57 protein-coding genes and 4 tRNA genes (1 of these 61 only partly in view) are annotated in these 55605 nt (G+C 68.2%); 36 read left to right on the forward strand and 25 right to left on the reverse strand.

Annotation, left to right across the window (positions count from 1 at the left end; genetic code table 11):
• The first annotated feature begins 684 nt into the window (after positions 1 to 684).
• The 7 genes from cseB (at position 685) to NE234_RS42840 (ending at position 8237) form a co-directional block, all read left to right on the forward strand.
• Complete coding sequence (cseB, locus tag NE234_RS42810) at positions 685 to 1368, forward strand: two-component system response regulator CseB (protein ID WP_308207006.1); 684 nt, start codon at positions 685 to 687, stop codon at positions 1366 to 1368.
• An 82-nt stretch (positions 1369 to 1450) separates the two neighbouring features.
• Complete coding sequence (locus NE234_RS42815; RefSeq protein WP_252786909.1) at positions 1451 to 2635, forward strand: sensor histidine kinase; 1185 nt, start codon at positions 1451 to 1453, stop codon at positions 2633 to 2635.
• A 176-nt stretch (positions 2636 to 2811) separates the two neighbouring features.
• Positions 2812 to 3309, forward strand: coding sequence for a hypothetical protein (locus NE234_RS42820; RefSeq protein WP_252786910.1), 498 nt, complete (start codon positions 2812 to 2814; stop codon positions 3307 to 3309).
• Between the two features lie 29 nt (positions 3310 to 3338).
• Positions 3339 to 4400 (forward strand): efflux RND transporter periplasmic adaptor subunit, encoded by a 1062-nt coding sequence (locus tag NE234_RS42825; RefSeq protein WP_252786911.1) that lies wholly within the window; start codon positions 3339 to 3341, stop codon positions 4398 to 4400.
• Positions 4397 to 5086, forward strand: a complete 690-nt coding sequence (locus NE234_RS42830; protein WP_252786912.1) for an ABC transporter ATP-binding protein — start codon at positions 4397 to 4399, stop codon at positions 5084 to 5086. Before NE234_RS42825 ends, NE234_RS42830 begins: the two co-directional genes overlap by 4 nt.
• Entirely contained in the window at positions 5083 to 6288 is a 1206-nt protein-coding gene (locus NE234_RS42835) for an ABC transporter permease (RefSeq protein WP_252786913.1), read from the forward strand. The genes NE234_RS42830 and NE234_RS42835 overlap by 4 nt, the downstream gene beginning before the upstream one ends.
• 308 nt (positions 6289 to 6596) lie before the next feature.
• Positions 6597 to 8237: a trypsin-like serine protease gene (locus tag NE234_RS42840; RefSeq protein ID WP_252786914.1), complete on the forward strand. Its 1641-nt coding sequence runs from the start codon at positions 6597 to 6599 to the stop codon at positions 8235 to 8237.
• A 376-nt stretch (positions 8238 to 8613) separates the two neighbouring features.
• Here the strand turns inward: NE234_RS42840 and NE234_RS42845 are convergent, their stop codons facing one another.
• Positions 8614 to 9834, reverse strand: coding sequence for an alpha/beta hydrolase family protein (locus NE234_RS42845; protein ID WP_252786915.1), 1221 nt, complete (start codon positions 9832 to 9834; stop codon positions 8614 to 8616).
• Positions 9835 to 9927: 93 nt separating this feature from the next.
• Here NE234_RS42845 and NE234_RS42850 point away from each other — a divergent pair, with 93 nt between their 5' ends.
• Positions 9928 to 10536: a TetR/AcrR family transcriptional regulator gene (locus NE234_RS42850; protein WP_252786916.1), complete on the forward strand. Its 609-nt coding sequence runs from the start codon at positions 9928 to 9930 to the stop codon at positions 10534 to 10536.
• Between the two features lie 60 nt (positions 10537 to 10596).
• Here NE234_RS42850 and NE234_RS42855 read toward each other — a convergent pair whose 3' ends face one another.
• The gene (locus NE234_RS42855; RefSeq protein ID WP_252786917.1) at positions 10597 to 10785 is read right to left on the reverse strand and encodes a hypothetical protein; all 189 of its coding nucleotides are present in this window, start codon (positions 10783 to 10785) and stop codon (positions 10597 to 10599) included.
• A gap of 281 nt (positions 10786 to 11066) precedes the next feature.
• Entirely contained in the window at positions 11067 to 11453 is a 387-nt protein-coding gene (locus NE234_RS42860) for a nuclear transport factor 2 family protein (protein WP_252786918.1), read from the reverse strand.
• A 104-nt stretch (positions 11454 to 11557) separates the two neighbouring features.
• Here NE234_RS42860 and NE234_RS42865 point away from each other — a divergent pair, with 104 nt between their 5' ends.
• Positions 11558 to 12124 carry a TetR/AcrR family transcriptional regulator gene (locus NE234_RS42865; RefSeq protein WP_252786919.1) on the forward strand — a complete coding sequence of 189 codons (567 nt, stop codon included), beginning with the start codon at positions 11558 to 11560 and terminating at the stop codon, positions 12122 to 12124.
• 11 nt (positions 12125 to 12135) lie between these two features.
• Here NE234_RS42865 and NE234_RS42870 read toward each other — a convergent pair whose 3' ends face one another.
• A complete protein-coding gene (locus NE234_RS42870; RefSeq protein ID WP_252786920.1) occupies positions 12136 to 12672 on the reverse strand; it encodes a hypothetical protein in 537 nt (178 codons plus the stop codon).
• A gap of 1379 nt (positions 12673 to 14051) precedes the next feature.
• Between NE234_RS42870 and NE234_RS42875 the strand changes: the two genes are divergently transcribed.
• Entirely contained in the window at positions 14052 to 14522 is a 471-nt protein-coding gene (locus NE234_RS42875) for a hypothetical protein (RefSeq protein WP_252786921.1), read from the forward strand.
• A 139-nt stretch (positions 14523 to 14661) separates the two neighbouring features.
• On the opposite strand, the gene NE234_RS42880 is transcribed toward NE234_RS42875, so the two are convergent.
• Positions 14662 to 16464: a pentapeptide repeat-containing protein gene (locus NE234_RS42880; RefSeq protein WP_252786922.1), complete on the reverse strand. Its 1803-nt coding sequence runs from the start codon at positions 16462 to 16464 to the stop codon at positions 14662 to 14664.
• A gap of 864 nt (positions 16465 to 17328) precedes the next feature.
• On the opposite strand from NE234_RS42880, the gene NE234_RS42885 reads away from it, so the two are divergent.
• On the forward strand, positions 17329 to 17898 hold the full coding sequence (locus NE234_RS42885) for a hypothetical protein (RefSeq protein WP_252786923.1): 570 nt from the start codon (positions 17329 to 17331) through the stop codon (positions 17896 to 17898).
• 17 nt (positions 17899 to 17915) lie between these two features.
• Here NE234_RS42885 and NE234_RS42890 read toward each other — a convergent pair whose 3' ends face one another.
• Positions 17916 to 18131 (reverse strand): hypothetical protein, encoded by a 216-nt coding sequence (locus NE234_RS42890; RefSeq protein WP_252786924.1) that lies wholly within the window; start codon positions 18129 to 18131, stop codon positions 17916 to 17918.
• Positions 18132 to 18140: 9 nt separating this feature from the next.
• Positions 18141 to 18347, reverse strand: coding sequence for a hypothetical protein (locus NE234_RS42895; protein ID WP_252786925.1), 207 nt, complete (start codon positions 18345 to 18347; stop codon positions 18141 to 18143).
• A gap of 594 nt (positions 18348 to 18941) precedes the next feature.
• On the opposite strand from NE234_RS42895, the gene NE234_RS42900 reads away from it, so the two are divergent.
• The 3 genes from NE234_RS42900 (at position 18942) to NE234_RS42910 (ending at position 21381) form a co-directional block, all read left to right on the forward strand.
• Complete coding sequence (locus tag NE234_RS42900) at positions 18942 to 19109, forward strand: helix-turn-helix domain-containing protein (RefSeq protein ID WP_252786926.1); 168 nt, start codon at positions 18942 to 18944, stop codon at positions 19107 to 19109.
• Entirely contained in the window at positions 19109 to 20383 is a 1275-nt protein-coding gene (locus tag NE234_RS42905; protein ID WP_252786927.1) for a tyrosine-type recombinase/integrase, read from the forward strand. The genes NE234_RS42900 and NE234_RS42905 overlap by 1 nt, the downstream gene beginning before the upstream one ends.
• Positions 20384 to 20970: 587 nt before the next feature.
• Positions 20971 to 21381, forward strand: a complete 411-nt coding sequence (locus NE234_RS42910) for a hypothetical protein (protein ID WP_252786928.1) — start codon at positions 20971 to 20973, stop codon at positions 21379 to 21381.
• A 220-nt stretch (positions 21382 to 21601) separates the two neighbouring features.
• On the opposite strand, the gene NE234_RS42915 is transcribed toward NE234_RS42910, so the two are convergent.
• The 4 genes from NE234_RS42915 to NE234_RS42930 form a co-directional block, all read right to left on the reverse strand.
• Positions 21602 to 21678, reverse strand: a tRNA-Phe gene (locus tag NE234_RS42915).
• A gap of 24 nt (positions 21679 to 21702) precedes the next feature.
• Positions 21703 to 21777, reverse strand: a tRNA-Asp gene (locus NE234_RS42920).
• A gap of 38 nt (positions 21778 to 21815) precedes the next feature.
• A tRNA-Glu gene (locus tag NE234_RS42925) sits at positions 21816 to 21888 on the reverse strand.
• Between the two features lie 95 nt (positions 21889 to 21983).
• Positions 21984 to 23546, reverse strand: coding sequence for a metallophosphoesterase family protein (locus NE234_RS42930; protein ID WP_252786929.1), 1563 nt, complete (start codon positions 23544 to 23546; stop codon positions 21984 to 21986).
• 29 nt (positions 23547 to 23575) lie between these two features.
• Between NE234_RS42930 and NE234_RS42935 the strand changes: the two genes are divergently transcribed.
• Together NE234_RS42935 and NE234_RS42940 are read left to right on the forward strand one after the other, a co-directional pair.
• A complete protein-coding gene (locus NE234_RS42935) occupies positions 23576 to 23917 on the forward strand; it encodes a metallopeptidase family protein (protein ID WP_252786930.1) in 342 nt (113 codons plus the stop codon).
• Positions 23918 to 24032: 115 nt separating this feature from the next.
• A complete protein-coding gene (locus NE234_RS42940; protein ID WP_252786931.1) occupies positions 24033 to 25298 on the forward strand; it encodes an MFS transporter in 1266 nt (421 codons plus the stop codon).
• A gap of 3 nt (positions 25299 to 25301) precedes the next feature.
• Here the strand turns inward: NE234_RS42940 and NE234_RS42945 are convergent, their stop codons facing one another.
• Positions 25302 to 25586 (reverse strand): PspC domain-containing protein, encoded by a 285-nt coding sequence (locus NE234_RS42945; RefSeq protein ID WP_252786932.1) that lies wholly within the window; start codon positions 25584 to 25586, stop codon positions 25302 to 25304.
• 160 nt (positions 25587 to 25746) lie between these two features.
• Between NE234_RS42945 and NE234_RS42950 the strand changes: the two genes are divergently transcribed.
• Both NE234_RS42950 and NE234_RS42955 read left to right on the forward strand, forming a co-directional pair.
• Positions 25747 to 26898 (forward strand): acyl-CoA dehydrogenase family protein, encoded by a 1152-nt coding sequence (locus tag NE234_RS42950; protein ID WP_252786933.1) that lies wholly within the window; start codon positions 25747 to 25749, stop codon positions 26896 to 26898.
• A 749-nt stretch (positions 26899 to 27647) separates the two neighbouring features.
• Positions 27648 to 27723, forward strand: a tRNA-Lys gene (locus NE234_RS42955).
• A gap of 536 nt (positions 27724 to 28259) precedes the next feature.
• On the opposite strand, the gene NE234_RS42965 is transcribed toward NE234_RS42955, so the two are convergent.
• Positions 28260 to 29201 (reverse strand): LysR family transcriptional regulator, encoded by a 942-nt coding sequence (locus NE234_RS42965; RefSeq protein ID WP_252786934.1) that lies wholly within the window; start codon positions 29199 to 29201, stop codon positions 28260 to 28262.
• A 130-nt stretch (positions 29202 to 29331) separates the two neighbouring features.
• On the opposite strand from NE234_RS42965, the gene NE234_RS42970 reads away from it, so the two are divergent.
• From NE234_RS42970 to NE234_RS42985, 4 genes are all read left to right on the forward strand, one after another.
• The gene (locus NE234_RS42970) at positions 29332 to 30027 is read left to right on the forward strand and encodes a type 1 glutamine amidotransferase domain-containing protein (RefSeq protein ID WP_252786935.1); all 696 of its coding nucleotides are present in this window, start codon (positions 29332 to 29334) and stop codon (positions 30025 to 30027) included.
• A 126-nt stretch (positions 30028 to 30153) separates the two neighbouring features.
• Positions 30154 to 31644 (forward strand): MFS transporter, encoded by a 1491-nt coding sequence (locus NE234_RS42975; RefSeq protein ID WP_256530306.1) that lies wholly within the window; start codon positions 30154 to 30156, stop codon positions 31642 to 31644.
• A gap of 102 nt (positions 31645 to 31746) precedes the next feature.
• Positions 31747 to 32541, forward strand: a complete 795-nt coding sequence (locus NE234_RS42980) for an SDR family NAD(P)-dependent oxidoreductase (RefSeq protein ID WP_252786937.1) — start codon at positions 31747 to 31749, stop codon at positions 32539 to 32541.
• 297 nt (positions 32542 to 32838) lie between these two features.
• On the forward strand, positions 32839 to 32979 hold the full coding sequence (locus NE234_RS42985) for a hypothetical protein (RefSeq protein WP_252786938.1): 141 nt from the start codon (positions 32839 to 32841) through the stop codon (positions 32977 to 32979).
• Positions 32980 to 33291: 312 nt separating this feature from the next.
• Here NE234_RS42985 and NE234_RS42990 read toward each other — a convergent pair whose 3' ends face one another.
• From NE234_RS42990 to NE234_RS43010, 5 genes are all read right to left on the reverse strand, one after another.
• Positions 33292 to 33567: a hypothetical protein gene (locus tag NE234_RS42990; RefSeq protein WP_252786939.1), complete on the reverse strand. Its 276-nt coding sequence runs from the start codon at positions 33565 to 33567 to the stop codon at positions 33292 to 33294.
• 48 nt (positions 33568 to 33615) lie between these two features.
• Entirely contained in the window at positions 33616 to 35211 is a 1596-nt protein-coding gene (locus tag NE234_RS42995; protein WP_252786940.1) for a CocE/NonD family hydrolase, read from the reverse strand.
• Entirely contained in the window at positions 35192 to 36460 is a 1269-nt protein-coding gene (locus NE234_RS43000) for a CaiB/BaiF CoA transferase family protein (protein WP_252786941.1), read from the reverse strand. Before NE234_RS43000 ends, NE234_RS42995 begins: the two co-directional genes overlap by 20 nt.
• 88 nt (positions 36461 to 36548) lie before the next feature.
• The gene (locus NE234_RS43005; RefSeq protein ID WP_252786942.1) at positions 36549 to 37484 is read right to left on the reverse strand and encodes an NADP-dependent oxidoreductase; all 936 of its coding nucleotides are present in this window, start codon (positions 37482 to 37484) and stop codon (positions 36549 to 36551) included.
• 46 nt (positions 37485 to 37530) lie between these two features.
• The gene (locus NE234_RS43010; RefSeq protein WP_252786943.1) at positions 37531 to 38451 is read right to left on the reverse strand and encodes an NADP-dependent oxidoreductase; all 921 of its coding nucleotides are present in this window, start codon (positions 38449 to 38451) and stop codon (positions 37531 to 37533) included.
• A gap of 84 nt (positions 38452 to 38535) precedes the next feature.
• Between NE234_RS43010 and NE234_RS43015 the strand changes: the two genes are divergently transcribed.
• Entirely contained in the window at positions 38536 to 39105 is a 570-nt protein-coding gene (locus tag NE234_RS43015; protein ID WP_252786944.1) for a TetR/AcrR family transcriptional regulator, read from the forward strand.
• Positions 39106 to 39184: 79 nt separating this feature from the next.
• Here NE234_RS43015 and NE234_RS43020 read toward each other — a convergent pair whose 3' ends face one another.
• Positions 39185 to 39337: a hypothetical protein gene (locus NE234_RS43020; RefSeq protein WP_252786945.1), complete on the reverse strand. Its 153-nt coding sequence runs from the start codon at positions 39335 to 39337 to the stop codon at positions 39185 to 39187.
• Between the two features lie 94 nt (positions 39338 to 39431).
• On the opposite strand from NE234_RS43020, the gene NE234_RS43025 reads away from it, so the two are divergent.
• Positions 39432 to 40148, forward strand: coding sequence for an AraC family transcriptional regulator (locus NE234_RS43025; protein WP_256530314.1), 717 nt, complete (start codon positions 39432 to 39434; stop codon positions 40146 to 40148).
• Between the two features lie 152 nt (positions 40149 to 40300).
• On the opposite strand, the gene NE234_RS43030 is transcribed toward NE234_RS43025, so the two are convergent.
• The 4 genes from NE234_RS43030 to NE234_RS43045 form a co-directional block, all read right to left on the reverse strand.
• Entirely contained in the window at positions 40301 to 40777 is a 477-nt protein-coding gene (locus NE234_RS43030; protein WP_252786947.1) for a VOC family protein, read from the reverse strand.
• An 89-nt stretch (positions 40778 to 40866) separates the two neighbouring features.
• Complete coding sequence (hemF, locus tag NE234_RS43035) at positions 40867 to 41778, reverse strand: oxygen-dependent coproporphyrinogen oxidase (RefSeq protein WP_252786948.1); 912 nt, start codon at positions 41776 to 41778, stop codon at positions 40867 to 40869.
• 400 nt (positions 41779 to 42178) lie between these two features.
• The gene (locus NE234_RS43040) at positions 42179 to 42967 is read right to left on the reverse strand and encodes a polysaccharide deacetylase family protein (protein WP_252786949.1); all 789 of its coding nucleotides are present in this window, start codon (positions 42965 to 42967) and stop codon (positions 42179 to 42181) included.
• Between the two features lie 84 nt (positions 42968 to 43051).
• The gene (locus tag NE234_RS43045; protein WP_252786950.1) at positions 43052 to 44062 is read right to left on the reverse strand and encodes an LLM class flavin-dependent oxidoreductase; all 1011 of its coding nucleotides are present in this window, start codon (positions 44060 to 44062) and stop codon (positions 43052 to 43054) included.
• A 73-nt stretch (positions 44063 to 44135) separates the two neighbouring features.
• Between NE234_RS43045 and NE234_RS43050 the strand changes: the two genes are divergently transcribed.
• From NE234_RS43050 to NE234_RS43065, 4 genes are all read left to right on the forward strand, one after another.
• Positions 44136 to 44297, forward strand: coding sequence for a hypothetical protein (locus NE234_RS43050; protein WP_252786951.1), 162 nt, complete (start codon positions 44136 to 44138; stop codon positions 44295 to 44297).
• Positions 44298 to 44716: 419 nt separating this feature from the next.
• Entirely contained in the window at positions 44717 to 45328 is a 612-nt protein-coding gene (locus NE234_RS43055) for a flavodoxin family protein (RefSeq protein ID WP_252786952.1), read from the forward strand.
• A 76-nt stretch (positions 45329 to 45404) separates the two neighbouring features.
• The gene (locus tag NE234_RS43060; RefSeq protein WP_252786953.1) at positions 45405 to 46679 is read left to right on the forward strand and encodes an MFS transporter; all 1275 of its coding nucleotides are present in this window, start codon (positions 45405 to 45407) and stop codon (positions 46677 to 46679) included.
• Position 46680: 1 nt separating this feature from the next.
• On the forward strand, positions 46681 to 47250 hold the full coding sequence (locus NE234_RS43065; RefSeq protein ID WP_252786954.1) for a TetR/AcrR family transcriptional regulator: 570 nt from the start codon (positions 46681 to 46683) through the stop codon (positions 47248 to 47250).
• Between the two features lie 155 nt (positions 47251 to 47405).
• Here the strand turns inward: NE234_RS43065 and NE234_RS43070 are convergent, their stop codons facing one another.
• Entirely contained in the window at positions 47406 to 47966 is a 561-nt protein-coding gene (locus NE234_RS43070; RefSeq protein WP_252786955.1) for a TetR/AcrR family transcriptional regulator, read from the reverse strand.
• A 462-nt stretch (positions 47967 to 48428) separates the two neighbouring features.
• Between NE234_RS43070 and NE234_RS43075 the strand changes: the two genes are divergently transcribed.
• The gene (locus tag NE234_RS43075; protein ID WP_256530316.1) at positions 48429 to 49247 is read left to right on the forward strand and encodes an FAD-dependent monooxygenase; all 819 of its coding nucleotides are present in this window, start codon (positions 48429 to 48431) and stop codon (positions 49245 to 49247) included.
• Positions 49244 to 50104, forward strand: coding sequence for an SMP-30/gluconolactonase/LRE family protein (locus NE234_RS43080; RefSeq protein WP_252786957.1), 861 nt, complete (start codon positions 49244 to 49246; stop codon positions 50102 to 50104). The genes NE234_RS43075 and NE234_RS43080 overlap by 4 nt, the downstream gene beginning before the upstream one ends.
• Before the next feature lie 50 nt (positions 50105 to 50154).
• Here NE234_RS43080 and NE234_RS43085 read toward each other — a convergent pair whose 3' ends face one another.
• A complete protein-coding gene (locus tag NE234_RS43085) occupies positions 50155 to 51075 on the reverse strand; it encodes a LysR family transcriptional regulator (RefSeq protein ID WP_252786958.1) in 921 nt (306 codons plus the stop codon).
• Positions 51076 to 51145: 70 nt separating this feature from the next.
• Between NE234_RS43085 and NE234_RS43090 the strand changes: the two genes are divergently transcribed.
• The 6 genes from NE234_RS43090 to NE234_RS43115 form a co-directional block, all read left to right on the forward strand.
• A complete protein-coding gene (locus tag NE234_RS43090; RefSeq protein ID WP_252786959.1) occupies positions 51146 to 51298 on the forward strand; it encodes a hypothetical protein in 153 nt (50 codons plus the stop codon).
• On the forward strand, positions 51295 to 52170 hold the full coding sequence (locus NE234_RS43095) for a COG4705 family protein (RefSeq protein WP_252786960.1): 876 nt from the start codon (positions 51295 to 51297) through the stop codon (positions 52168 to 52170). The genes NE234_RS43090 and NE234_RS43095 overlap by 4 nt, the downstream gene beginning before the upstream one ends.
• A gap of 177 nt (positions 52171 to 52347) precedes the next feature.
• Positions 52348 to 53637 (forward strand): MFS transporter, encoded by a 1290-nt coding sequence (locus tag NE234_RS43100; protein WP_252786961.1) that lies wholly within the window; start codon positions 52348 to 52350, stop codon positions 53635 to 53637.
• A 269-nt stretch (positions 53638 to 53906) separates the two neighbouring features.
• Positions 53907 to 54560, forward strand: coding sequence for a DUF4232 domain-containing protein (locus tag NE234_RS43105; protein WP_252786962.1), 654 nt, complete (start codon positions 53907 to 53909; stop codon positions 54558 to 54560).
• A 162-nt stretch (positions 54561 to 54722) separates the two neighbouring features.
• On the forward strand, positions 54723 to 55049 hold the full coding sequence (locus NE234_RS43110; protein ID WP_252786963.1) for a hypothetical protein: 327 nt from the start codon (positions 54723 to 54725) through the stop codon (positions 55047 to 55049).
• A 65-nt stretch (positions 55050 to 55114) separates the two neighbouring features.
• Positions 55115 to 55605 carry the 5' portion of an NAD(P)-dependent oxidoreductase gene (locus NE234_RS43115; RefSeq protein ID WP_252786964.1) on the forward strand. Its footprint extends 358 nt past the window's final position, so the window shows 491 of its 849 coding nt (coding positions 1-491); the start codon lies at positions 55115 to 55117; its stop codon lies beyond the right edge, outside the window.

A 55605-nucleotide genomic window follows, 5' to 3' on the forward strand; every position in this document is an offset into this window, starting at 1 on the left:
GATGCAGCCTGCGGATCTCCGCCCAGTCCTCCACGCTCAGCACCCCTCTCCACTAGCCCCAAAGGGCTCGAGGTGGGTCCGTTTTCACGCGTCGCCACTGGTCCAGTTTTCAGGCGTCGTCGTCACGCGTCAGAGCTGAAACCCGTAGCGCGGCATTCAGCCGATGGGTGGAAGCCTCGTTTAAGGGCTATCGCTTCTTGGCTTCGCGAGCCGTCGTCACGATCTCGGCGGGCAGATCTGGGCCTTCACACGCCTGATCCAGCAGCCAGTTCCGATAACCGGGGTCGGGTAGCGATGGGGCAAGCGCGATGAGTTCGGTCAGGTCGCCCGCCGAGCCGGCGTGACGTACGCGAAATGCCGCACGCGCAGCTCGCAGAGTGACCTCATGCGGCTCCTGTTGCAGGCTGCACGATGCGCACCGCCCGGGCCGGAAATCCGGATCGAACAAGCGCCTCTTGGCACCCAACGACCCAACCTTCTTCCAGGTTCGGTCACCAAGACGGGAGGCGAGCGGCGCGGTGAGCGGCAGGCCGAGTCTCGGCCCGCGCGGCCGGCCCTGGTGGCTCCGTATCACGCGCAGTCACGCAGTTGCGGTGGTTCTGTATCGTCTCCGTCAACGATGCGTCATGTCCCGGGGAGATTTCGGCTTTGGACGTCCGTAGCGGTTCGTCGGCTCCGGTCACAGTGCTGCTCGTCGAGGACGACGAGGTGATCAGGAAGACCGTCACGATGGCGCTGGAGCGCTACGGCTATCGGATGAGCATGGCGGGCGATGGCCTCACGGGCCTGGAATCGTACCGGGAGCAGCGGCACGATCTCCTTTTGCTGGACGTGATGCTGCCGGTCCTGGACGGTATCGGGCTGTGCCGGAAGGTCAGGGAGTGGAGCCAGGTCCCGATCCTGATGATGTCCGCGCGCGGTGACGGGCTTGACGTCGTGGCGGGGTTGGAGGCGGGAGCCGACGACTACGTCGTCAAGCCCGTGGACACTTCCGTGCTGGTGGCCAGGATGCGTTCCCTGTTGCGCCGGGCCGCGTTCCGGCCGGCTTCCGGGAATCCGCCGGAGCCCGCTCCCGGCGTGGCCTCCGACCTGGTCTTCGGGGATCTGACCATCGATCCGGGAGGTCTGGAGGTGCGCCGGGCCGGTGAGCCGGTGGCCTTGGCGCCCACCGAGTTGCGCCTGCTACTGGCGTTCGCGGCGAACCCGGGGATCGTGCTGGACCGGCGAACACTGCTGCGCGACGTCTGGGACTACGGGTGGGACGGTGACAGCCGCGTCGTCGACCTGTGCGTACAGCGCCTGCGCAAGAAGATCGGCGCCGAGCGGATCGAAACGGTCCGAGGCTTCGGCTACAAGTTGCGGCGCTGACGTGGGAAACGCCATTGTCCGATGGACACGTAGCCTGCTGAACTGGCGATCGCTCCGTTGGAAGATCGCTGCGCTGGCGGCCGTGGCGTCCTGTGCGGTCGCGCTGGCCGTTGGACTACTGGTCCACAAGACCACGCTCGAGTGGTTGATGAACCAGGGCAGGTCACGGGCTTACGTCGCAATGCAGGAGGACGTGGCCACCTACCGGCGTACGGGCGTCGCACCGGACAGCTATACCCCGCAACAGATCCCGCCCGTCCTGATCGAGCAGGTGGACAGATCGGGGGGGTTCACCACCTGGTACGACGACCGGCGACCGGACAGCCCCTGGATGTGGGCGGCGCAGCCGGTCGACGACCGGCTGCTGTTCGTGCAGATGGATATGGGCACCGCGATACGCAGCCTGCAGGCCCTCGACCGGCATGTCGTGGAGGCCTCACTGGCCGTACTGGCGGTTGTCGTGCCCCTGGCGGCGCTGGCCGCCGAGCTGCCCAACCGGCGGCTGAGGCGGGTCGCCCGGACCGCACGGCGCATCGCGGACGGCGATCTGGACGCCCGGGCGATGAAGGGTGGCCGTCGCGGCCGGGATGGCGACGAGATCACCGAGATCTCGGTGGCCGTCGACGCGATGGCGGGCGCGCTGCAGGAACGACTGCTCAGCGAGCAGCGGTTCACCGCCGATGTGGCCCACGAGCTACGGACTCCGCTGATGGGCCTGGTCACCTCCACCGAGCTGCTCCCCGCCGGCGAGGCCACCGAGCTCGTACGCGACCGGGTGCGGGCCCTGCGGTCGCTGGTCGAAGACCTGCTGGAGATCACCCGGATCGACGCGGGCGTGGAGCAGGCCGATCTCACTTCGGTGCCGCTGGACCAGGTCGTCGAGGAGTCCGTACGCCGGACGGAAGTGCGGGCCCGGCTGACGGTGACCGGCGCCCCGGTCGCCTACACCGATCCGCGCCGGCTCAACCGGATCATCGCCAACCTGGTCATCAACGCGCACCGCCACGGGCGCCCTCCGGTCGAGGTCACCGTCAGCGGCACGACGATCGTCGTACGCGACCACGGCCCCGGGTTCCCCGAGGCGCTGCTGATGGACGGGCCACAACGGTTCCGCACCGGCGCGGCCGAACGCGGCCGGGGCCACGGCCTGGGCCTGACCATCGCCACCGGGCACGCGCGAGTGATCGGCGGCCGTCTGACGTTCGGCAACGCACCGGACGGTGGCGCGATCGCCACGCTTCACCTGCCGGCCGACGACCGGACCTGAGGGCCGGAACCTCATCGGCGCCCCAGGCTTTGCGGCCGCGGGCTCGTCGCCCGCACGCTGATACATGCCTGATACACGTCCGAGCGGCCGGGGATACGCGACCGCGACGGCATGGACACCCGCGCCCGGCATGGTGGCGTGCGCCACCGCACGTCACAGCAACGGAAGGGAACACCATGCCCGGCACATTCCATGCCCCTCGTACTCGGGTCGCACTCGCGGCCGTCGCCTGCCTCGCGAGCCTGCTGGCCGGTTGCGGGAAAGGTGGCGATCCGAGTGCCGCGGCGGGCGGCTCAGCGGCTCCCGCGTCGAGTTCCGGTTCCGCCGGCACGCTGGACCAGCAGTACAGCGCCTGGCAGGCCAAGTTCCGGTCGTGCCTGAGCGACAAGGGCTTCGAGCTTCCGAAGGAGCCCGGGAAAATCGACTTCGGTGACCGGCAGGACGCGTACAAGGTCGCGGAGGATGCCTGTCTCAAGAAGATCGGCCAGCCGCCGACGGCCCGTGCCAAGCAGAACACGTCCAGCAAGCAGATGCAGGAGAAGAATCTCCGAATGGCCCGGTGTTTCCGCGACCGCGGATACGACGTCAAGGACCCCAAGCCGGAAGAGTCCCTGGTCATGCCGGAGAACGTGACCGTCAAACAGCAGGACCTCGACGCGTGCACGAAGGCATGACGCATTCCGAACAGCCGGGAGTCGCTCCGGTGCCGCAACGGCGCGGCCGAGCCTGGGTCTGGTCGATCGTGGTGGTCGTCGTCGCCGCCGCGTCGGTCGTCGTCGTGCGGTCCGGAGGCGGTGCCGCGCAGGAGGCGGAGCACAAGCGTGTGTCGAGCACCGCTCTCGTAGAACGCAGGACGCTCAGAGAGACGGTCACCGCGCCCGGGTCGCTGGGCTACAGCGGGGCCGGCGAGCTCAGTGCCGGCCGCGCCGGCATCATCACCCGTCTCCCGCGTGCGGGCAGCCAGGTGAAGCTCGGCGGGGCCCTCTACTCCATCGACAACCGGCCCGTTCAGCTGTTGCGGGGACACACCCCGATGTGGCGGACGCTGACGAGCGGCATGTCCGACGGGCCGGACGTGCGGCAGCTGGAGCAGAGCCTCGCCACGCTCGGCTACTTCACCGGTGCGCCCGACGCTCACTTCAACTGGACGACGAATGCCGCGATCCGGCGATGGCAGGACGCCTGCAAGGTGAAGGAGACGGGGACGATCCGGCTCGGACAGATCGTTTTCGCCCCCGGCGATGTGCGCGTCGCACAGACCGTGGCACACCTCGGCGACCGGGTCGCAGCGGGCACAGCCGTGCTGAAACTGTCGAGCCTCCGCAAGGTCGTTTCCGCTCAGCTCAAGAGCGCGAACCAGGCCGTGGCCAAGGTGGGCGGCGACGTGACCGTCGATCTGCCCTCTGGCAAGACGACGACCGGCACCATCTCCAGGGTCGGCGTGCCCGAGCAGGTCGACCAGAACAGCGGGAAGACCGTCGTCGTTCCGGTGACGATCACTCTCGACCACCCGTCGGACGCGGGCTCCCTGCAAGAGGCCTCGGTGCTGGTCGATTTCCCCACCGCCAGCCGCAAGAACGTCCTGACGGTGCCGGTCTCGGCTCTCATCGCCCTGCCGGGCAGCGGGTACGGCGTGGAGGTGGTCCGGGACGCCGCGACGACCGAGACGATCAAGGTCGAGCCCGGACTGTTCGCCGGCGGCTTCGTGGAAGTGACCGGCGACCGACTCGCCGCGGGGCAGAAAGTCGTGGTACCGACACTATGAATGATGCCGTCATCGAACTCGACCGCGTAGTCCGCGACCACGGCAACCCACCCGTTCGAGCCGTCGACCACGTCTCGTTGTCGGTCGCACCAGGCGAGTTCGCCGCCATCGTCGGTCCCAGCGGCTCAGGCAAGTCGAGCCTGCTCAACATCATCGGCACGCTGGACCGCCCGACGAGCGGCCGTGCGCTCGTCGACGGCCGCGACGTCGGCGCGCTGAGCGACGCGGCACTGTCGGCGCTGCGCGCGTACCGCATCGGGTTCGTCTTCCAGCAGTTCCACCTCGCACTCGGGGTCAGTGCGGTCGACAACGTCGCGGATGGTCTCCTCTACACCGGAACGCCCCGTGCCGAACGGCGGCGCCGGGCCGTGGCGAGCCTGACCCGCGTCGGCCTGGCGGGCCGCCTCCACCACAAGCCCGACCAGCTGTCCGGCGGTGAACGCCAGCGCGTCGCCATCGCCCGGGCGATCGTGTCCGACCCGGCGCTGTTGCTGGCGGACGAACCCACCGGCAACCTCGACCAGCGTTCCGGTGCGGGGGTGATGGAACTGCTGCAGGAGCTCAACGAGACGGGCACCACCGTCATGATGATCACGCATGACGTACGGCTCGCCGAACGGATACCGAGGCGGATCAGCATGCGCGACGGCCAGATCGTCGCCGACGACCGAGAACTGACGGTATGAGCCACGGCGAGCGGGCCCACGCGCGCCGGTCGCGAATGCTCTACCCCGACGTGTACCGCGTGGGCGCGGCGGGGCTGAGAGCACGTCCCACCCGGGTCATCCTGTCCGCACTCGGCATCGCGATCGGTATCGCGGCGATGATCGCCGTCGTGGGCATCTCCACCTCGAGCCGGGCCAGGCTCAACGACCAACTCGCCGCGCTCGGCACGAACCTGCTGACCGTCCAGCCGGGTACGTCCATCGACGGCCAGGACACCACCCTGCCGGCCGACTCCCCGGGGAAGGTCGGGCTGATCGGCAAGGTCACCAAAGTCGGGGCGGTCGCCACTCTGCGGGGCGTGGACGTGTACCGGAGCCGGCTCATCGACCCGAACAACACCGGCGGCATCGATGTGCGAGCCGCCGACCTCGATCTTCTCGGCCTCCTGGGTGGCCGGCTACGGGAGGGAACCTGGCTCACCAAGGTGACCGCGAACTACCCCACCGTCGTACTCGGCGGCATCGCCGCCGACCGGCTCGGCATCGTGAGCCCGGGGAGCCAGATCTGGCTCGGCGACACCCAGTTCACGGTCATCGGCATTCTCGACGCCCTTCCCCTCGCGCCGGACCTGGACAGCTCCGCGCTCATCGGCGAGGCGTACGCCACGGCGCGGTTCGACTGGGACGGCAAGCCGACCACCATCTACGAACGCTCGGCCGACGCGGACGTCGGGGCGGTACGCGACCTCCTGCCACGTACCGTGAACCCGGAGAACCCCGAAAACGTGGACGTCTCGCGCCCCTCCGACGCTCTGGCGGCCAAGAACGCCGCGGACCTCACGTTCACCGGCCTGCTGGTCGGACTGGGCTCCGTCGCGCTGCTCGTCGGAGGCATCGGTGTCGCCAACACGATGGTCATCTCCGTGCTCGAACGCCGCCACGAGATCGGGCTGCGGCGTTCCCTCGGTGCCACGCGGGGACACATCCGGATCCAGTTCCTCGCCGAGGCGCTCCTGCTGTCCGCGCTCGGCGGCGTGGTCGGAGCGGCCGTCGGGTTCGGAGCCGTCGCGGTGTTCGCCAGGGTGAATGGCTGGCCCATCACGGTACCGCCCGCCGTATTCGCCGCCGGCATCGGCGCGACGCTCCTGATCGGGGCGGTCGCCGGCCTCTACCCGGCCATCCGGGCGGCGAGAACCCCGCCGACGGCGTCGCTGAACGCGTAACCGCATCGGGAGCGCGATCCGTTCAGCGCCGACGAGGGCCTGCCGGGACCAACACGTACGCCGTGCAGCGTGGCCGGTCGGCTGCACGACCCCGCGGGACCGGGGTGGGTACGTCTCGTCGTCCCGGTCTGGTCAGATGCCGCGGTGCCGTCGCCGCCGTCGACCTGGAGTCCCGATGTCGAGCCGCCGATACAGGGTCGATACACGCCTAAGCGGTCACTGAAACAGCGTCGCGGCGGACCGGACACCTCCGGCGTTCAAAGTGGCTCCGGCATGCGAATCGCGCGTGCGAGTCCCTGGAGGTCCTCATGCACCTTTCCCGACCCCGGCGGTCGGCCGGCACTGCCGTAGCGGCTCTGGCCGCCGCTGCCCTGGCGCTGACCGCGCCCCTGATGGCCGCCTTTCCGGCGCAGGCCATCGTCGGTGGTACCGAGTCAGCCAAGGCTTACTCGTTCATGGGTTCGTTCCAGCCGTCCTTTCCCCGGCCACCGCGCGCGGATGGACACGGCTGTGGGGTGGAGGTCCTCGCACCGCGGTGGGTACTGACCGCCAGCCACTGCGCCGGCAGGAACCCGACCGGGGCGAAGGTAGGGGTTCCGCGTGGATGGAAGGTCCGGGTCGGGTCACTGGACACCACGTCCGGAGGCGAGGTCGCCCAGGTCGACCACTACTACCGGCTGGCGACCAACCGCGATGAGGGGGGTTTCTGGGGCAGGGACCTCGCGTTGATGCACCTGCGGACCCCAGTGCGGGCCAAGCCCGTGCGGATCGCCTCGACCACGCCAGCGGACAACACGCCCGTCCGTATCATCGGCTGGGGAATGACCTGCGACGACAGCAACAATCCGGCGTGTTTCCCCACGCGGCTGCGGGAGGCCGACACCGTGGTACAGCCGATCTCGACGTGTCCGTCAGCCGCGCCCAGCGGAGAGTTGTGCATCGGTAGCCGCGACGGCAGCGTCGCCGCGAGCAACATGGACTCCGGCGGCCCTGCGCTGGTCCGCGAAGGCGGCCGGTGGGCGGTGGCCGGCGTGGTCAGCGGCCCCGGCGGCGACAATGCGCCAACGCTGTTCACCGATGTCACCAGGCACGCCGACTGGATCAACGGCATCATCGCCGGCACCAACGTGCCCCCCGATGACCAGATCCCGAACGTGGAAGGCGCGGTTGATCTGAACGACTGTACGGGCTCAGTGGTCCGCACCCCGGCCTCCCGGCCGGAAGACCCGGCGCTGATGCTGACCAACGGTCACTGCGTGCAGGGACAGCCGCCCGCACCCGGAACCGCACTAGTGGACCAGCCCGCCGACCGCGAGGTGCCCATCGCCGACCGCCAGGGCTACCCCCAGACCACCGCCCGCACGAACCGGCTCGTGTATGCGACGATGACCGGCACCGACATCGCGCTCTACCGCCTGGACAAGACCTACGCGCAGTTGCGGGCCGAGGGCGCGAAAGTCTTCCAACTCACCTTCACCCCCGTGCGCGCAGGCGACAAGCTGACCATGGCCTACACCAGCATCCGCTTGAACTGCACCGCCGAGGCCGTGGTCACACACCTGCGGGAGGGCGGCTACCAGCAGGACGACTCGATCCGGTACGCCACCAGCGAGGACTGCGCCCCCTGGCACGGCACATCCGGTTCGGCGCTGCTGGCGCCCGACGGCAACACGGTCATGGGAATCCACAACACCCACAACGATGCCGGTGAGCAGTGCACCGACAACAACCCCTGCGAGGTGGGCACGGACGGGGCCGTGACCTCAGTGCAGGGCCGTGCCTACGGTCAGCAGGTTTACATGATCGCGGCCTGTCTGACCGAGGGGTCGAAGCTGGACCTGTCCCGCCAAGGCTGCACCCTCACCCGTGCCAGGCCACGACCTGACCACCGTACCGGCAACTCCGGTTACCACGACCGGCACAGCGGTCCTGGTGCCCACAACCGCTGACCCGATCAGATGTCGTGCCGACCGTCGGCTGAAAGCGGACGGTCGGCACGCAACGCGGTCACCGTCACAAGAACGCCCCGAGACGCGGCTCTCGGGGGCTGTTTCCGCAGGTCAGGGTGGTGGGCAGGGGCGGGGTCGAAGCGCCGACCTTCCGCTTTTCAGACATGACATCGACCCTGTTCGGGGTGCGTCTGCCGTGGTCCGACGGTGGTCGACGTGTGCCGTGCGAGCCTCTGGAAGGGGACGTTGTCGTCAACGCTGTCGTCACTCCCCGGCGTGCGTCAGCTCGGCAAGAGCGTGAACGCCGGTATGTGGCGGGGCGGACCACAGTGAAGTGTCGTCGATCAACGGTGGCGATCTCGGTCGGTCCGAGGGATCAGGCGGTCGTGCCGAGGACGTCGTCGAGCCAGTCGTAGACGCGTGCGAATGCCAGGCGCTGGGCGCCGGACTGGCAGTGGGCGCCGGCGCCCTCTTGAGCGGTGAACTCCAGCAGCGTCTTGGGGCAGGTCAGGTGCTCGTACAGCAGCTCGGGCTGGCCTCGGAAGAACCCGTCATCGGCGCCCGCGCAGACCAGGGTGGGGCAGGCGATCTTCTCGGCGATGCCGTCGCGCAGGTGGTGGTCGAGGTAGGCCGCGCCGAACGCGCGCGGAGTGTCGACGCCCATCACGTACATGCCGTGCTCGATCGCCCACCGCATCATGGGGCTCGCTGCCATGGCCGCCTCCATCATGGCGTCCAGGTCGGGGTCGTCGGCGGCGCGGAGCCGCCGTTCGGCCTCGGCACGGTCGCCGGGAATGGCGGACGTGGTGATGACGCCCAGGTCGTAAACCCCGTCGAGGGCGATGAGGGCGGCGATGCGGTGCTCGAAGGCCGCGGCGCGCGGCGCGAGCAGACCGCCCATGCTGGCTCCGAGCAGGGCGATCCGAGCCGGGTCGACCTCCGGAATCGTGAGGGCATGGTCGATGACGGGACCGACCACGTTCTCCCAGTCGGGACGGAATACCAGGCCCTGGTGGTGTCGGGTGCCCGGCTGGCCCGGTCCGTCGAAGGCCAGAACGGTGTAGCCACGCTCGACGGCCGCGGCAGCTCCGAAGAAGTGCATCTCCTCGACCGTGCCGTCGAATCCGTTGCACATCACCACGGTCGGCCGGGCGGCACCCGAGTCGTCGGCCCGATACAGGTAGCCGGGCAGGACGGTGCCCTCGTAGGGGATCTCGACCGGTTCGATGGCCGGGGTGAACAGCGCCGCGGCCTGCTGAAAACAGTCGACCGAAGCGTCGTAGGCGTGCACGATGCGGGAGTCGGAGGCGTCGCCGTGCAAGAAGAACTCGGCGTTGCGGTAGTAGTTCGACGCGCGCAGGAAGGCGTCTCGGGCGCTGACCCGATGGCCGCCCGCGAGGGCCGCTCGTGCCTCGGCCTCCACACGGTCCGCAGTGGCCAGCCACTCGTCGTGCCAGCTGTCGTAGTCGCCGGCCGTGATCCGCTGTGCGGTCACCACGACCTCGCCGAAGTCGGCGCCGCCGTAGGCGACGTGCCCGAGTGTCCGCAGGGTCTCGTACCAGAACTGAGGGTTCTCGGGGAAGAACAGGGGATCCATCATCCACTCCTAAAGCAGTCGAAGGCTGCGTTAGTGAGACCATAGGATCCAGGCGTCGTAAACGCAAGCACGGGCTGCGTTAAGCTGAGAGGCGTGACGGAACAGCAGCGGGCCCGCCGGCCCGGCGGGCGCAGCGCCCGGGTCCGCGCGGCGGTGCACCAGGCGGTCACCGGCCTGGTGGCCGAACGCGGCTACGGTGCCTTCACTGTGGGCGACGTCGCGGCCCGCGCCGGCGTGGCCGACACGAGCATCTACCGCCGTTGGGGCACCATCGAGTCCCTGCTGATGGACGTGGCGATCACCCGGCTCACCACCGCCTCCCCCATACCCGATACCGGCACCCTGGAGGGCGACCTGCGCTCCTACGCCGCCAAGGTGGCCCGTGACGTCACCGGGCCCGACGGATTGGCGGTACTGCGCCTGGTCATCGCTCTGTCCAACGCGGGCGATACGGGCACGCAGGCCCGAGACCGCTTCCTGGCCGAACGCACACGCCAACTCCAGGAGATGCTCGACCGCGCCCGTGAACGAGGTGAGGACCCGCCGGACGCCCTCGACCTGGTCGATCACATCCTGGCGCCGATGTACGTCCGCGTCCTGTTCGGTGTCGGCCCGCTCACCGCCGCCTACGTCGACGCGCTGGTCGACCGCCTGCTGTCCTCTCCGAGTAGGAGATCACGGTCGGACGACTCGGCGGTCTGACAGCGCCAGTCTCAGATCTAGAGCTTTGGGTCCGGGATTCTGAACACGAGTGTCAGGTTCTCAAGCCGCAGGGTTGAGTCGCGCTCGGGCGATGTAGTCCTCGACGTGGTGATCGACGTCGGCCAGGGCCCGGCGTAGTTCGGGTGGTGCTTGGGGTTGGTCGGCGGCGGCCAGGGGTCTGAGCAGGCGGTTGTAGAGCTTGTGGCGCCAGGTACCGCAGAAGCTGATCCACCTCCTGTCTCCGGGCATGCGGGAGTTCATGGACAGCGTGGCGGCTCAGGCCATGGCCTGCGGCTGGCTGATTTTGATCGGTGGGCGTGCATGGCCTTGGCGATGCCGTCCAGCATCCGGTGGTGTCGGCACGCCACCACCCCCTTCGATTCAAGAGAGCGCAGGTTGGGTGATGCCGGCCTGTGATCGAGGTGCCGATGCAGCGCCTCGGCCGTCGATTGTCCACGAGGCCAGGAGGAAGGGGGCGTCCTCGCGAACGCCCCACCCTTCGGGCGAACAGGGGACGGGACCGCGTCGGTTCAGACGAAGAAGGCGTTCATGCCGGGAACGTCGGAGAGATAGGTCTCGATACTGGCGATCTTGCCATCGCGCAGGCGGCATACCGTGGACAGGTACTCATCGAGGACTGCATCCTCACGACGCGCGGTGTTGTGAAGAGACAGTGCCATGTTCTCCCGGCTGACGAGGACGTGCAGCAGTTCGAAGTTGAGGCCGTAGCCGGCGATCTTCTTGGCGCGTTCCACGACCTCGTCGGCGCCGACGGCGGTGCCGGAGATGGTGTTGTCGCCCGGCAGGGTCCACGTGGCGTCGGGCTGCAGCAGGGACCGGATCGCCTCCCAGTCGCGTGCGACGAGGGCGGCGTGGAACTGCTTGCCGAGGCCGTACGGCGTGCTGTCCGTGGTCACGTTGATCTCCTATGAGAATGCTTAAAGCAGCGATCAGTGCTTTAAGTCGAAGCCTACTCACATGCCGACGGCTAAAGCAAAGAAGTTCGCGTTAAGATGAGGGTATGAGCGCCGAAGCCCAGACGAGACGACCGGGCGGCCGCAGCGCCCGGGTCCGGGCGGCCGTCCACCAAGCCGCGACCGAACTGGTTGCCGAGCACGGCGCCGACCAGGTCACCATGCCCGCGGTGGCCAAGCGCGCAGGGGTGAACACGAGCACGATGTACCGGCGCTGGGGCACACTCGGGGCGCTCCTGGCCGATATCGCCGCGCAGCAGATCGACGCCGCTCCCGAGTCCGTCGGGGACCTGCGCGGCGACCTGGAAAACCATGCGGCATGGACGCTGGCGGAGCTGTCCCGCCCGGGTGGGATCGCCTTCTTCCGCGCCGAGGTGGCCGCCGACGTCGATGAACGCCGCGCCGGCCTGCGCGAATGCCTGCAGCGGGTCAGCGGGCGGTTCGAGGCGGTCCTCGACGCAGCCCGGGAGCGAGACGAGGCGACGCCGTCGTTGGAGCAGATCCTCGACCGCATCGTCGCCCCCCTGTACTTCCGCGTGGTCTTCTCGGTCCCCGGCACCGACGAGGCCTACGCGCGCGCCCTGGCGGCGGACCTTCTCCGTACCGCCCGGTGAGCGGCACACGATCAACCGACCGGCAGGGGGGCTTCGGTCGGCTGGGTGGGGGTCAGTGTCGCCTTGGCCTTGAGGTGGAGCAGGACCGTGCGGGTGAGCATCATGAGAACCGCCATGAAGATCAGGGCGTCGGTGAGCGCGCTGGGTGAGACGGTATGGGTGGCCATCCATTCGCCCAATTGTCGGCCGAAGATGTGCGCGGTGCCGTAGGAGAAGGCGAGGCGTGCGCCGACCACGGCGATCCAGGTGAGTGCATAGCCGATTCCGGCACGGGACTTCGCGCAGCGGCGGCCTTTGGCCATGCCTTCGTGTACGGGCATGAAGGCGCTGGCCAGTAGTCCCAGCAGCAGCCCGGTGGCTATGCCGGCGATTTCCAGCATCAGGCCGTATCCGCTGGTGGCGAGTTGGTCGATGTAGATCGGCACGATGGCTCCGGCGGTGATGATCGGGCGGAGCACGCGCATTCTGGTAACTTTTCGCGTGCCGAGGTCGGATTCCAGCACGATGCCGAGTACGGCCAGATTCAAAATCCATACGCCCATGTCCATGGCTGCGGCCTTGGCCGAGGGGATGACCCGGCTCCCACCCCCACCGACTGGAGCGGTCGACAGAACTTCGAGCCATCCCCGAGCCCGAGGCCCCCGCCGGAGGCTTATAGCGGTTCTGCCTTCTGAGCCATAGGGAGATCAAAGCGTCCAGGGCTGTCCACGACAGTCCAGTACCACCGCTACCAGCTTGGGAATTAAGTGGGGATCGAGCTTCAGCGCCCCTGACCTGGGGTGGCAACAGACCGCGAGTGACCCTTGGTGCCTCTTGCTCACCCTGGCTAGTTGCACGCTAATTGCACGCCGCGAGCGTCCCCACCTGGACGCGGACCGCCGACTGAGGTCCGGACCGGTCGGCAGTGAGCCAGTCCGTCAGTCGAGACGTCCTACAGGCGCCCGGTTTAGGAATCCACAGGCCATACAGCGGACATACAAGGCTGACCTGCCCGGTAACGGCCTCAGCAAGCTGCGCGGCGGGAGGCCATCCCGCGTAATATCCCGTGCGGGAATCGCTGGTTCACCCCTCGGGGGCCGCCGTTCCCAAGAACCAGACCAGCCGATGATTCGGGCGCGGGCAGCCGAGGACCTGCCTCAACCCAGGCCACATGTCCGCCTCAACTGGATACCAGTCGGCGTCCCACTCAGGTCCGCGATCCAGCATGTCACGAAGGCTGATCCAGCTGCTCAGCTGTGACCAGAAAGATCGTCGGCGTGCCTTCTCGCATGGGATAGCCGGCGAGTTGTCAACGGACGTCGATCGCATCGCACGAAGGCTTGTCAGGCACAGCTACAACCTAGTCACAAGCACCGACGACGACCGCAGCAGCGTTAGCACGATCGTCCTAATCGGCAGGAGCGGACACCATCCCCCGTAGCCGACGGCGACACAGGTCCGATGCGCAGGAACCGCGGACAGATGGTGTCCGGTGCCTGGGACCGTGCGCCGTTGGTTGTCGTCGCTGTCGTCACAGCTGTCGTCAGACCATCGCGGACCGCCAGAGAGCCAGACCGCCGCTGCGCCGCCAAGAGCTGTAGATCAGGTTTCGAGAGGCCCATGGACCAGCATCTGTCAAGCTCCTCGCCCACATCGCCACCCGTTCACGCCTGTCCTATGAAGGTCACCGCGTCCGGTTCTGACTAGGCAGCCATCAGACGTAATGTGGCAGCTCTGGGCATCCTTGAAGAAGGTAGGCGATATGGCGGGTCCACGCTCTTATGACAGGAATACCGTGGCTTCGCTCTCCTACCTAAGCGGAGGCCGCTGTTACTTTCCGGGTTGCCCGGAGTCAGTTTTTCGTAAGGTCGGAGATACGTGGAACCTTGTGGGCGAGATAGCCCATATCCGAGCTGCGAAGCCGAACGGCCCGCGCTACGACGCCACCATGAGCGACGACGAACGACGAGCGATCACCAACCTCGTAATCTTCTGCGATCCACATCATGACATAGTAGACAAGAAGGATAATGAAAGGGTTTATCCCGTTACCAGATTAGAGCGTTGGAAGGTTCAGCAGGAGGCGGACCCAAGACAGGCGGTGCAACGACTTCGCGAGGTATCACCCGCTGGTCTCCGCAAGCTTGTTGGGGATGGACTAAAACGACACGACCAGCTTATGATGAGGGCAATCGAGCGCTTGGAGAGGTCAGACAGGCAGGCGGCCGAGTTGATGCGAAGCCTCATCGATGAGCTTACCGAGGCTTACACGCTACAGCGACGGAGCCTCAATCCGGATCTAATCGAGATGCTGAGCCACGCCGCGAACACACTGGCGCGGTACAGTTGGGTCGCCGAAGAACTTGATAGCGCAACCTCGCGGCTTGAACGGACAGTCAGACGGCTACCCGAGTTGTGAGCCGTAGATAGACGACGCCTTCCTGGCCGCTAGGCGGGCGCTTTACACAGCCATCCTCTGGCAGCAAAAACAGCCCCCGTACAGCTCTAATGCTGCCGGGGGGCTGTCGCATGTATCTGGACGAGGTGATTCGCAGCGCTCAGCGTTTAACGCGATTACGGATCGCGAGAGCGGCCAAGCCGACGAACAGGGGGCCGGTTATACGCAGCATTATGCGTATGGCCTGGCCCCATCGAGTGACGTTTTCTGGCACGGCGGAAGTCTTTACATCCACGGCGACCGTGGAGCGCAGACTATAAAGCAGAGCGTCAATGTAGGGTACGGGCCTACCTGGGAACCCGGCATATTGCATGCCTAGCGCCAGCACCGCAACGACGCCTAGCAGTGCAACGAGTGCGCGCCCAACGCGCAGGCCATATCCCGACGCTAGCCAGTACAGCCACAGGAGCACTTTTTCGCCACGATGGGCACCAGCTCGGCGCATCTCCATTTCGCCATAGTAGAAATCCGCGGCACCAGGCTCGTTCTTGGCATCCTCCATAGCCTTGCGGAGTTGCCGGTAAAGCACTTCCAACCGAGCCGGTGTCGGCTCCCACGGATCCGCGCCCCCAGGCGCGGAGGTCCACTCGCTTAGCGGCTCCCTATATCCCAACGCCTTGAGCGGCCGACACAGAATTGATTTTAGGTATCGGTGGAGCATTTCAAATCGCACCAACACCTGCCGACGGTTCGCACTCCGACGGGCGCGCCAGTAATGTTCTTCGGCCAGCACCCGCCGGACTCGGCGCGGGTCGGTCGCGAACCTGCACTCGCCATCAAGATGCAACTGTTCGGCACGATGCAACCCCGTGAACCGGCAACTCGTCAGATCTACGTCCGTCAAGGTTACCGAGCCCGCATCAAGTCTCTGTAGCGAAGCCACACGTACGTCAGGTAGAAGCCCACTCTCAGGATGACGGAAATCGGACTCATCGGTAGCAAAGATAGGGCGTCGCAAGCCTTGAACCGTTACCGGGCCAGCCAACACAGTATCCGCCAGGTCGACCTTAGCGGCCCTTAGTCGCAGAGTTAGCCTCCCTTTACCCCTCAGATTTTTAGCGTCCAGACGTTGCGCCAATGCCTCCACGCAGAGTTCTTGCTCAACTACTGCTTCTTTGAAGCTCCCCGTCAATTGGAAGGTCGTCTGGCTGAAACTAGCGCGTCCACTAAAGGTTGCCCCATGAAAGAAAGCAGCATTGAAGCTGACCTGGAGAAAATCTACCTCATCATTGAACTTAGCCTTCGTGAAATTTCCGTTCCGGTTGAACCTCACACCCGTAAATGATGCACCTTTCTCGAAGACCGTCTCAATAAAGTAGGCGTCCCCCTTGAACGTGGCATTGGCGAAGTTCGGACTTTCGGCAAATTTTGCGCTGCCAAAATTGGCCTTGGTGGCCCTCAGATCGACAGGGAGGGTGGCAGGCTCCTTGGCAAAACTTGCTTTCGTAAAGTCGGCGCTTCTAAATCTCGCCCCCTGAAACCGGGCATTTTTGCTGAAGGTCGCTGCGGTGAACCAGGCATCGCCTTCGAAAATAACTTCTTCGAAGGACGCGTCCCCGCGGAAAGTGGCGCCGGTAAAGTCTGCGACATCGGTAAATTTCAGACCGCCGAAGTCGGCTCGGCCGGTGAATGTCGCGCCGCTGAAGGAGACGACGCCGACCTCTGAGCCGTCCTGGCGACCACGCAACGCCTCCAGGAGCTCTTCGAGTAGTCCTTCAGTGAAGGTGACGCCATCAGCGCGAACAGGCGCTCCAGCAAGCAGATTAGCTAGATAGCCAGCTCTGCGGTCCGCGCTCAAATGCGCCAGGCACGTGCCTTTACGGACTGGGAAGGCGCCACACGCCTTCGGTGAACCGCCGAAGTCGGGGTGTCGACAGACGTCAGCCTGAGTGGGTCTGGCCATAACAGAGGTCTACCGGACTGACCGCATGTTCAGGGCCAGAACGGACAGCCAGGAAGACGGCTCAAGATCCTTGATCTTCTCTTCCAGCTTCTGAAGGCACCACGCCCCAACCTGCGCTCCACAGGTCAAAGCCTGTCGCTGTCGAACGCGCAGCAGCTTGGTCTTGACACGCCGAACGTAGTCAGGAGGTCCGCGCGACGCAGAGCGAGACATGAGTGATCTCCTATGTCCTCTTAGCTGCCTGCGCCGGCGGCCGTCGGGAGGCTCGGCACCGGGCGGCCTGCAGAGCTACGCCATCTCCGAGAGCTAACCGGCGCCGTCGTTGTGCTTGTCCAACTGGGAGGACAAGATGAAGCCCTCAAGCGCCGCATCGAGGCAGCTTGATGGGCTAACGCTTTGGCACGTATTTGGCACAGCCACCCGCCGCCGGCCGGTGACGGCCGAACACAGTCGGACAGTCTCAGGACGTGGGTAGGGGCGGGGTCGAACCGCCGACCTTCCGCTTTTCAGGAGTGACATCACCCCTGATCGCGGTGCTCCAACCGAGGTCAGACGGTGGTCGACGTGTGCCGGCGTGAGTCCCTGGAAGGGGACGTTGCCGTCATGGTTGCCGTCAGCGGTCGGTGTCCTTGGGGTGGCGAGGCGATGCGTAGATGGATGACCCAGACAGTGCGGCTGTCGTCGTCGATCACGTACCGGACGCGGCCGCCGCTGATGACCTCAAATGGTGCGTGCTTGCCGGCTGTCAGCGGACACGATGCCACAAACGTAGGTTCGTCCTACCGAGATAGCACCTCAACCCCGTCCTGACCACTCTGCGCCAACAACCCACCACGGACGGACGTGATCCGCCACAATCGCGGCATGACGTTGCGGCGTACACAGTCCCCCATAGAGCACACCGAGCTAGGCCACCTCAAGCTCTACCGCGACGACCTGATCAAGATCGCCAAGATTCTGGCTGAGATCGGGCCACTTGAGATCAAGTGTGGCGACTGGGAGGGGGATGACCCGACGGACTTCGATAGCCCCGACCTGCCGGAAAGGCTCCCCGGGGTTGAGATGACGGCGACAGACGGAACGATCGGCGTGGGCGTGAGGCTCAAGCGGAACGAGGCGATCGTCATAGTCGCTGAGCCCACCAGCCTCACGGAGGGAGTACTCAGCCGGATCCAACGCATCACCAAGCCACGCCGACGTGCGGTGACGGCGGTCAGGTACGACATGCCCGGCGGCCCGAAGATCGCGATACGCCCCATCTCGGCCAAGACACCCGTCGTTCGCAGCAGCGCCCTATTGATCAACGACTACCGTGAGAACCGCCCCACCTTCTGGGAGCGCACTCGTGATGACTGGATCGTAGGTGCGGTGTGGTGCGTGGTCGGCCTCGTGCTGGGCGGCGTCATCGGCTATTGGGTCAACACCATCACGTGACGCGGTGACCTCATGGTCTAGTCGAACACCGGGCAGGCCCGGTCGAGCCACGCCTGGACGGCCTCCTCCGTCTTCCACTCACGCGTGGTTACGTAGGTGTGCTGGTTGACCGTGAATTGGACCGCGTACCTGCGCGCCCCACCGACGACCTTCGCGTGCGTGGTCATCCCAAGGTTGATCCGGTACCCGTACTCGCGCTGGGAGGCGCTCACGACGTCTACCCAGCCGCTCACCGCTGGCACCTACGCCCTCTCCTCTGCGCCCGTCAGCGCGTCCTCGTACTCTTGAACCCATCCCGCCTGGCGCTGCTCCCCTGGCAGCCCTGCGAGGCCCTCTCTCAGCAGCGACACGGCGTCCCCGTCCTCGCCGATGCCAGCCAGCGCGACGCCCACGTTCAGCTGAAAGAACGGCTCTGAGTACCAGTACACCGCTGGGGGCGGTTCACCCATCCCGCTGGCCAGCTCCGCTGACTGGTCCAACAGGCCCGCACTCGGTTACGCTCGCCCAACTCCGCGTACCCCTGGGCCGCCTGGAGCGCGTCGAATGCGTGCTGTGCCACGGCCACGCCAGGAGTCGCCACTGCGGCGGCCGCGTACCTAATGACCTCCAGCGGTCGCTTCCGCCGCCGCGCGACGTACCCCTTGAAGCTAGTCGCCGAGGCCGCGCCCGTGCCGTACCCGACCTCGTCAGCCAACCCCACCGCCCGGTCGAACAGCCTGACTGCCCGCTGGTCCTGCCGCACGGCCGCGTGCAGCCAGCCCGCGAAGGTCGTCCAGTCCGCCACGAGCCGGCCCAGCTCAGCACGCACCGTGCCCCGGCTCGCCCGTAGCAGCCCTGCCGCTGCCTCCTGCTGCGCTACGACCGGTCCCGATGCGACGTCCGCCCCGGCTGCGTCTTCCAGCCGCCGCTGACCGGCCAACACCAGTCCCAGCGCCTCCACCGTGCCGCCGTCCAGTAGGGCCGGCCGCGCGCTCACCGCGACTAGACGCTCCCGGTCCACGGCCCGGCTCCCACCCACCAGCCATGGCGAGCGCCCGCCACCTATGTCCTCACCGTCGACGAGGCGGCCGATCGCCTCCATCAGTTGCTGGACCGTCTACAACCTGATCCGTTCCAACCAGCTCCGCAGCGTCAAGATCGGCCGACGCCGTCTCGTCCCGGCCGCCGCGCTCACCGAATACCTCGATGGCCTCCTGGAGGTGGCTGCCTGATGCCCGCGACCACGATCACGACGCCCGAAGAGCCGGAGCGCCGGAAGCCGAGTCGGCGCCGGACGAAGAAACGGGCGAACGGCGAGGGAACGATCGTCCAGCGCAAGGACGGGCGATACGAAGCCAAGGTGTTCGTCCTCACGACGGCGGGCACCTTCAAGCGACTCAGCGTGTACGGCAAGAGCCGCGAGGAGTGCCACGCCAAGTACGTCAAGCTCAAGGCCCAGGCCGACGAGGGCATCCCGGTCGCGTCCGAGAGTTGGACGGTCGAGCAGTACCTCACGTACTGGCTGGAGCACGTCGTCCGGGTCGAGCGGCGGCCGAAGACCTACCAGGGGTACGAGGGCGTCGTCCGGCGATACCTGATCCCCGAGCTGGGCAAGAAGCGGCTCGGCAAGCTCAGCGCGCGGGACGTCCGGCTGTTCATCACCCGAGTCCGCGAGGCGTGCCAGTGCTGCCGCCACGGCTGGGACGCCTCTCGCGAGATCCCGCGCTGCTGCGCCAAGCCGGATCCGGAGTGCTGCGCGTCGCGGCTGTCGGTGCGCATGGTCCAGTCCATCCACGCCGTCCTCCGCAATGCGCTGGAGACGGCCGTACGAGAGGAGATCATGCCGCGCAACGTGGCCAAGCTCGTCAAGGTCAGCACGCCCAAGTACAAGGTCAACCGCGGGCTCTCCGTCGCTCAGGCCCGCGCCGTCCTCGACGCCGCGTACGACGAGCGGCTGTACGCCCTCTACGTCCTGGCGCTCTGCCTTGGCCTGCGGCGCGGGGAGCTCCTCGGCCTGCGCTGGTCGGACATCAATCTCGACGCTGGCACCCTCGAAGTCGTCCACGCGCTACAGCGAGTCGGGGGAGAACTGCGGTTCGTCCGACCGAAGACGGACGACTCACAGCGGACGATTCCGCTGCCCACGATCTGTGTCGACGCTCTCCTACTACACAGGGACCGGCAGAAGGCCGAGCGGGCGGACGCCTGGCCGAACTGGCAGGAGAACGACCTGGTCTTCCCGTCACGGCTCGGTAAACCCCTGGAGCCGGACAACCTCCGGCGAAGCTGGGGACGGATCAGGAAGGCGGCCGGCCTCGGTGATGTCCGGTTCCACGACATCCGGCACACCTGCGTCTCGCTCCTGCTCGACCTCGGCGTCCCGCCGCACATCGTCCGCGACATCGTCGGCCACAGCGACATCGAAGTCACCATGACGATCTACGCCCACGCCGCCCTCGACGAGAAACGCAAGGCACTGCGGAAGCTGGGGGATGCCCTCGGCTGATGCGCTCTCCAGTAAGGCCCCGGCGCGGCTTCCGGGGCCTTTTGGTTAGGACGCCACGTGACGCACTCTTCCCGGCGGACTTTGTGCCCGTTCGCCGATGGTGAAGCTGACCTACGTGCGCGAAGATCCCGAGTGTTTCCCAGGTTAGGTATGAACTAGCGCGTGGCCAGTTCCGGATCGTCGCCATCGAATGCAGACGGTGTGTGAGGCGCCTTCCTTGTCTAGTGTGGGCGCTACAGGACACGATGTGGCTTGATCAACGATTGGAAGGCGCGCCGTGATCGTCTACGCAACCGAGCAAGGCTCATGCTTCCACACCGATCCGCGGTGCCCAGGGATCCACGCCGGCCATGGCGGAACGGTGTACCAGGGTGGCACGGTCCACGAGCCGAAAGAAATTTCCCTGGCCGAGGTAAAAGAGCGCGGTCTCAAGGCGTGCGAGTTCCTCGGGGGGTGCGGAGCCGCCGTCCAAGGAAATTGATGCGTAACAACCGGAACGAAATAGCGGGTCACCTGCATCTGACCGACGACTTCTTCTGGACATGGTCGTGGCGAAGTGCTCGGTGGCGTCCGAGTGGAAGGCAGTCGTGAATCGCAACCTGAAGCTAGCCCTGTTTTCCGGCGCCGCTCTGCTGCTCGTGAGCGGTACCAGGCTGTTCACCAGTGAGGGCACTCCAGCGCCGGCTCCTGTGCCCTCTCCGGGCAAGTCCGAGTCCGCTCAGCAGATCTGGGAGGAAGCGATGGGTGGTGGCAAGCCATCCGATGACTTGGTAGTTGCGGAGCGACTCAATCCGAACACGGGGCTGTGGCTGCAGTACACGGCTGGCCAGGAGCGGGTCATCGCCAGTACCCAGCAACAGTGTGAGGTCCTACTGCGGCGGTTTAAGAAGGGTATGGATTCTCGTCTGCCGTATGACGGGAAACCGTTCCAGTGGCTCTGTGACTCGATGCCGTCGGTTCCCGGCTCCGCGAAGCCCGAGGACGGTTGGAGGGTCTGAATAGATCTCAACGGCAGGAGAGGCCCGTCCATAGTCTCTCACCGGGCTCCCGGACACGCTGTCGGTGCGTCGCCCGAGACTGCTTCGGCTCGCACCCACGATCGTGCGAGGGGAAGGCGGGCGGCGGTCGGCAAGCGAGGCGGCCTGGCGGTTGTCGTCAGCGTTGTCGTCAAAAGGCCCCGGGCGATCTTCGCCTCGGGGCCTTCTGGCTGGTCAGGTGTGGTGGGCAGGGGCGGGGTCGAACCGCCGACCTTCCGCTTTTCAGGCGGACGCTCGTACCGACTGAGCTACCTGCCCGCACGGCGCCGAACGGCGCCTCAGCGGTCCTGACGGGATTTGAACCCGCGGCCTCCACCTTGACAGGGTGGCGAGCACTCCTAGCTGCTCCACAGGACCTTGCTGTCTTGCTTTGTAGTACCCCCGGAAGGATACCGTGCCCCCAACGGGATTCGAACCCGCGCTGCCGCCTTGAAAGGGCGGAGTCCTAGGCCGCTAGACGATGGGGACTCCGACGGCCTGGCCGCCGTTGCCCTTGGCGCCTGCCGTCGGGGACTCCGTCAGCATAGGGGACAACCGCCCCAACCACCAAAGTGATTCCCTCCCTAACGCGGACGACTGGCCTGGGAGGGCCGGGAGGCCGAGGGCGAGGGGCTGGGCGTGAGGGGCGTCCCGGAGGGCGTCTGCGCTGGTGGCGGGCTTATGGGGCGGTCCGGTTTGGGTTCCAGGGTGCGCTCGATCTGGGCGGAGGTGAGACCTAGACCACCCAGTTGGATGTCGTCCCAGCCCTGGAGCCGGTGGCTGGCCTGGTTGAAGTACAGGACCGACATCTCGATCGGGGTGGGCTGTTCGTGTTCGAGGCCGCGCATGCCGGCGCCGCCGGTCGAGCCCTGGATGAACAGCCGGGTGCCGCCGGGCAGGAGCCGCGTCGACCGCCGGTGGAGGTGGCCGGACAGGATGAGCGGCGCGGTGCCGTCGAACGCCGCGCCTTCGGCCGGGTCGTGGGCGAGCACGATGTCGGGCTTCTGGCCGAGGGTGCGGAGCTTCTGCACGGCGGTCTGCCCGTACGCGAGCATCTGCGGGCCGTTGACGTCGTCGTCGCGGGTCGTCTTGTCGGGGGTGAATCGCGGGTCGGGGGTGCCGAAGATCCGCAGGCCGCCGACGTCGGCGATGCGGTCGTCGAGGACGACGGCGTTCTTCTGGCGGCGTACGGCCTTCTCGTTCTCAGGGGAGTCGTGGTTGCCCTTGATGAAGACGTACGGGACCTTCAGCTTGCCGATGCTGTTCGCGAACTTGTCCTCGGCCTTGGTCCCGTGGTCCGTCAGGTCGCCGGTGTCGATGATGACCTGGATGTGGAACTGGTCGACGACCTGGCGGATGACGTTCCAGGCGACCGGGTTGAGGTGGATGTCGGAGACGTGCAGGACACGGATGGTGGTGGGGTCGGGCTCGTACGTCGGGAGGGTGGACGTCACGTCGTACAGGCGGGACAGGTTGCCGACGAGCCGGGCCAGTTGCTCCCGGTACGCCCCGATGCGCGACACGATGGTCTTGGCGTCGCCGACGACCTGGGGGGCGCTGGCGAGGATGCCGGTGAAGCGGGGTTCGGCGATCGACTCGGGGTTGAACGTCAGGCCGCCGATCAGGCCGACGACGAGCAGGCCGCTGAGCGCGCTGACGGTCGTCCACACCGTACGGCGCCAGCTGCGGAAGATGAGAAATCCGGCGAGGGCGGCGCAGATGAGGGCGGCGGCGGCCGCCTTGACCGCCATGACGATGAACGCGTGCCGTACGTCCCCGCCGATCGTGTCGGAGAGGCGGTCGAAGGCGGAGGGGTCCTCGATGAGCTCGCGGGCGCGGTCGGGCCGGAGCCGGGTGACCTGCGCTTCGATCCGTACGGGCCCCGCATGGCTGTCCAGGCGGAGGGTGCCCAGCGGCGGGATGTCGATCACGGTGCCGCCCGACGTCGACGGGCGGAGGGCGAAGTTCACGTCGGCGGGTCCGACGTCGGTCCGGGCGTGCCCGCCGGCCAGGAGGCCGATCCAGCCGCCGATGAGGCCGATCGCGATGACGGCCGTGACGCGTCCGGTGAGGCGTACCCGGGGGTGCGCGAGGAGCCGCCGTGGTTCGTTCCATGCTCGGGTCAACACGTTGGTACGTATGCTCACGACGGCAAGGATCCACGCACAATGACGGCGTGATCGAGGTAACGCGGGAAGAGTTCGAGGATCTGGTCGCCGAGGCGCTCGACACGGTCCCGCCCGACCTGACCGCTCTGATGCGGAACGTCGTGGTGCTGGTCGAGGACGAAGCTCCGGAACGCGGGCTTCTCGGGCTGTACGAGGGCGTACCGCTGACCGAGCGCGGCGACACGTACGCGGGCTACCTTCCCGACCGCATCACGCTCTACCGGCGGCCGTTGCAAAGGATCTGCCGGACCCGCGATGACCTGGTGAAAGAGGTGCGTACGACGGTGGTGCACGAGATCGCCCATCACTTCGGGATCGACGACGACCGATTGCACGAGCTCGGCTGGTGATCCCGATTGCGCACGTTGGGTCACCTGAACTGAACACAGCGTGAGATACTGTCCGGCAGACCGACCGGCCGCTTGGCAAGGCGGCCGGACGACGTTCACCGGCAGGGGAGCGCGCGTGGGAAGACATCGGCGGCCCTTCGATCGCCAGGTCACCTATCACGAGGTTTTCGGCGTCGGTGAGTTCCGCTCGATCTGGCTGGCCCAGACCCTCTCGTACATCGGCGACCAGCTCGCCCAGATCGCCCTCGCGGTACTCGTCTACAACAACACCCACTCGGCGTTGCGCACCGCCGTCGCGTACGCCCTGACCTACCTACCGTCGATCATGGGCGGGCCGGTGCTCTCGGTGCTGGCCGACCTGCTCCCGCGCCGCCGCGTCATGATCGTGTGCGACGTCGCCCGTACGGGCATCGTGGCGCTGATGGCGCTGCACCATCTGCCCTTCGCGGTGCTGTGCTTCCTGATCTTTTGGACCGTTCTCCTGGGTGCCCCGTTCACCGCCGCGCGCGCCGCGCTGCTGACGGAGGTGCTGCCCGGCGACCTGTACGTCGTCGGTTCGGCGATCAACAACATCACTCATCAGTTCACCCAGGTGCTGGGCTTCCTGGTGGGCGGCGCGGTGATCTTCGCGGTGGGCGCGCACCAGGCGCTCGCGGTCGACGCGGCGACGTTCGCGATCTCCGCGTTCATCCTGATGGCCGGCGTACGGGCGCGGCCGGCGCCGCGCCCGGAGAGCCGCGAGCGTCCGTCGCTGTGGGCGATCACGCGGGACGGCGCGCGGCTGGTGTTCCGGGACCGTACGCTGCGGCCCCTGGTGTGCTTCGCGTGGCTGTGCGGGTTCTACGTGCTGCCGGAGGGGCTCGCCGCGCCGTACGCGAAGACGTTCGGCGCGGGTCCGGTGTTCGTCGGGCTGCTGATGTCCGCGATGCCGTGCGGGATGGTGCTCGGCTCGCTGGCGTACAGCCGGTTCGTCCGCCCCGACGACCGGCTGCGGTTCATGGGCTGGATGGCGATGCTGTCGTGCGCACCGCTGCTGGGGACGGCCCTGCGGCCGCCGCTGTGGGCCGTGATCGTGCTGCTGGCGCTGTCCGGGGTGGGCAGCGCCTACCAGCTGGCCGCGAACGCCGCGTACGTCGCCGCGGTGCCGCCGGACGGGCGCGGTCAGGCGTTCGGGCTGGCGCAGTCGGGCATCCTCGCCAGCCAGGGCATCGGCATCCTCGTCGGCGGGGCGCTGGCCCAGGTGCTGGGTCCTGAGCCCGTCGTCGCCCTGGCGGGGATCGCCGGCCTGTCGGCCGCCACGATGCTCGCGATGTCGTGGACGCGGATCAGGGGTGAGGTGATCGCGTCGAACCAGGAGCGCGCGATGAGCGCCGCCGCCTGAGCCCTACGGTTGTCCGACGCCCTTGGTCTGCTTGTTGATCAGGTCCTGGGCGATCGACGTCTCCTTGCCCTCCTCCGGGATGATCAGCGTGCCGGCGACGTACAGCAGGATGCCGGCGCCGCTGGTGAGGAGGGTCAGGACGGCGAGCACGATCCGTACGATCGTCGGGTCGACGCCGAAGTACGCGGCGGCGCCGGAGCAGACGCCGGTGATCATGCGCCCGTCGCGGGTGCGGGTGAGGCGACGCGGAGCGTCGGCCGGGCCGGTGTGAGCGGTGTTCTCGTTCATGCTTCGATGGTGCCTGCGGACGCGCGCGTCAGCCATGGGGGCTTGCCCTGATACGTCCCTGAGAGCCCCCTGACCGCCGGATCGGCGCGCCGACGTACGCTGATGCCTGCGGGGCGCCCCCCTCCGCTCTGTCGGCGTCCGCGAGCCCCTGGGAGGACCGATGGATCTGCTGCGTGTGGACGATCAGCTCACCGACGAGGAGCGCCTGGTCCGCGACACCGCACGGCGGTACGCCGCCGACCGGATCGAGCCGCACGTCGCCGACTGGTTCGAAGAGGGCGTCTTCCCGGCGGCCGAGCTCGCGCCCGAGCTCGGGGAGCTGGGGTTCCTCGGGATGCACCTGTCGGGGTACGGCTGCCCGGGGGCGGGCGCGGTCGCGTACGGGGTCGCCTGCCGCGAGCTGGAGGCCGCCGACTCGGGGCTGCGCAGCTTCGTGTCCGTGCAGGGGTCGCTGGCCATGTCCGCGATCCACAAGTACGGCTCGGAGGAGCAGAAGCAGGAGTGGCTGCCCCGCATGGCCGCGGGCCGCGCCATCGGCTGCTTCGGCCTGACCGAGCCCGACCACGGCTCCGACCCGGCGAACATGCGCACCCGCGCCAAGCGCGAGGGCTCCGACTGGATCCTCAACGGCGCCAAGATGTGGATCACGAACGGCTCGATCGCCGACGTCGCCGTCGTGTGGGCCCGTACGGACGACGGCATCCGCGGGTTCCTCGTGCCGCGCGGCACGCCGGGGTTCACGACCCGGGACGTGCACAAGAAGCTGTCGCTGCGCGCGTCCGTCACCTCCGAGCTCAGCCTCGAGGACGTGCGCCTGCCGGAGGACGCGATGCTGCCCGGCGTCAAGGGGCTCAGGGGGCCGCTCGGCTGCCTCTCGGAGGCGCGGTACGGCATCATCTGGGGCGCGATCGGCGCCGGCCGCTCCTGCTACGAGACGGCCGTCGAGTACGCCCGTACGCGCGAGCAGTTCGGCCGCCCGATCGGCGGGTTCCAGCTCACCCAGGAGAAGCTCGCCTGGATGGAGGTGGCTCTGGGCCAGGCCGGGCTGGTCGCCCTGCACATCGGGCGGCTGAAGGAGGCCGGGAAGGTCACGCCGCAGCAGGTGTCGTTCGGCAAGCTCGCCAACGTACGGGCCGCGCTCGACGTCGCCCGCCAGGCCCGGTCCGTCCTCGGCGCGAACGGCGTCACGCTGGAGTATCCGGTGATCCGGCACATGACGAACCTCGAGTCCGTGCTGACGTACGAGGGCACCCAGGAGGTCCACACGCTGGTCCTCGGCGAGGCGATCACCGGCCTGTCCGCCTACCGCTGACCGGCCCGCCCCTGCCCTGTCCGTCCGCTCGCCATCGGCCTGTCCGCCTCGGCCGGCCTGTCCGCCTCCGCCTGTCCGCCTCCGCCTGTCCGCCTCCGCCTGTCCGCCTCCGCCTGTCCGCCTCCGCCTCCGCCTGTCCGCCACGGCCGGCCCGTTCGCCTCGGCCGCCACCGGCTTGGCCGCGAGCCGGTCACCGACCGGCTCGCCCGGCCGCCAAAGGTCCGGCAAATTGCGGCATATGGCCTGATCAGGGGAACGCGACTCCAGGTTTCGCGCGTACTCGCAGACGGGAATGTCTGCCCTGGCGACGTGCAGAGCTGGATCCGATCGACCGGGGAACCGCTGCTTCAAGGGAGGTCGGACCGTGACGAGGCGCTGCTCATGTAAGGCGGTTCAGAGCGTCGTCGGGCGCGTCGATCTCCCCGTTTCGAGGCTTCCAGGCCGCCTGACCGCGTTCCCGTGGGTGCACGCCTCGGCGTCCGCTCCCACCGGCGGGTGACGCGGGCAGGCTTCGGCGACCGCCCTTCGGGCTGCTCGCCGAGGAGCGGCGTGCGCACGGCTTCGCGGCCGAGCCGTCGCACGCGCTTCCGGGAAGGGAGGCTTCCTTCGAGGAGTACGTTCGGCCTCTGGCGGGACCCGGTCGAGGCGGGGCGGCCCGCGCGGGTCGGAACGGCGCCGGCCGGTGCCCTTCACCCACCGGTATTCGGCGCGCGGGGTGTACGGTGCCTCCGGTACGCTCAGGTGTCAGCGGGGCGTTAGCTCAATTGGCAGAGCTGTGGACTTTTAATCCATAGGTTCTGGGTTCGAGTCCCAGGCGCCCTACCACTCAACAGGCCGATGACCTGCGGTTTCTCCTGTCGGGCTGCCCTGTCGGGAGCTGTTTCGGGCCTGTGCCGACTCCATGTCCGCTCGTTTGTCGCGATCTTGTCGGGATCGATGGCCTCGCGCTGCACCGGCGTGTCCGAGTGGCAGACGGGCCACTCCCCGTTCGTAGGACAGCCCGATCTCATCGTTGGACTCCTGCAGGAACTGCTCGCCGGCAACACCTCGCGCAGGCGAGATGAAGGGGTCACGACCACTCGCTGATGGCTGCGATGAGGACGGTCGGCCCGCCACGAGATCGGCGTTGATCGCTGCAGCGGCCTCCACTCCGGCGGCAGCGGCGGCCGGGACTCCGCCCGTGAGGCCGGTGACGTTACCGGCGACCCGCATTCCCGGAACGCCGGCGATCGGGGGGGCCGCAGGTCGGCTGCTACCTGTTTCTTGTTTCTCGCTGATTCTTGCTGAGCACTTGGCCGTCGGTCTGGAAGCGGGCCGCGTCCGTCACGCCACGGAAGCTTCTGTGCGGCTGCCGGACCTGATCACCAGGAATGGGCCGAATGCAGGAGGTGGTTTCGGACGATGGTCACGTGGCGGCGCTCGGGTGCGCCGGCGCGTTGGGCGATGAAACCCGTATTGATCGGTGGGTCCTCTGGGGTGAGGAGCGGTACCAACTTGCCTTCGGCGAGTTCGCCGGCACAGAGGTAACGAGGAAGGACCGTGATTCCGGCCCCGGCGACGACGGCGGCGAGCACGCCGCGGAGGTCTGGGACGACCACCGCGGGGGGGCCGGTCAGGCGGGTGTGGAAGACGTGGCGCCAGTAGCGGCGGACGATCGGCAGATCCTCGGCATAGGCGACCATCGGAACGCTGTGGAGTGTGCCGGGATCGTCGGCGTCGATCGGGCCGATCCGCTCCGCCCACATCGGTGCGGCCACCAGCACGAACTCTTCGTCCATGAGCGGTACCGCGATGATGGAGCGCCCGCGTGGGCGAATGGCGGAGAGGACCAGGTCGAAACGTCCCGCGCGCAGGCCCTCGAGCAGGTCGTCGGCCAGCCCGAAGGTGACTCTCAGCCGCAGGCCCTGGTCCACGAACGGCGCGAGGGCGGGCAGCGCTCGTACGCACACCACTTCAGCCGGCCCTGCCAGGTGCACCGGTTCTGACGACTCGCTCCCCGGCATCCCTCGCTCCGTCAGCACCGCCAGTTCGTCGAGTGGGGCGGCGACCTGCGCGGCCAGTTCGTCGGCCACTCGCGTGGCGGTCACGCCGCGGGGCAGCCGCTCGAACAATGGGCGCTTGAGCTGTTGCTCCAAAGTGCGTATCTGACCGGTCACGGTCGGTTGCGACAGTCGCAGCAGCTTGGCCGCCGCGGTGAGAGAGCCGGCCCGGTACACGGCGAGGAACGTTCGTAGCAACATCAGGTCCAGTGGCCGGTCCGCCGCTGAGAAATCGATGGAGCCATCGGAATTCTTATGGGACATAAAGACGACTCTATTGGTTCGTTGATGGCTGGCTGGCTACTGTCGGGATCGTTCCCCTGACGAGCGACACGGCGGCGGCACCTACATCAGCACTTTGCCGCTGTCGTGGCCTGCAGAAAGAGCATGAGTGATGGCGAAGATACTTTTTGTGATGACCGGTGCCGACCATCTGACGCTGGCCGACGGTACCCGTCACCCGACCGGCTACTGGGCTGAGGAGTTCGTCGCCCCGTACCGCGCGTTCACTGAGACCGGGTACGACGTCGTCGTCGCCACCCCTGGCGGAGTCGTGCCCACGGTGGACCGGGCCAGCCTTGCGCCCGAGGTCAACGGAGGCCAGGAGGGTTCCGACGCGATGATCGCCGCCCTGGACGCCATTGCCGAGGTTCGCAAGCCGATCGATATCGAAGAGGCCGACGTGGCCGACTACGCGGCGGTCTTCTACCCCGGTGGCCACGGCCCGATGGAGGACCTGGCGTCCAACGCCGACTCGGCCCGGTTGCTGACCGCGGCGCTGGAGGCCGGCAAGCCGCTGGGGGTGGTCTGTCACGGTGTGGCGGCCTTGCTGGCCACCGAGCGCTCGGATGGCTCTTCGCCGTTCACCGGCTACCGGGTCACCGGCTTCACCAGAGCGGAGGAAGTCCAGACCGGTCTCGCCGAGAAGGCGAAGTGGGTGTTGGAGGACCGGCTGGTCGCTCTGGGCGTGCGGTTCTCCGCAGGCGAGCCGTGGGCGCCGAACGTGGTGGTCGACCGCAACGTGCACACCGGGCAGAACCCTGCCTCCTCCGCCCCGCTTGCCGCCGAACTGGTCAAGACGCTGGGCTGATCCGAGGTCATCTCACCTAGGCGGGGCGATCCCGGCCATCGCCCCGCAGTCGGCCCGTGTACGGCGCATGCCCCGGGGACGGAGCGTTCTGTTTCCCGATCATCCCGAAAGTCCCTGCACAGATCCATGACACGCACTGATAGACCGGTCCGCGGCTTCGGCGGACGAGCACTGGTTCTGGTCCTCGGAGTAGAGGCCATGGTCGTCTCGATGATGCAGACGCTCGTGGTGCCGATCCTTGCGACCATCCAGCGTGATCTGCACACCACAGCGGCCGACGCGAGTTGGCTCACCACGGCCACTCTGCTCTCCGCCGCCATCTGCACGCCCCTGCTCGGCCGATTCGGCGACCAGCACGGCACCAGACCCACACTCATAGGGGTGCTGGTGCTCACGCTGGCCGGGTCGGTACTGGCGGCCACCAGCACCACGCTGACCTGGCTGATCATCGCGCGGGCGATGCAAGGCGCTTCCACCGCCATCTTTCCCCTCGCCCAGTCGATTCTGCGTGACGAGCTGCCGCGTGAGCGGCTTCCCGGAGCGATGGGGCTGGTCAGCGGGACACTGGCGTTCGGCAATGGTCTCGCCCTCGTCGCTGCGGGACTGCTCATGCAGGGTCCCGCACCGGATTACCACCGAGTCTTCTGGACGGCGGCCGGTGTGTCCGCACTCGCATTGGTGGCCGTGGCGGTGGTCGTCCCGTCGTCTCCCACGACGCCCGGCGGACGTACGGACTGGCTCGGGGCACTGGCCCTGGCCGCGATGCTCAGCCTCCTCCTGCTGCCGTTGTCACGAGGATCCCTGTGGGGTTGGTCGTCTGGAACAACGCTTTGGTCTTTCGCCGGAGCGGCGGTGATGGCGGCGGTCTGGGCTCTCGTCGAGTACCGGGTGCGCGAGCCCCTCGTGGACATGCGCATGTTCGCTCTGCGTTCCGTCCTGTTCGCCAACCTGGCGGGTCTCCTCCTGGGCTTCGCGATGTTCTCGCAGTTTCTCGGTGTCTCGGCCCTGGTACAGATTCCGGCTGAACCTGCCGGATACGGATTCGGCGCCACCGTGCTGCAGGCGTCCGTCGGCTACCTCATGCCGCCGGCGGTGGCCTCCTTGATCGCCGCTCAGGTCGGCGGGGCGTTGGTCCGCCGGATCGGGGCACGCCGGACGCTCGCCTCAGGCGCCGCGTGCGGGGTTGCCGGCTTCGTCATGCTCGCCGTCGCACACCATACGACCGGCTCGGTCGTCGCGGCAGGCATGCTCGTCGGCGTCGCCGTCGCCTTCGGTTTCGCCACCCTCCCCGCCGTCCTGCTCGGCGCGGTGCCCGCGAGCCGGACCGGCATCGCCAACGGGATCAACTCCGTTTTCCGTTCCGTCGGCAGCTCCGTCGCCAGTGCCTCGATCGGGACGCTGCTCATCGTCAAGCCGGCGAAGAACCTCGCCCCCGGGGTGATCGCCCTGCCCCCCGAAGGCCGGTTCACGCTGGGGTTCTCCCTCGCCGGAGGCGCGCTGGTCCTCGTAGTGGTCGTGGCCCTGGTCGGGTTGACCACCGCCCGCCCGGGCGCGCCGCATGAACTCGGCACCCGCTGCGTTCCGGAACCCGAGACGGTACGCGGCGGCGCCGTGTAACGCCCGAGCCATTCCATGGCTCTGCTGCGGTGGAACCTCCTGCGGCTGAGCATCCCGAACATCCATCCCCCGTCGATTAACTCAACTCTGGAAGAGAGACAGATGGCACTGATCCTGATCACAGGAGCTTCGGACGGACTCGGCCGTGCCCTGGCCGAGGACCTCGCGGTGAGCGGGCGGCACCGGCTGCTGCTGCACGGACGCAACGCCCAGCGCCTCCGGGAGGTCGCCGACGCCACCGGTGGGGAGACGTTCCTGGCGGATTTCTCATCGCTCGCCGAGGTCGGCTCTCTCGCCGCCGAGATCGCCGGCTCGTACGACCGGTTGGACGTGCTCGTCAACAACGCGGGTGTCGGATTTCACGCCACCGGTACCACGCGGGAGTTGTCGGCGGACGGCTACGAACTGCGGCTGGCAGTCAACTACCTCGCACCCGTGCTGCTCACCCGCAAGCTGCTGTCGCTACTGCGCCGGGGCGCCCCCTCGCGGATCGTCAACGTCGCCTCGGTCGGTCAGCAGCCGATCGATTTCGACGACCCGCACCAGGAACGCGGATACACCGACGTCGCCGCCTACTGCCGGTCCAAGCTCGCCCTCATCAGCCACACGTACGACCTGGCCGAAGAGCTCGCGGGAACCGGTGTCACGGTGAACAGCCTGCATCCGGCGTTGTACATGCCGACGGCCATGTCCAAGAGATCCGGCATGGAGATCGTCGACTCCCTGGAAACGGGAGTGGCGGCCACTCGGCGCCTGGTGGACGCGCCCGAACTCGCCGACGTCACCGGACGCTACTTCGAAATCGAGAAGGAGGCACGAGCATCCGAGGAGGCCTACGACCCGGAGTACCGCCGACGCCTCGGCGAGCTGACGCGGGATCTGCTGAAGGACTTCTGAACAGGATGCCGAGAGCGAAGCCCTGAGGTGTATGAGCGGTGCGGTTGGTGCGGACGCCGTATCGTTCTGGCGACGTTGCGGCGGCTCGTGGACCTGGTGCGGTGCCGGCGGTGCGGGTGGAGGCAGCGGCCCGGGGCGGTCGGCCCGGAAGGAATGGGCGGCATCGGCCGGAGTCTTGTGAGGGGGGAACCAGTTGAGTGAGGCTTCAAAGGTCGAGGGCGCCACCGGGCGAGTCTTGGTGACCGTCCAGGCCGCTGATCCCATCTCTCGGTTTGGCGTGGTCGGTCAGCTTGGGCGATGGCGACGGTCCAAGACGCCTTCTGGCTAGATCAGTTCGGCGACGCGCTTGCACCGACACCCCCGCTGGTTTCGGGCCAGGCACGCGACGGGGTCGCCCGAGCCTTCGCCGACCTGGTCGTCAAGTTCGCCGGTTCCTGATCGGACCAACCGACGAAGGGATCCGGTTGTGACCCCTCACAGGGGCGATGAGGACCAGGGCGGGCAGTACGCCGTGAGTTCGGCCGGATCGGGTTGTGACCCTTCGCAGGGCTGATGAGGATCGTCCGGGACGTTGGCCTCGACCACCTGAGGATGCGCGGTCGCCGCCGACAGGTAGCGGCCCCGCCGCTGGATCGCGGGAATTACTCTCCTTGTGAGATATGTTCCCTGCTCCGTCTCTGCCGGAGCCGTTTCCTAGGCGTTCGGCGCGCACGTTGAATGGCATGAGTTACGTGAGCGCACGGTAGGGGGTCACTCGGTGGTGATGACGAGTTGGCCGCCTTCGGGTGTGTAGAAGCGCTCGAGTTCGGTGAGCGCTTCGATGGCCTTCGCGAGCGGCACGGGGCGAGCGATGGGCGGCAGCCTCAGGGTTCCTTGCCCAGCAGCTCGCGCGACATCTTCGATGTTTCCGGGGACGGCTTCGGCGACGAGTCCCTGGAAGGCTCCGGAAACGCGCTTCTCGACAGTTCCGCAGTCGAGGGCTTGATGTCGATGATGCGGCCGCCGGGGTTCAGCATTCTCCGGCACGCCTGATCGGAAGGATGCTCGTGGTGTCGATTGACGCCGTCGTTCGTCTCAACGGGCCAGGGGGAAGGTGATGCGCAGGCCGTCTTCGCCGCCGACGGCGACCGCTTGATGAGCGACGCGGATCCGGGTGGCCGTTGCGGTCGGCTCTCCGTTGCCGAGGTTGCGGTTGTAGTAGGGGTGGGCGCCGCTGGCGACCAGGAGACGGACGCGGTGGCCGGCCGCGAAGCGATGACCGATGGGGCCGAGGTCGACCTCGACGGGTACGCCTTCGCCGAGGCCGGGATCTGTGATGCGGAGAATGCCGTCGGCGACGTTCTGCACCTGCCCGTTCTCGTAGGCGTCCAGGATCCGCAGGAACAGGTCGGCGCTAGGCGCGTCCGAATAGAAAGTCGTGGCGGCGGAGGCGTGACCGGTCAGGTCCAGCGGCTCCCGCAGAGGAGAGCTGGTGAAGACGCGCACATCCGCTCGTTGTTCGAGGGTGCCGCTGTCCCACAGGCCGCTGACGTCGCCGGTGCCGATGGTGAGGAACCCGACGGACGGGGTGGGATCTGACGGGTCGTAAGTCCATTCCATGCGCTCGGCCAGGTCACTGCGGCCCGCCAGCAACTGCTCGTCGGCGCTCGCGTAGAAGACGGTGGTCTCCGGTTCGTGCCACGTATCGAGCTCGTGCCAGCCGGCGTCGGCGCCGGTGCGGTAGTAACGCAGGGCGCCGAAACGGTCCGTACCGTCGCCACGCACGTGAGTGTCGAACCAGGCGAGTTTCTCGGCCATGGAGATGCGCGGGTCGAGGACGGCGTGCGGCCACGGCCCGATGACGAAGCGGTACGGCACGTCGCCGGTGTTCCGGTTCAGGCGCTCGAAGTCGTGCCAGAAGTAGCTGCGGTGGTAGTCGTACCAGCCGTCGAGGTGCAGGATCGGTGCCGGGGGGTCGTCCAGCAGTTCGGCGAAGTTCAGGGCCTGCCAGTGCGGGTCGTCGCCGTCGTGGGCCAGGCGCTCTTGGTAGAAGTCCAGGGTGGTCCCGGTGGCAGCGACATCCGCCTGGTCGAGCGGCAGATGGTTGTACGGGTTCTCGCCGACCTCGGCGCCGTTGGCCTGCTGCATCGCGGTCCAGCTGAGGGCCAGTTCGAGAGCGAAGCCGCCGCCGGGGTACCAGGAGCTGACCCGGTCGGTGCTGTACATCGCGGTCGCGATCGCCTTCAGACTGGCAGGCCGGGTGGAAGCGGTGGCCCAGGAGCTGAATGCGTGGTAGCTGGCGCCGGTGAGGCCGAGGCGTCCATCGAACCACGGCTGCTCCTCGATCCAGCGAACGGTCGCGGAGCCATCAGCGGCTTCGTCGAAGTACGAAGTGGTGGTGCGCGTGGTCTGCACGAGGCAGGCATATCCGTGGGACGCCCAAGCGATCACCTCGCCCATGTAGAACGCGGCCACTTCGGGCCTGAAGGAGGCCGGGTTGTAGGGCGAGCGGATGAGCACGGCAGGTACCTTGTCGCCCCCTGCCGGGAGCGCCAGGACGCCCTTGAGCTCGAAGCCGTCGTCGGCAGGGACGACCACTCCGTCGATGAGTTCGACGGAGTGCGGGCCGAGCGGACCGTACTGCTGCTCGATCGTCTGCCGCTGCTGCTCGTCAACGGTGGTGGTGCTCATCAGGTTCCCCTTGCGGCTGAGCGGATAGGAGCGGGTCTTCGGTGCCGGCGTGCTGCCACGTCCCGCCGCGCACCGGAGCCAGTGCCCCAGGGGACGCCTGCCGCGGCAGGCGGTCCTCGAGCCAGCTGACGGTGGCGACGTGAGGCCCGATGTGGGGCGCGGGCCGGTAGTCGGTGACGGGGGTTGCGGAGAAGTCGACCGGGAAGCGAATGACCTTGTAGTCGCCTTCGGTAGGGTGCCGGGCGTCGATCAGTGCGTGGCGCGCGGCGTAGTAAGGGTTCTGTTCGATCTCGTCGAGGTCCAGTACCGGCTCTGCGGCGATTCCCAGGCGTCGGCAGTCTTCGAGCCATTCGCCCACCGTGCGCCGAGCGATCAGGCCGACCAGTTCGGTTTGCAGAGTGGCGTTGTTCTCGTGCCGGGCGGTGCCGTTGAAGAAACGCGGGTCCGCGGCGAGATCGGGCCTTCCGACGGTACGGAAGAAGTCGGTCCAGTTCTTGTCGGTGTAGGGCATGACGCAGATCCACCCGTCCGCGGCGTGATGCGGCCCACGATTCGGGACGAGAGTGCGGCTCCATCCGATTCCGCCTACCGGGGGATCGAAAGATCTGCCGCCGAGATGCTCGACCAGGTTGAAGGCGAGCATCGTGTCGGCCATAGGCACGTCGACCCATTGCCCTTCTCCCGTGGTCGCTCGACTGTGCAGCGCGGCGAGGACAGAGCTGACGATCACGAGACCGCAGATCTTGTCGGCCAGGACGGACGGTGAGAACTGGGGCGTTCCAAACGCACGCAGGTAGAGGTCCGACATGCCGGAGACGGCCTGAATCACATCGTCGTAGGCGGGCTCCTCCCCCTTCTCCGACTCGCTGGCGAAGGCTTGTGCGGTGCAGAGGATCGCCGCTGGATTGGCCTGGTGAACCTCATCCCAGCCCAGGCCGAGACGGCGCCGCGATCCGGGTCGCAAATTCGTGATGATCACATCGCATGTGGCGACGAGCTCGGCGAAGCGCTCGTGATCCTCCGACTCGCCGCCATCGAGCACGGCGCTGCGCTTGTTGCGTCCCAGGTTCAACGTGATGGCGCTCATCCCGGCGCTGCGAGAGGGGCCGAGTTGCCGGGCTATGTCCCCCGTCGGCAGCTCGACCTTGATCACGTCCGCGCCCATGTCGCCGAGCTGGGCTGTGGCGTAGGGGCCCATGATGACCGATGTGATGTCCAGCACGCGCAAGCCGGCCAGTGGACCGCTCATGCGCTCACCTCGGTCGGCCTCGCGTAGTGCTCGGGATCGTGGCCGCCTGTCCCAGGGCGGGCTCGCCTGCTGAACTCGCCGACGAGGTTCATGGCGTGATGATCAGCTTGCCCCGCTTGGCCATGCCGTTCTGCTCGAGTTCGGTCAGCGCCGGGATGGCTTGCGAGAGCGGGACGGTGCGGGCGATCGGTTGCCGCAGTGTTCCCTGGCCGGCGGCTCGCGCGACCTCTTCGATGTCTTTGGTGACCGGACGGGCGATCATGGCATGGAACGGCCCGGGCAGGACACTTCTTGCGAGGTTCAACGGGGTGGGGAGGATGCTGACGATGCGGCCGCCGGGCTTGAGCATCGTCCGCGCGGCTTTGACCGGCAGCGAGTACTTGCCGCCGGCATCGAGGACGAGGTCGAACCGTCTTGCGAGCGAGGTGGGGTCGAAGCCGAAGTCGACGACCGGGTCGATACCGAGGTCGAGTGCTTCGGACCTGGCGGTATCGCGGCAGCTCCCTGCGACCGTGGCCTGGTGTGCGAGGGCGATCTGCACGGCGGAGCGGCCAACTCCGCCGAGGCAGCTGTGAACGAACACGGCCTGGCCCGGCTGCAGCCGTCCCTTCGTGATCAGGGCCTGCAGGGCGGTGATCCCGACCGTCGGGATCGCGGCGGCGTCCTCGAACGAGAGGTTCGCGGGCTTGGTCACGACGCCCTTCTCCTGAGCGACGACCACGTCGGCGAACGCGCCGGCGGACTTGATCGGCGTCCCGCCGAGCACTTCGTCACCGACGTGCAACCGGGTGACGCGGTCGCCGACCGCCTCGACGACGCCCGCGAAGTCATAACCCATCGCGCGCGGGAAGCGCCGACCGGTCACGTGCTTCATGCGGCCGGCGCGGATTCCAAAGTCCATCGGGTTGGCCGCGGCCGCGCGCACACGGACAAGGACCTCGTCGGCGCCGAGCGGTGCCGGCTCGAAGTCTTCGAGCCGCATGACTTCCGGCCCGCCGTACTGGTGGTACTGAATCCGCTTCATCGTCGTGATCCCTTCATCGCTTCCACGTGAGGTCTTTCAGACGCGGTCACAGCGTGACCACGACTTTGCCGTGGACGTGGCGTCCGGCCTGCAGCGTCACGGCGTCGCGGATCTTCTCGACCGGGAAGGCCGCGGCGATGGGGACGGTGAGTTCGCCGGCGAGGATCGCGTCGGTGATCTGCTCCAGGACGTCCGGCGCCGCATCGAAGGCGCCGGTGGCGCGTACGCCGCCGGGAGGGTTGGGGCCCGCGGCGACCGTGGAGATCCGCTCGGGCGCCACGCCGAGCGCCAGCGCGGCCTCGGCCGTCTCCGTGCCGAACAGGTCGGTCGCGGCGGTCACCCCGCCGGGCGCCAGTGCCCGGACCCGGTCCGCCAGCCCGGCGCCGTAGGCCACCGGCTCGGCACCCAGCTGCCGCAGAAACTCGAACGTGCCCGGCGAGGCGGTGCCGATCACGGTCGCGCCGGCGAGCCTGGCGAGCTGCACGGCGAACACGCCCACGCCGCCGGCGGCTCCCCCGATCAGGACGGTCTCGCCGGGCCGCGGGCCGATCGCCGTCAGGGCGGCGGCGGCGGTGAGGCCCGCCACCGGAAGCGTGCTCGCCACCTCATCGCTGATGCCCTCCGGGGTATGCCGCAACGCATCGACAGGGGGCCTGACCACCACGAAGTCGGCGACCGCCCTGCCCAGGGCGCCGCCGTAGACGCGGTCGCCCACGGCAAAGCCCGTGGCGCCGTCGCCGACCTCGTCGATCACGCCGGCGAGGTCGGACCCGAAGCCGGACGGCACGGTGATGCCGAACCGCGCCGCCAACTCTGGCCGCGCGGCGATACCCCAGTCCATCGGGTTCAGTCCGGCGGCCGTCACGCGCACGCGAACCTCACCCGGGCCGGCGTGCGGTTCGGGAACTTCCCGCAGCTCCAGGACTTCGGGGCCACCGAACGCTTCGTAGATCACAGCTCGGCTCACTGGCCGACTCCTCACAAGGGGTGACGGAACTTGGTTCCATCACCATAGCAGGCGTTACGGAACCAAGTCCCGTAAACTCTGCTCATGCCTCGTTGGGAACCGAACGCAGCAGAACGGCTCGCTCAGGCCGCCCTCGACCTGTTCGCCGAGCGCGGCTACGAGAACACCACCGTGATCGACATCGCGCAGCGCGCGGGGCTGGGGAAGACCACCTTCTTCCGGCACTTCCAGGACAAACGAGAGGTGCTCTTCGGCCGCGGCACGATGGACGAACTGCTCGCCAAGGCGGTAGCCGCAGCCCCGGCGACCGCCACCCCGCTCGAAGCGGTCGCGCACGCGCTGGACGCGGCCGGCAGAGAAGTCTTCACGCCCGCACGCCGCGAATTCATCGCCCGCAGACAGGCAGTGATCGCCGCCAACCCCGAACTTCAGGAACGCGAAGCGCTCAAGAACCTCGCCCTCATCGCATCAACGGCCGACGCGCTCAAACGACGCGGCGTTCCCGACCTGACCGCTCGCGTGGCCGCAGAACTCGGCGCGCTCGCCTCCTCGATCGCCTTCGAACGCTGGAGCCGGACGAGCGCCGGCGACGACTTCAGCAAGATCGCGCGACAAGCACTCGACGACGTGCAAGCATCTACAGCCTTCTGCTGACGCGGCGACTGCCTTGAACAGGCCGGAGATGGCTGCCGTGACTCGTGGATCAGGCCCGCGACAGTGGTGCGGCGCTCGATCACAGCCGTGAGGTCATCGGCTGGCCGGGGTTGTGCAGTGGTGGTCTTTGGTCGCGGGACGCGTTGTAGTGCTGTTCATACTCGGCCAGCACCCGCTGCAGGTGTCCCTGCCTGTAGATCAGCAGGTGGTCGAGGCACTCGCGCCGCAACATGGGATTCGGCTCGCGTATGCCGGCGACGCCTGATGACCACAGCCTATGTACGTAGGAATGCCGGAGGAATGTCTGTGGCTACCCGTCTCATGTCCTGCTCGATGACAGGGTCATCGACTATGGCAGCGGTGACCTGGTCATTGCGTACATGGACCTACCAGCACTGACTCACGTGACCGAGGCGGATGAGACGAAGCCGTACATGGCTGTCGAATTGCCACTGGATCTCGCCATGCTCGTCGATCTCGCCACGGACATGCAGTTGCTGCCCGGGACAGAGGCACAGGCGATTTCGGTGCGTCCGCTGCCTGAGGCCGTGCTCGACCCGACGCTCAGGCTGTTGCAACTGCTCGATGCACCCATGGACGCGAAAATCCTCTCGGGCGGGCTTAAACGTGAGATCGTATACCGCGTGCTTACGAGTTCACACGGGGACTCATTGGTTCAACTCATCACCGTCGACGGAGTTCTGCAGCGGATCAGCGGCTCGACCGAATGGATGCGCCACCATATCGATAGGCCGGTCGACGTCGGGACCCTCGCGAACCGTGCAGGGATGAGCGTCACCTCATTCCATCGGCACTTCAAGGCCGCCACCGGGACTACACCGGTGGAATATCACAAGCGGATCCGCTTGCACGAAGCCCGCCGACTGCTCGCAGGCGAGACCGAGACCATCTCACGAATCGCAATGGCTGTCGGCTACGCAAGCCCGTCACAGTTCAGCCGCGACTACAAGCGCGCGTTCGGCACACCTCCAGCAGCGGATCCTCTGCGCCAGAGACCACCGCGGGAGAAGGCCACCAGCTGATCGCCCGCCCGCGCCCCGCCCCGCACCTGGCAGTTCAGGGCATCTCACCGAAAGTCCGGCACGGTACTGCGAGACCTGGTCTTCAGAGGTGGCGCACATGGAGGTGCCCCATGGCCGGTGGCCGTCGTGCCGGGGTGTGAGCGGGCTTGGCGTCAGCCGTCGGTCGACGTCGCCGTCTCCGTCCCGAAGCCCTCCAGTGCTCGGCGTTCGTCCTCGGTAAGTGTCTCCTGGAACACCGTGATGTGCAGGCCGGCCGGGGCGTTGAGCCGTGCGTTCAGGGACCTCCAGGGTGTGATGGTGGGTGGGGCGACCTGTTCGGCTCCGGCGGCCACCAGCCGGTCGGTGGTGGCTTGAGCGTCGTCGACCTCGAAGGCGACTCGGATCTCGGGTGCGACCTGGCGTCCTACCTCGACATCGTCGATGTATCGCTTGTGTGCCGGGTTCGCGATCTCCAGGGTGGCCCGGCCGACGTCCAGGATCACTACACGGGCGTCCTCGTCGCTCGAGAAGGCCGCCTGCTCGGGCAGGCCCAGCACGTCGCGGTAGAAGGCGAGCGCCGCCTCGTAGTCGTCGGCCTCGACGACCAGGCGGAGCTGGCGGACGGGCGAGGGCCCGCGGTCGGTTGTCATAGCAGGACTCCGATCTCAGCGAATGATCGTTGACGCCAACCGGAGGATCGCCTCAACCCTTCCCGAAGATGATCCGGGGGTGCAGTGGCTTACCCGCGAGTCCAGTCACGAGGTTGCAAGAAGCCGGCCAGTTGGCTCTCGGGGGAGTCGGGCTCGGGATGGGCGTCGAAGTCCCAGCGGGCCAGGGGCGGTAGCGACATCAGAATGGCCTCGATGTTCCCGCGTGTCTGCAGACCGAAGCGCGTCCCCCTGTCATAGACGAGGTTGAACTCGGCGTACCGCCCTCGCCGCTGCAACTGCCAGGTACGTTGCCGCTCGCCGTACGGCATCGGGCAGCGCCGGTCGAGTATCGGCAGGTAGGCGGGCAGGATGGTGGCGAGTCCGTCCTCGACGAGGGCGAGGCACCGGTCGAACCCCGCCGGGCCCTGATCGGATAGGCGGTCGAAGAACACTCCGCCGATGCCGCGCATCTCTCTGCGGTGGGGGATGGTGAAGTAGTCATCGCAGGCCGCCTTCCACTCGGCGTACCGGCTGGGCGGGTGGCGGTCGCACCACGTCTTGAGCATCGTGTGGAAATGGACGGCGTCAGCCTCGAAGCCGTATGCCGGCGTCATGTCGCAGCCGCCGCCGAACCACCATTCCTCCGCGTCACCGCCGGTCACGCTGAAGAATCGGAAGTTCGCGTGGAATGACGGCGCGTACGGGTTGAGCGGATGCAACACCATTGAAATCCCAGTGGCGGTGAACGGCCGGCCGTCGGTTCCCGAGACCGTATCGGCGATCGTGGGCGGCACCCGATCGCCGTGGACGAGCGAGACGTTCACCCCGGCGCGTTCGAAGATGCGCCCCCGCTCCAGCACGCACGCACGGCCGCCGCCGAGCCGGGACCGGTTCCACTCCCGAATGCGGAACCGTCCGTCCTGGTCATAACGTTCGAATTCAGCGACCAGCCGGGACTGCTCGGCGCGCAGCATCTCGGCGATGCCCGTGGCGTGGCTCATCGGACCTCCTGAGGGACTCGCATGGGACATTCCTCAGACGCGTCACGGCGCCCGCCGGTGTCGCAGCGATGTGCCGTCGGTGAAGTCTCGCCCGGTCGCCGACACTTCTTGACCTGGGGCTTCGCTCGCCCGGGCGGAGCTGCGGTGTTCGTGGTGGGGGCAGGGTGCGTAGCGTCCGGCACTCAGGATGAGCCGGGCGACGTCTTCGGCGGTTCTGCGGGCGATCTCCGGCACGACGGTGATGCGGCTGTCGGCGGTCAGCACGATGCTCGGGGATGCAGGTGGTCGTTGTCCGGTCGCCGCAGCTTCGGTGACGCACAGCCAAGTGCGCTACGGCAGCCGCTCGGCAGCGTGCACCGCGTGTGCCCCGCCCACCTGGCCGGGACGCGAACGCGGTGAGTCAGAGGGCGACGAAGGTGAGGCCGCGTTGTTTCAGCGCGGGGATGACCGTCCGCAGCGCGCGGATGGTTTCGGAGCGGTCGCCGCCGCCGTCGTGGCAGAGCAGAATGTCGCCCGCTTGGGCGCGTAGCAGCCGGTCGGTGATGGTGGTGGTGCCGGGGCGGGCCCAGTCGCGTGGGTCGACCTGCCAGTCGATGCAGATCATCTCGTGTTCGGTGGCGACGTCGAGGATCCGCTGTGACCAGGCGCCGCCCGGGGAGCGGAAGAACTTCGGGGCGACTCCGGAGATCTGTGCGATGCGGTCGTGCGCGCCGCCGATCTCCTCACGGATTCGAGCGTCGGCGAGCGCGGGGAGGTTCAGCGGGTGCGTCACGGTGTGGTCGGAGACCTGGTGCCCGCTGTCCACGATCCGCCGGACGAGCTGCGGGTATTCGGTGACCTGGACGCCGATGAGCGAGAACGTCGCCGGCACCTCCAGCTCCGCCAGCAGGTCCAGCATCTTCGGGGTCCACACGGGATGCGGGCCGTCGTCGATGGTCAGCGCCACCGCGTTCGGCGGTGCCGCCGGTTGGAGATCGTGCAAGTTGTGGATCGGCCGGCGCAGCGCCTGCAGCGGCCGTCCGTGGGCATAGCCGGGATCGGGCCGGGCGGTGTGGGCGACCGTACGTAGGTGGTGCCGGGTCCTCGGCGTACCGGTGCCACGGAGGAATTCCGGTGCCGCGCCGGCCACGAGACCGGCACCGGCAGCGCCGATCGTCCACAGTGCCTGACGCCGGTCCAGCTTTCTCATATCGATCCCCACCCGCCGATACGACCGTCGATCCATCAGCTAGGACTCTCGGGTTCGTCGAGAAGTTCGGATCCTTGTTCCCGGTCATCGGTCTCCGAAGCGGGCCCGGAGGTGAGGGAGGACCTCGACGCCGAGTCGTGTGATGTTCTCGCGGGTCCGGTTCGGGGATCCGGTGCCTTCCACCATGAGGATCAGGTGGCGGATGCCGGTGCGTTCGACGGTTGTGGCCATGATGTCGAGGCAGTCTTCGGCGGTGCCGATCGGGTGGATGCGGCACAGCAGTTCGGTGTAGGCGTCCGGGTCGCGTGGGGTGTAGGGCCGGTCGTCGACCGGCACGTATCCGGCGAGCCCCGGCCGCAGCCAGCGTGGCAGCTCCGCACGCATCAGCCCCTGTGCCTCGGCTCGGGTGTCGGCGACGTGCGCCATGACGGCCGCCGCGTGCTCCGCGCGCGTGTTCGCGGCCGTGGCGGTGTACGCGTCGACCATCCGCCGTCTGCCCTCGTCGTCGAGGTGCAGGCCGAGCAGCATCGGCAGGCCGCGTTCGGCGGCCAGCGCCGCGGTTCCGGTGGACGTACAGGCGACCACGACCGGTGGACGCGGGTGGGTGCGCGGGCGCGGCACCATCGGCACCTCGCGGAAGGTAAAGGTCGGCCCGCTCGCCGACAGCCGGGAACGGCTCAGCCCGGCCAGCAGCAGGTCGAGGCTCTCGGCGAAACCGGACTCGTATCGAGCACGGCCCGCGCCGAACACCTCCAGGTCGACCCAGGGCCCGCCCCGCCCGACCCCGAGCCGGAATCGGCCGGCGGAGACCTGATCCAACAGGGCGGTCTGTTCGGCGAGCGCGACCGGGTGAGCGGTGGACAGCACGCTCACCGCGGTGCCCACCGCGATCCGCTGCGTACGGCCCAGGACGTAGGCGGCGAGCGTGGCCGCCGACGGGCAGATCCCGTACGACATGAAGTGGTGCTCGGCGAACCACACATCGTCGAACCCGGCGTGCTCGGCGGCGACGGCCGCCTCGACGGTGGCGGTCAGCACCTCACCGTCGCTCTGCCCGGGGAACTTGGCCGCCAGCAGGAACACTCCCACCCGCATGCCCCTACTCTGCCGGAGACCGGTGTGGCGTGGGCGTCATTTGCGGCCGCCGCGAGGCCTGGGGGAGAGATCAGTGGAACTCCTACTCGCCGCCTTCGACCCGGACGGGACGCGGGCGCTCGGATACCGCACCCGCCTCATCGGCGCCGAGTTGCTCGCCCTGCTCGCCACCACCGTGATGACCGCCGTGCCCGCTCCCGGAAACCCGGGTCGGCGGCGAACTCCCGCCGAATGATCTTGAGAGCCGCCAGCCGGGAGCCCGGTGACCGAGCGAGATAGACGATCCCCATCCCGCCCGCACCGAGGCGAGCGAGGAGCTGATACTCGCCGACGAACGCGGGATCACCCGGCCGGAGCGACTCCGTACCCACCTCCGGTAAAGGACATGAGTGACAGAGCCTAGAGAAAAAGGCCGGGCTGGGATCGACGCGTTGCGCGAGTTCGATCGCGGCTCTGGCCGGTTCGCGCAGTTCGGCGTGCGGAGGTGAACTCGCGGATCGTCGAGTTCTCGCGTGCATGTCCGTTTGACAGATCTAAGATGACCGGTCATATTGCTTCCTACGAGAAGCGGCGCCGCGACCTTCGCAGGAGGAGGCCGCACCACCGAAGAGGTGGCGCACCCCGGAGCCCTCAGTACTCGAACAGGAGCCGACCATGTCCGACCTGACCTCCCCTCGCCCGGCCGTCGCCGTCGCGTACCACTCCGGTTACGGACACACGGAAGTGCTCGCCGAAGCGGTGCGCCGTGGGGCTTCGGCAGCCGGAGCCGACGTGACCTTCGTGGACGTGACCGCCGTCACCGACGAGCAGTGGCAGCGGCTCGATGACGCCGACGCCATCATCTTCGGATCGCCCACCTACATGGGCGGTGCCTCGGCCGGCTTCCACGGCTTCGCCGAGGCCACCAGCGGCCGCTTCATCGAGGGACGGTGGGCGGACAAGCTGGCGGCGGGTTTCACCAACTCGGCCTCCAAGAGCGGCGACAAGACCAACACGCTCGCCTTCTTCGCGGCTTTCGCGGCTCAGCACCAGATGCTCTGGGTCAGCCTGGGCCTGGCTCCAGGCTGGAACGCCACCACCGCCTCCGAACATGACCTCAACCGCCTCGGCTACTGGGGCGGAGCGGGCGCGCAGACCCCCATGGACGGCGGGGTCGACACCGTCCACAGCGCGGACATCGCCACGGCCGAGCATCTGGGTGCGCGCGTGGCCCGTCAGGCGAGCCTGATCAGCGCCGGACGCCGGGCCCTCTCCGTTACGGCCTGAGCGCTCACACGACCTTCTGGGGCGGTACGCCGCCCTCTACCCAGATCCGTTCGGACGACCCGCCCGAGGAGACGCCGTGAAAGTCTCTGCAGTCAAGCCCCGTCAGGCGACCCCCGCGCGCCGGCATCCGGGACCGGACCAGCCGTCCGGCCCCAGGCGGCCCCTGGCCACCTTCGGCGTGGTGATCGCCTCGATCGCCGTCGCCTTCGGAGCCGGTGCCGGAAGCCCGCTCTTCGTCCTCTACCAGCACGAGTGGGGCTTCCCTGCCTGGCAGCTCACCACGGCCTTCACCGTGTACGCGGTGACGTTGCTGGCCACCCTTCTCGTGGCCGGTTCCGTGTCGGACCACATCGGCCGCCGGCCGGTGCTGGTCGGCGCCATGTTCCTGCTGCTGGTGACCGGCGCACTCTTCCTGGCCGCCGACGGCATCGGCTGGATCATCGCCGCACGGGCCGTGCAAGGCATGGCCACCGGAGCGGCCACCAGCACGTTCACCGCGGCGATCATCGAACTCGCCGGCCCCCGGCACCGGCGCGTCATGACCGTACTGACCAGCGCCGCTCCGGTCGGCGGACTGGCCCTCGGCGCACTCTTCGCCGGCCTGGCCGTTCAGACCAGCGACCACCCGACGGCGGTCGTGTTCATCGGCCTGGCGGTGGTCCTCGTCTACGGCATCGCCTCCGTGCTGGCCGCCCCCGAGACCGCGGATCGCCACCCCGGTGTCCTGGCCTCGCTGCGCCCCAGGCTCAGCGTCGTCCGGACGGCCCGGGGGTGGTTCTGGTCCCTGGCCCCGCTGATCGGCGCCGGCTGGATGTTCTCCGGCCTGTTCCTCGGGCTGGCACCGTCCTTCGACAACTCGGTCTTCGGCATCCACAACGCGGCGGTGAACGGCGCGATCGTCGCCATCCAGCCCATGGCGGCGGCGCTGGCCGGCGTCGCGTTCGGCCGGCTGCCCGCCGAACGGGCCACCCGCGTCGGCGCGCTCCTGGTGTTCGTGGGCGCCGTGCTCGCGGTCGCCGGCATCGCGGCCGGCGACCTGCCGCTCGTTGTCCTCGGCGCACTCCTCGGCGGCTCCGGGCAGGGAGCGGCCTTCGGATCCTCCCTGCGCATCCTTGGCCCGCTCGCCGACAACGCGAGCCGGGGCGGCCTCTTCGCCGCCGTCTACCTCGTCGCCTACACCGCGTACGGGGCGCCGGTTCTCCTTGCGGGCATCGCCAGCGACTTCGTCCCGCTGACCACCACTGTCGTCGTCTACGGCATGGTGGTGGCCCTTCTCGCCGCTACCGCGGCCCTCTCACTCACCCTGCGGGCGCGACGCGGCGAACGCCCGCTGCTCATCCAAGGTTCCTGAGATGCCTCGAGTGAGTGTGCGGAACCAGCTGATCGAGCACGCCGAGGACGTCTTCCGCCGCAAGGGTTTCCACGGCGCGAGCGTGCAGGACATCACCCGGGCGGCGGGCGCGCCGAAGGGATCGTTCTACAACCACTTCGCCAGCAAGGAGGAGCTGGCCGCCGAGATCGTGCTGGGCTACGTCCAGGCCACCGACTTCGCCGCGCTGAAGGGGGACGGCTCCGCACTCGATCGCCTGCGCCGGCACCTGAGCGGCCAGCTCGACCGCATCCGGGCCTCGGGCGTGGAGTTCGGGTGCCTGCTGGGCACCTTCGCGAGCGAGGCGGGCACCGCGGGCGAGCGTGTGCGCCGGTCGGTGCGGGAGGCCCTGGACGGCTGGATCGGGGCCCTGGCCCTGACGATCCGGGAAGGGCAGGCGGCGGGCGAGATCACCACCGACCGGTCCGCGGCCGACCTGGCCGCCTTCCTGCTCGACCTGCTGGAGGGCGCGACCCTGCGCGCCAGGGCCACCGAGGACCAGTCCTCGGTGGCCGAGGAGGTCGGCATCGCGCTGGACGCACTGCGCGCCTGACGGGTACCGGCGTACCGGCCCGCTCCCGGCGGCCGCGTCCGGTCCAGAACCGCAGTCCGCGTAGGCACCGGCCCGCCGCACTCCGACGATGCGTTCGCCCGTGCGTCACCGACCGTGGTGCCTGTCGGCCCCCACACGGCGGGAGTGAACCGCCGTCAACGAGCGAGGGCGTCGAGAGCCAGGTCCAGGGACCTCATCGAAGCGGTCGCGTCACCCGTCGCCTTCCCGCGGAGCGCGCCGCCCTCGAAGGCGTCGATGAGGAAGGTCGCCAAGTCCTCCGCGGACGCTTCGGACCGGAACTCGCCCGCCTGCTGTCCCTGCCGGATCACCTCGGCCAGCGCGGCGGCCCATGCGGTGATGCTGTCGCGTACGGCGGAACCGACCTCGACGCCCGCCGTCGGGGTCTCGCTGGCCATGGTCACCAGAAGACAGCCGAACTCGACGCCGGTGGAGCTGGTCCGCTCAGCCTGGGCCGCGAAGTGGGCCCGCAACCGCTCGTGCGCCGAACCTTCCCGCTTCAGCATGCTGAAGTCCGTGGCGTTGCCGTAGCGGCGGACGATCTCGGAGGCGAGTTCCTGCTTGCTCTTGAAGTGGTTGTAGAAGGAGCCCTTCGGCACGCCGGCCGCGCTGGTGATGTCCTGCACGCTGGCGCCGTTGAAACCCTGGCGGCGGAACACGGACTCGGCGTGTTCGATCAGCTTTCCCTTGACGCTCACCTGAGGCATGGTTTCAATATGGCCGGTCTGCTTGATTCCGGCAACCGTGGTGTCGACCGGCGTCGGGTCGACCGGACGTCCCGCGAGCCGGGGCGGCTCGGCTAGCGGGTGTGCCGGTCGTCGGCCGAGCCGTGACGCTGGGCTCCGATCATGGCGTACCAGTTCCTGGTCGAGTCGCCGGCCGTCGGTGAGCGTGACGAACAGGGGCATCCAGTAGCCCCCGTCGGGTTCTTCGAGGCCGATGACCGATGTGGGGAAGGCGTTCGACCGGTGCGGTGATGTCGGCGCTGCCCATGCGGATGCCGTGCCGGTTGAGGGTGGCGTCGGAACGGCCGTGGATGATGACCGAACCGTGGTCGGTGAGGGTGATCCAGTCGCCGTGGCGCCACACGCCGGGGAAGCGGTCGAAGTAGGCGGCGCGGTACCGGCTGTCCTCCGGGTCGTTCGAGCGAGCACGCCGACCTGTGGCCGGGGTGGGAGGTCACCGCGGTGGACCAGACCGCGGACCACGCCACCGTACGGATCGGCGACCGCGCCACCGGCGGCACCCGTACCCTCCAGGCCGCCTACATCGTCGGGGCCGACGGCGCGGGATCGTTCCTGCGCCCGTACGTCACGGACGACGTGGAGGACCTGCACGGCACCCAGCGCTTGCTGATCGTCGACATTCATCCGTTCGCGCACCCGGCCGAGCTGCCGGCCACCAACGGCTTCATCGTCTGCGAGGCCGACAAGCCGGTCACGTACTGCCCCATCTTCCCGCCCAAGCTGCGGTTCGAATTCATGCTCGGCGACGGCGACGACGCCGAGGAGTACGAGCGTCCCACGACCGTCTACCGGTTGCTGTCCCGCTGGCTGGCGCCGGGCGACTACCGGATGCAACGCACCGACGTCTACGAATGGCACGCCCGCCTGGCCGGTCGCTGGCGCAACGGCCGGCTCTTCATCGCCGGCGACGCCGCCCACGAGATGCCGCCCATGCTCGGCCAGGGCATGTGCTCGGGCCTGCGTGACGCCGCCAACCTCGCCTGGAAGCTGGCGCGGGTGGTGACAGGACGGAGCGGGCCGGATCGGACCCGCGGCGCCTGGGCGGACCTCGACGTCGCGGTCGTCACGCTGCCCAGCCCGCACCTGGCCGCCTGGCTGCGGGACCATGAGGCCGACGCCGCGATCATCCGTCCCGACCGCTACACCTACGCACTCACCCGCGGCAGCGCGGCGCTCGACGCCGCCACCCTGGCTCTGCATGAGCGGCTGGCCGGCGCGGAGGTCTCGGCGTGAACACCCGCGACCTTCAGATCCATGCGACGGGACTTACCTGGGGCGAAGGCCCACGGCGGCACACCGGGGCGCTGTGGGTGTCCGACACCCAGGCCTCTCGGCTGTGGACCGACGCCGGCGGGACCTGGACGGCGACCGAGCTGGACGCACCCGCCAACGGCCTGTGGTTCCTCCCCGACGGCACGCTCGTCGCCGCGATGATGACCGAACCGCGGCTCGGTGTCTGGAACGGCGCCGGCTTCGACACCCACGCCGACCTCACCGCGCTCGCCCCCGGGGCGCTGGGGGACCTGGTCGGCGACCGCGCCGGCAACCTCTACGTCGACGACGTCGGCTACGCCCCGCACAAGGGCGAGGCGCCCCGGCCGGGGCGTGTGCTGCGGGTCGGAGCCGATCGCACCGTCAGGATCGCCGCAGAGGGCCTGCGGTTCCCGAACGGCCTCGCGCTCATCGACGACGAGACGACCCTCATCGTGGCCGAGACCGCCGCACAACGCCTCACCGCGTTCGACGTCGGCCCCACCGGTGTGCTGTCGGGCCGCCGTACCTATGCCGACCTCGCCGCCCTGGTCGGGCCCGCCGCCCGGCCGGATGGGATCTGGCCGGTTCCCGACGGCATCTGGGTGGCCACCACCTCCGGCCACGCCGTCGTCAAGGTACGCGACGGCGAGCTGCTCGACTCCATCGGCACCGGCGACGGCTACCCCATCGCCTGCTGCGCCGACGGGCGGCTGCTGTACGTCACCGTCGCGGACGCGCACGGCCAGGACCTCATGCGGGCGCTCGCGGCCAAGACCGTGGAGACCGCGGTCGCCACCGCCCCCCTTCACGTCACGCCCCCACGAAACGCTCCGTGACGGACCGTGGTGACGGGCGTTCGCGGTGGCGTGGCGGGCGCCCGCCTCGCTCACCGCGGCTCCTCCGGCACGAGCCGCTCGTCATCCGATCCGGGCGGCGCTTCAGGCGTGTCGATGGCCGATCGGGTCCGGTGCCGGCGTAGCCGGAGCGCGGCGGCGACGAAGGACGCGACCAGTGGCCGGTGGTCGTGTTCGTTCCAGGCGAGGACGAGGCGGCTGGGCGGTGTGTCGGTCACCGGGACGCCGACCAGGCCGGCCGGGAGCGGTTCGACCAGCGAGCGGGGCAGCACGCCGATCATCCGGCTCACCGTGATCATGTGGAGCAGCTGGGTCACGTCGGCGACCTCGGGGCCGGTGCCGTCGCCGCCGGGGACGCCTTTCCAGCGTGGCAGCGTCTCACCTTCCAGATCGGACATGCGTACGGAAGAACGCCCCGCCAGCCGGTGCCCGGCCGGGACGATCACCACGCGGTCCTCGGTGTGCAGTGTCTCGTGGGCCAGGCCGTCGAGGTCGTCGAACGGGACGTAGAGCAGGCCGACGTCGGCGCGGCCGTCGTGCAGGATCTCGGTCCGGTCGGCGGGGCCGCTGAACAGGATGTCCACCCGGCGGGCGTCGGGCTGGTGGGAGTACTCGGCCAGGATCCCGGACAGCAGGCCGGCGTCGCCGCCGGGCTTGAGCACGAGTCGTAGGTGGGCGTGGGGGTCGCCGGCGTGCCGGGCGTTGCGGACGGCGGCGCTGACCGCGTTGAGGGCGTGCCGCCCGTGTTCCTGCAGTGCCTGTCCGGCGGGGGTGAGTGCGACGTGCCGGCTGGAGCGGATGAACAGTGGGACGCCGAGCCGGGTCTCGATCCGCCGGATCGCCTTCGACAGCGCCGGCTGGGCGATCGAGAGCCGGATGGCGGCCCGGCCGAAGTGCAGTTCGTCGGCGACCGCGAGGAAGTACTCGAGCTCACGGGTCTCCAGTTCAACCATGCCCCCAGGTTATCACTGAAGATCGAACCGGTCTTGGACGCCGGCGGCGTACGCCGTCGAGAATCAATGCATGATTCAGCACACGAGGCTCGTTCCCTTCGATCAGCCCCTGCCTGACACCGAGCACGATCATTTCCTCACGGATATCGAACGAGGCGAGTGGAGCGAGCGGGTCAACGACACGGCGCCTCTGGTCGCTCCCACGACGAATGAGGGCGCATGAGCGCGATGTCGGGCCGGACGCCGTCTCCTTCGTCACCGGGATCGCTGCGTACCGCCGCACTCGATGATCGGACACCCGGCGCCACAGGCGCGCGGCGGCTCGTCGCCAAGGTCCCCGAGATCACCGCACTGTTCTGGATCATCAAGATCCTCACCACGGGAATGGGCGAGACCTTCTCGGACTTTCTCGTCAGCCACGTGAATCCGGGACTCGCCTTGGGCGGCGCCGCGATCGCGTTGGCGATCGCGCTGATCGCTCAGTTCCGCAGCGATCGCTACCGCCTCTGGATCTACTGGTCGGCCGTGGTCATGGTGGCCGTCTTCGGCACCATGATCGCCGACGTTCTCGACTTCGTGGTCGGCCTTCCGTACCTGGTCACGACGGCGGGGCTTTCGATCGTGCTGGCCGCGATCCTCGTCTGGTGGTACGCCCGGGAGAGAACCCTGTCGGTGCACAGCATCACCACCCCGCGCCGGGAACGCTTCTACTGGTCGATGGTGATGACCACCTTCGCGCTCGGCACCGTCGCCGGCGATCTGACGGCCAACTGGCTGCACCTTGGGTACCTGGGGTCGATCGTCCTGTTCGCCATCGCGATCGCCGTCCCGGCCGCCGCGTACCGCTGGGCGGGCCTGGGCACCGTCACCGCGTTCTGGTCGGCCTACATCATCACCCGTCCGCTCGGCGCGTCGATCACCGACTGGTTGTCCTCGTCTCGCCAGGACGGCCTCGGCCTGGGCACCGGGTGGATCAGCCTCGGCGCGACGATCGCCATCGTCGCGCTGCTCGGACTGCTCGGGATGCGCGGGGCCGACCCGACCGCCGACATTCACTCCGACGCCGTCCGCCCCACCGAGGAGACGGACGGTTAAGGAGCCTTCTCCGAATGCCGGTCCGGCCTGACCGCGTACACGACAGCCGTGCAGCGGAAGGCGTTTGAGAACCGCCGATATGCGCGGCGCCAACAGAAAGGCATGTGCCTTGGGGTTCGTCCCGACTGTAGCCACGTCACGACGAAGCCGTGACCTGAGAGGATGAGGAATCCGTACGTGAGCACGACACGACCTGGCGTATCACCGGCGCCGCCGTCTTCTCTGCTGTGGAAGGCCGTCGGAATCGGGCTGGCCGTCATGACGCTGGAAGGCTATGACCTCGTCGCCTTCGGCGCGACGGCGCCGCTGTTGCACCGATATCGGCCGTGGGGCCTTTCTCTGCCGGCGCTGGGCGTGCTGGGCAGTCTCACACCCGTGGGAATGCTGTTCGGGGCCCTGCTGGTCGGGCAGCTCACCGACCGGTACGGGCGACGGCGAACGGCGTTGGTCAGCCTCGTGGCCGTCTCACTGGGGATGTTCACGTGTGCGTTCGCCCCCGATCCACAGGTGTTCGGCGCCGGCCGAATCATGGTCGGGCTGGGGGTCGGTGCGATCTACCCCGCCATAACACCGCTGATCTTCGAGCTCACGCCGGTGACGCGAAAGAACCTCTACTCGGCGATCGTTCAGTGCGGCGTCACGATAGGGGGTTCATCGGCCGCGATGGTGGCCAACGTCCTCCTGCACGGATCCGATTTCCGGCTGGAGTACCTCGTCGGCGGTGGCGTCGGACTGCTGCTGTGGGTGATGACCCACCGATGGCTGCCCGAATCACCGGCGTACCGGCGGACATCCGCCGAGGCGAAGAGGGCGCCTGGAGGCGACGGGTTCCGTCTTGTGCTGCGGCCACCGTACGTGGGGACGACGACACTGTTCTGCGGCATGGTGATCTGTTCTTTCCTGCTCATCTTCGGGATGAACACCTGGTTGCCGCAGCTGATGCAGGCGGCGCGGTACCCCCTGGGCTCCTCACTGACGTTCCTCACGCTCCTCAACCTCGGTGCGACGGTCGGAGGACTCGCGATGGCGATACTCGCCGACCGCGCCGGGTCGAAAGGGCCCATCATCGGGTGTTTCGTCGTGGCTGCGGGCGTCATCACCGGCTTGAGCATCAAGTCGCCGCCGGCGATCCTCTACCCGGTAGTGATGATCGGCGGCGCAGGCGCGCTCGGCGTTCAAGGGCTCATCAACGTGTACATCTCCCGCACTTACCCGGTGCACGCCCGGGGCAGCGCGTTGGGTGTCACGCTGGGAATAGGCCGGATCGGCGCCATCGCCGGCCCGACTCTGGGAGGCTGGATACTCGCCGCCGGTTTCGCGCCGCAGTTGAATTTCGTTCTTTTCGCGATACCGGCGTTTCTCGGCGCGATTTTTGCTTTCGCCATCGGGTCAGGGAGACTTCGGCGATTCGAGGGGAAGGCCCCTGTCGTGCGGCCGGTCGAAGAGCCGGCCGAGCCGGCCCCGTGAGGTGGACACCCCGCCGCGGACCTGGTCGAACCAGCCGGGCCGGTTCACCCTGGATGCGGCGGTGCCCCCGGGGCTCCGTCGGGCCATCGCCACCACCGACCGCGAGCCGGGGCGGTTTTCTGAAGAGACGCTTTACCGGCCTTCTAAGTTCGCGTGACATCCGTCACGGCAGAAAAAAAGGGAAACCGGATCTTCCCGTGAACCTCAACGCCATTGCCGGACATCGAACGTACCAGTCGAGTCAGTAAGCAACCGGGGAGGTTTTTCCCATGCAGTTCAAGAACCTGCGTACGACTGCCGCTCTGGCCTGTGGCGTCGGGATGGCCGCTCTCGCCCTCACCGGCTGCAACGTCGACGGCAAGGTGTCGGCGGCGTCGGGTCCATCGGCGCAGACGGCGCCGAGTTCGTCGGCGACGGGGTCGGCCGCCACGGGCACCCACAATGGGAAAGCGGTGGCGGCGCACCCCGATCAGGGTGACACGCCGAGCTGCATGGCATCCGAGCTCAACGCCGAACTGCAGATTCAGGATCCCGGCTCCAATCGAGAGGAAGCGGAAAAGGCGATCGCCACGTTGACCCTCACCAACCGGTCGGGCGAAACCTGCTACCTGCCGGCCGGCTGGACACCGCTCGGGAAGGGCGGGCGGAACAACTACACCGCGATTCCCGCGACTCAGGTGAGCTACCCCGGTCCCGGCATGACCATCACGCTGCGGCCCGGACGTTCGGCCTTCGCCGGAATCAAGTGGCACACCACCAAGGGCTGCCCCGGCGGCGTCACCGACGGCCTCGGCGTCGCCTGGCACAGCACCTGGATCCCGCTCACCTACCACGGCCTCGACGACGGCTACCAGCCGCCGATCTGCGACAGCCTCACCCTGGGCACCCTTCAGCCCACCATGAACGGCGTCAACTTCACCTGACCCGTCCCGAACGGAACAGGCCAGGCATACGGGGCCGTAGGGAGCGGGAACGCGAACGTTCCCGCTCCCTACGCGTGTCAGCCGCCGGCCGGTGGTCTCGTTGCGCTTCAAGCCCCACGACGACGCGGAGCAGCCGACTCCCGGAGGCGGGCAGGTGTCCTGGTGAACACCATGGTGCGGCCGCCCGCGCCTACCGACGAGGAGGACGGCGTACGCGGCAACGGCCTGTTCGTCCGCAGCGACGCGCAGCGGCTGCCGCATCTGGTGACGCGGATCGACCGCGGTGAGCTGCGCGTCGAGGTCACCCGGCGGATGCCGCCGGTGACCCTGCACGCCGACGCCGTCGCGGGCAAGGACGCGCCGCCGCCGCAGCTGTCGGAGGAGGAGCTCGCGGGGCGCCGTCGCCGCGCGGCCGAGTCGGCCTCGGCCTACCGAAGCGAGCTCCTGCAGCGCGCGGAGCCGGCGAGCCCGGCCAACGGTCGACCGTAGGTACTCACAGTCCCAGGAAAACGGGTCCACTGTCCGATGACGTGGATGGTGCGCATGCTGGCTGCGTGACGGAGACATCAGCACCCCACGACACTCCCGTGGTCGGATGGATCGGGCTGGGCGATCAGGGCCTGCCGATGGCGCGGGCGATCGCCGAGGCCGCTTTTCCCCTCCATGTATGGGCCCGGCGTCCCGCCTCGCTCGGGGCTCTGGCCGGCGTCGCCTACCAGGCCGCAGGGTCGGTCGAGGAGCTGGCGGCCTCCTGCGACATCGTCGCGTTGTGCGTCGGCACGGACGAGGATGTCGAGGGCCTGGTCGAGCGAATGCTGCCCCACCTGCGTGCGCACACGGTCGTCGTCAACCACGGCACCGGTGTCCCGGCCACCGCCATCCGGCTGACCGAACGATGCGCCGAACGCGGTATCGCGGTGGTCGACGCTCCGGTCAGCGGTGGGCGCCCGGCCGCCGAGGAGAAACGCCTCACCACCATGGTCGGCGGCCCGGAGGACGCCGTGCAACGCTGCCGGCCGGTGTTCGATGCCTTCTCCGCGCACGT

Source organism: Actinoallomurus rhizosphaericola (assembly GCF_024055675.1).
Classification (GTDB): domain Bacteria; phylum Actinomycetota; class Actinomycetes; order Streptosporangiales; family Streptosporangiaceae; genus Actinoallomurus; species Actinoallomurus soli.

What these genes read in the sequence shown, in the direction of transcription:
- NE234_RS42880 (WP_252786922.1), bottom strand. Translation starts at nt 16,464, where the DNA reads ATGGCCAGACCCACTCAGGCTGACGTCTGTCGACACCCCGACTTCGGC.
- NE234_RS42845 (WP_252786915.1), bottom strand. Translation starts at nt 9,834, where the DNA reads ATGGATCCCCTGTTCTTCCCCGAGAACCCTCAGTTCTGGTACGAGACC.
- NE234_RS42980 (WP_252786937.1), top strand. Translation starts at nt 31,747, where the DNA reads ATGGCACTGATCCTGATCACAGGAGCTTCGGACGGACTCGGCCGTGCC.
- NE234_RS43015 (WP_252786944.1), top strand. Translation starts at nt 38,536, where the DNA reads ATGCCTCGTTGGGAACCGAACGCAGCAGAACGGCTCGCTCAGGCCGCC.
- NE234_RS42945 (WP_252786932.1), bottom strand. Translation starts at nt 25,586, where the DNA reads ATGAACGAGAACACCGCTCACACCGGCCCGGCCGACGCTCCGCGTCGC.
- NE234_RS42975 (WP_256530306.1), top strand. Translation starts at nt 30,154, where the DNA reads ATGACACGCACTGATAGACCGGTCCGCGGCTTCGGCGGACGAGCACTG.
- NE234_RS43040 (WP_252786949.1), bottom strand. Translation starts at nt 42,967, where the DNA reads ATGAGAAAGCTGGACCGGCGTCAGGCACTGTGGACGATCGGCGCTGCC.
- NE234_RS42840 (WP_252786914.1), top strand. Translation starts at nt 6,597, where the DNA reads ATGCACCTTTCCCGACCCCGGCGGTCGGCCGGCACTGCCGTAGCGGCT.
- NE234_RS42870 (WP_252786920.1), bottom strand. Translation starts at nt 12,672, where the DNA reads ATGGACATGGGCGTATGGATTTTGAATCTGGCCGTACTCGGCATCGTG.
- NE234_RS43095 (WP_252786960.1), top strand. Translation starts at nt 51,295, where the DNA reads ATGAGCGCGATGTCGGGCCGGACGCCGTCTCCTTCGTCACCGGGATCG.
- NE234_RS42985 (WP_252786938.1), top strand. Translation starts at nt 32,839, where the DNA reads ATGGCGACGGTCCAAGACGCCTTCTGGCTAGATCAGTTCGGCGACGCG.
- NE234_RS43005 (WP_252786942.1), bottom strand. Translation starts at nt 37,484, where the DNA reads ATGAAGCGGATTCAGTACCACCAGTACGGCGGGCCGGAAGTCATGCGG.
- hemF (WP_252786948.1), bottom strand. Translation starts at nt 41,778, where the DNA reads ATGAGCCACGCCACGGGCATCGCCGAGATGCTGCGCGCCGAGCAGTCC.
- NE234_RS42865 (WP_252786919.1), top strand. Translation starts at nt 11,558, where the DNA reads ATGAGCGCCGAAGCCCAGACGAGACGACCGGGCGGCCGCAGCGCCCGG.
- NE234_RS42835 (WP_252786913.1), top strand. Translation starts at nt 5,083, where the DNA reads ATGAGCCACGGCGAGCGGGCCCACGCGCGCCGGTCGCGAATGCTCTAC.
- NE234_RS42885 (WP_252786923.1), top strand. Translation starts at nt 17,329, where the DNA reads ATGACGTTGCGGCGTACACAGTCCCCCATAGAGCACACCGAGCTAGGC.
- NE234_RS43020 (WP_252786945.1), bottom strand. Translation starts at nt 39,337, where the DNA reads ATGTTGCGGCGCGAGTGCCTCGACCACCTGCTGATCTACAGGCAGGGA.
- NE234_RS42875 (WP_252786921.1), top strand. Translation starts at nt 14,052, where the DNA reads ATGAGCGACGACGAACGACGAGCGATCACCAACCTCGTAATCTTCTGC.
- NE234_RS43000 (WP_252786941.1), bottom strand. Translation starts at nt 36,460, where the DNA reads ATGAGCGGTCCACTGGCCGGCTTGCGCGTGCTGGACATCACATCGGTC.
- NE234_RS43055 (WP_252786952.1), top strand. Translation starts at nt 44,717, where the DNA reads ATGTCCGACCTGACCTCCCCTCGCCCGGCCGTCGCCGTCGCGTACCAC.
- NE234_RS43105 (WP_252786962.1), top strand. Translation starts at nt 53,907, where the DNA reads ATGCAGTTCAAGAACCTGCGTACGACTGCCGCTCTGGCCTGTGGCGTC.
- NE234_RS43045 (WP_252786950.1), bottom strand. Translation starts at nt 44,062, where the DNA reads ATGCGGGTGGGAGTGTTCCTGCTGGCGGCCAAGTTCCCCGGGCAGAGC.
- NE234_RS43090 (WP_252786959.1), top strand. Translation starts at nt 51,146, where the DNA reads ATGATTCAGCACACGAGGCTCGTTCCCTTCGATCAGCCCCTGCCTGAC.
- NE234_RS43065 (WP_252786954.1), top strand. Translation starts at nt 46,681, where the DNA reads ATGCCTCGAGTGAGTGTGCGGAACCAGCTGATCGAGCACGCCGAGGAC.
- NE234_RS42905 (WP_252786927.1), top strand. Translation starts at nt 19,109, where the DNA reads ATGCCCGCGACCACGATCACGACGCCCGAAGAGCCGGAGCGCCGGAAG.
- NE234_RS42950 (WP_252786933.1), top strand. Translation starts at nt 25,747, where the DNA reads ATGGATCTGCTGCGTGTGGACGATCAGCTCACCGACGAGGAGCGCCTG.
- NE234_RS42995 (WP_252786940.1), bottom strand. Translation starts at nt 35,211, where the DNA reads ATGAGCACCACCACCGTTGACGAGCAGCAGCGGCAGACGATCGAGCAG.
- NE234_RS43030 (WP_252786947.1), bottom strand. Translation starts at nt 40,777, where the DNA reads ATGACAACCGACCGCGGGCCCTCGCCCGTCCGCCAGCTCCGCCTGGTC.
- NE234_RS42970 (WP_252786935.1), top strand. Translation starts at nt 29,332, where the DNA reads ATGGCGAAGATACTTTTTGTGATGACCGGTGCCGACCATCTGACGCTG.
- NE234_RS42820 (WP_252786910.1), top strand. Translation starts at nt 2,812, where the DNA reads ATGCCCGGCACATTCCATGCCCCTCGTACTCGGGTCGCACTCGCGGCC.
- NE234_RS42965 (WP_252786934.1), bottom strand. Translation starts at nt 29,201, where the DNA reads ATGTCCCATAAGAATTCCGATGGCTCCATCGATTTCTCAGCGGCGGAC.
- NE234_RS42900 (WP_252786926.1), top strand. Translation starts at nt 18,942, where the DNA reads ATGTCCTCACCGTCGACGAGGCGGCCGATCGCCTCCATCAGTTGCTGG.
- NE234_RS42895 (WP_252786925.1), bottom strand. Translation starts at nt 18,347, where the DNA reads ATGGGTGAACCGCCCCCAGCGGTGTACTGGTACTCAGAGCCGTTCTTT.
- NE234_RS42855 (WP_252786917.1), bottom strand. Translation starts at nt 10,785, where the DNA reads ATGCCCGGAGACAGGAGGTGGATCAGCTTCTGCGGTACCTGGCGCCAC.
- NE234_RS42830 (WP_252786912.1), top strand. Translation starts at nt 4,397, where the DNA reads ATGAATGATGCCGTCATCGAACTCGACCGCGTAGTCCGCGACCACGGC.
- NE234_RS43085 (WP_252786958.1), bottom strand. Translation starts at nt 51,075, where the DNA reads ATGGTTGAACTGGAGACCCGTGAGCTCGAGTACTTCCTCGCGGTCGCC.